Origin of the sequence: Halalkalibacillus sediminis (genome assembly GCF_002844535.1) — a bacterium.
Taxonomy (GTDB): domain Bacteria; phylum Bacillota; class Bacilli; order Bacillales; family Alkalibacillaceae; genus Halalkalibacillus_A; species Halalkalibacillus_A sediminis.
The window spans coordinates 401852-459522 of record NZ_PJNH01000003.1; the positions used below are offsets into that span (position 1 = coordinate 401852).

Annotated in this window: 51 protein-coding genes, 3 tRNA genes and 1 other annotated feature (1 of these 55 cut by a window edge); of the genes, 20 read left to right on the plus strand and 34 right to left on the minus strand. The window is 38.2% G+C overall.

Annotation, left to right across the window (positions count from 1 at the left end; all coding sequences use genetic code 11):
- Positions 1-504, minus strand: partial view of a TetR/AcrR family transcriptional regulator gene (locus CEY16_RS11765; RefSeq protein WP_101332228.1) — the 5' portion only. Its footprint begins 108 nt before the window's first position; the window shows 504 of its 612 coding nt (coding positions 1-504); it begins with the start codon at positions 502-504; its stop codon lies beyond the left edge, outside the window.
- Between the two features lie 143 nt (positions 505-647).
- On the opposite strand from CEY16_RS11765, the gene CEY16_RS11770 reads away from it, so the two are divergent.
- The 3 genes from CEY16_RS11770 to CEY16_RS11780 are packed head-to-tail and all read left to right on the plus strand — an operon-like array spanning position 648 to position 4683.
- Positions 648-1976 carry a short-chain fatty acid transporter gene (locus CEY16_RS11770; RefSeq protein WP_101332229.1) on the plus strand — a complete coding sequence of 443 codons (1329 nt, stop codon included), beginning with the start codon at positions 648-650 and terminating at the stop codon, positions 1974-1976.
- A gap of 19 nt (positions 1977-1995) precedes the next feature.
- Positions 1996-3531 (plus strand): class I adenylate-forming enzyme family protein, encoded by a 1536-nt coding sequence (locus CEY16_RS11775; protein ID WP_101332230.1) that lies wholly within the window; start codon positions 1996-1998, stop codon positions 3529-3531.
- Positions 3532-3534: 3 nt separating this feature from the next.
- On the plus strand, positions 3535-4683 hold the full coding sequence (locus CEY16_RS11780; protein ID WP_101332231.1) for a thiolase family protein: 1149 nt from the start codon (positions 3535-3537) through the stop codon (positions 4681-4683).
- A gap of 241 nt (positions 4684-4924) precedes the next feature.
- Here the strand turns inward: CEY16_RS11780 and rlmH are convergent, their stop codons facing one another.
- From rlmH to CEY16_RS11855, 15 genes are all read right to left on the minus strand, one after another.
- A complete protein-coding gene (gene rlmH / locus CEY16_RS11785; protein ID WP_101332232.1) occupies positions 4925-5404 on the minus strand; it encodes a 23S rRNA (pseudouridine(1915)-N(3))-methyltransferase RlmH in 480 nt (159 codons plus the stop codon).
- Positions 5405-5917: 513 nt separating this feature from the next.
- A complete protein-coding gene (locus tag CEY16_RS11790) occupies positions 5918-7153 on the minus strand; it encodes a S1C family serine protease (RefSeq protein ID WP_101332233.1) in 1236 nt (411 codons plus the stop codon).
- A gap of 32 nt (positions 7154-7185) precedes the next feature.
- Positions 7186-7980 carry an MBL fold metallo-hydrolase gene (locus tag CEY16_RS11795; RefSeq protein WP_101332234.1) on the minus strand — a complete coding sequence of 265 codons (795 nt, stop codon included), beginning with the start codon at positions 7978-7980 and terminating at the stop codon, positions 7186-7188.
- The gene (locus CEY16_RS11800; protein ID WP_101332235.1) at positions 7977-8837 is read right to left on the minus strand and encodes a two-component system regulatory protein YycI; all 861 of its coding nucleotides are present in this window, start codon (positions 8835-8837) and stop codon (positions 7977-7979) included. The genes CEY16_RS11795 and CEY16_RS11800 overlap by 4 nt, the downstream gene beginning before the upstream one ends.
- 2 nt (positions 8838-8839) lie before the next feature.
- Positions 8840-10177, minus strand: coding sequence for a YycH family regulatory protein (locus CEY16_RS11805; protein ID WP_101332236.1), 1338 nt, complete (start codon positions 10175-10177; stop codon positions 8840-8842).
- Positions 10177-12015: a cell wall metabolism sensor histidine kinase WalK gene (gene walK / locus CEY16_RS11810; RefSeq protein ID WP_101332237.1), complete on the minus strand. Its 1839-nt coding sequence runs from the start codon at positions 12013-12015 to the stop codon at positions 10177-10179. Before walK ends, CEY16_RS11805 begins: the two co-directional genes overlap by 1 nt.
- Before the next feature lie 5 nt (positions 12016-12020).
- Positions 12021-12728, minus strand: coding sequence for a response regulator YycF (gene yycF, locus CEY16_RS11815; protein WP_101332238.1), 708 nt, complete (start codon positions 12726-12728; stop codon positions 12021-12023).
- Positions 12729-12965: 237 nt separating this feature from the next.
- Positions 12966-14537 (minus strand): peptidoglycan DD-metalloendopeptidase family protein, encoded by a 1572-nt coding sequence (locus CEY16_RS11820; protein WP_162297931.1) that lies wholly within the window; start codon positions 14535-14537, stop codon positions 12966-12968.
- A 362-nt stretch (positions 14538-14899) separates the two neighbouring features.
- Positions 14900-14975 (minus strand) — tRNA-Phe (locus CEY16_RS11825).
- A gap of 190 nt (positions 14976-15165) precedes the next feature.
- Positions 15166-15242: transfer RNA gene (locus tag CEY16_RS11830), tRNA-Asp, on the minus strand.
- 200 nt (positions 15243-15442) lie between these two features.
- On the minus strand, positions 15443-16729 hold the full coding sequence (locus CEY16_RS11835; protein WP_101332240.1) for an adenylosuccinate synthase: 1287 nt from the start codon (positions 16727-16729) through the stop codon (positions 15443-15445).
- A 219-nt stretch (positions 16730-16948) separates the two neighbouring features.
- Entirely contained in the window at positions 16949-18310 is a 1362-nt protein-coding gene (gene dnaB / locus CEY16_RS11840; RefSeq protein WP_101332241.1) for a replicative DNA helicase, read from the minus strand.
- 28 nt (positions 18311-18338) lie between these two features.
- Positions 18339-18785 (minus strand): 50S ribosomal protein L9, encoded by a 447-nt coding sequence (gene rplI, locus CEY16_RS11845; protein ID WP_101332242.1) that lies wholly within the window; start codon positions 18783-18785, stop codon positions 18339-18341.
- Positions 18782-20755 (minus strand): DHH family phosphoesterase, encoded by a 1974-nt coding sequence (locus tag CEY16_RS11850; RefSeq protein ID WP_101332243.1) that lies wholly within the window; start codon positions 20753-20755, stop codon positions 18782-18784. The genes rplI and CEY16_RS11850 overlap by 4 nt, the downstream gene beginning before the upstream one ends.
- Before the next feature lie 41 nt (positions 20756-20796).
- On the minus strand, positions 20797-21738 hold the full coding sequence (locus tag CEY16_RS11855; protein WP_162297932.1) for a YybS family protein: 942 nt from the start codon (positions 21736-21738) through the stop codon (positions 20797-20799).
- Positions 21739-21903: 165 nt separating this feature from the next.
- On the opposite strand from CEY16_RS11855, the gene CEY16_RS11860 reads away from it, so the two are divergent.
- Genes CEY16_RS11860 through CEY16_RS11870 form a run of 3 tightly spaced genes read left to right on the plus strand, consistent with a single transcriptional unit; the run spans position 21904 to position 25620 of the window.
- Positions 21904-23409, plus strand: coding sequence for a spore germination protein (locus CEY16_RS11860; RefSeq protein ID WP_162297933.1), 1506 nt, complete (start codon positions 21904-21906; stop codon positions 23407-23409).
- A complete protein-coding gene (locus CEY16_RS11865) occupies positions 23402-24502 on the plus strand; it encodes a GerAB/ArcD/ProY family transporter (RefSeq protein WP_101332246.1) in 1101 nt (366 codons plus the stop codon). Before CEY16_RS11860 ends, CEY16_RS11865 begins: the two co-directional genes overlap by 8 nt.
- The gene (locus CEY16_RS11870; RefSeq protein ID WP_101332247.1) at positions 24502-25620 is read left to right on the plus strand and encodes a Ger(x)C family spore germination protein; all 1119 of its coding nucleotides are present in this window, start codon (positions 24502-24504) and stop codon (positions 25618-25620) included. The genes CEY16_RS11865 and CEY16_RS11870 overlap by 1 nt, the downstream gene beginning before the upstream one ends.
- A 205-nt stretch (positions 25621-25825) precedes the next feature.
- Here CEY16_RS11870 and rpsR read toward each other — a convergent pair whose 3' ends face one another.
- The 7 genes from rpsR to CEY16_RS11905 all read right to left on the minus strand — a co-directional run bounded on the left by rpsR (position 25826) and on the right by CEY16_RS11905 (position 30489).
- Entirely contained in the window at positions 25826-26053 is a 228-nt protein-coding gene (gene rpsR / locus CEY16_RS11875) for a 30S ribosomal protein S18 (protein ID WP_101332248.1), read from the minus strand.
- Positions 26054-26083: 30 nt separating this feature from the next.
- Positions 26084-26578, minus strand: a complete 495-nt coding sequence (ssb, locus tag CEY16_RS11880) for a single-stranded DNA-binding protein (protein WP_101332249.1) — start codon at positions 26576-26578, stop codon at positions 26084-26086.
- A gap of 15 nt (positions 26579-26593) precedes the next feature.
- Positions 26594-26884, minus strand: coding sequence for a 30S ribosomal protein S6 (gene rpsF / locus CEY16_RS11885; protein WP_101332250.1), 291 nt, complete (start codon positions 26882-26884; stop codon positions 26594-26596).
- Between the two features lie 136 nt (positions 26885-27020).
- The gene (ychF, locus tag CEY16_RS11890; RefSeq protein ID WP_101332251.1) at positions 27021-28121 is read right to left on the minus strand and encodes a redox-regulated ATPase YchF; all 1101 of its coding nucleotides are present in this window, start codon (positions 28119-28121) and stop codon (positions 27021-27023) included.
- 184 nt (positions 28122-28305) lie between these two features.
- The gene (locus CEY16_RS11895; protein WP_101332252.1) at positions 28306-28500 is read right to left on the minus strand and encodes a DUF951 domain-containing protein; all 195 of its coding nucleotides are present in this window, start codon (positions 28498-28500) and stop codon (positions 28306-28308) included.
- Between the two features lie 5 nt (positions 28501-28505).
- Positions 28506-29420: a mechanosensitive ion channel family protein gene (locus CEY16_RS11900; RefSeq protein ID WP_101332253.1), complete on the minus strand. Its 915-nt coding sequence runs from the start codon at positions 29418-29420 to the stop codon at positions 28506-28508.
- 46 nt (positions 29421-29466) lie between these two features.
- Complete coding sequence (locus CEY16_RS11905; protein WP_101332254.1) at positions 29467-30489, minus strand: YkvI family membrane protein; 1023 nt, start codon at positions 30487-30489, stop codon at positions 29467-29469.
- A gap of 77 nt (positions 30490-30566) precedes the next feature.
- Between CEY16_RS11905 and yyaC the strand changes: the two genes are divergently transcribed.
- Entirely contained in the window at positions 30567-31133 is a 567-nt protein-coding gene (gene yyaC, locus CEY16_RS11910) for a spore protease YyaC (RefSeq protein ID WP_101332255.1), read from the plus strand.
- A gap of 11 nt (positions 31134-31144) precedes the next feature.
- Here the strand turns inward: yyaC and CEY16_RS11915 are convergent, their stop codons facing one another.
- The 11 genes from CEY16_RS11915 to rpmH form a co-directional block, all read right to left on the minus strand.
- Entirely contained in the window at positions 31145-31864 is a 720-nt protein-coding gene (locus tag CEY16_RS11915) for a DUF554 domain-containing protein (protein WP_101332256.1), read from the minus strand.
- Between the two features lie 314 nt (positions 31865-32178).
- Positions 32179-33021: a ParB/RepB/Spo0J family partition protein gene (locus tag CEY16_RS11920; RefSeq protein WP_101332257.1), complete on the minus strand. Its 843-nt coding sequence runs from the start codon at positions 33019-33021 to the stop codon at positions 32179-32181.
- On the minus strand, positions 33002-33775 hold the full coding sequence (locus tag CEY16_RS11925) for a ParA family protein (RefSeq protein WP_101332258.1): 774 nt from the start codon (positions 33773-33775) through the stop codon (positions 33002-33004). Before CEY16_RS11925 ends, CEY16_RS11920 begins: the two co-directional genes overlap by 20 nt.
- Before the next feature lie 248 nt (positions 33776-34023).
- Positions 34024-34878 (minus strand): nucleoid occlusion protein, encoded by an 855-nt coding sequence (noc, locus tag CEY16_RS11930; RefSeq protein WP_238378846.1) that lies wholly within the window; start codon positions 34876-34878, stop codon positions 34024-34026.
- A gap of 257 nt (positions 34879-35135) precedes the next feature.
- Positions 35136-35855, minus strand: a complete 720-nt coding sequence (gene rsmG, locus CEY16_RS11935; RefSeq protein ID WP_101332260.1) for a 16S rRNA (guanine(527)-N(7))-methyltransferase RsmG — start codon at positions 35853-35855, stop codon at positions 35136-35138.
- 9 nt (positions 35856-35864) lie between these two features.
- Positions 35865-37751 (minus strand): tRNA uridine-5-carboxymethylaminomethyl(34) synthesis enzyme MnmG, encoded by a 1887-nt coding sequence (gene mnmG / locus CEY16_RS11940; protein ID WP_101332261.1) that lies wholly within the window; start codon positions 37749-37751, stop codon positions 35865-35867.
- A gap of 37 nt (positions 37752-37788) precedes the next feature.
- Entirely contained in the window at positions 37789-39165 is a 1377-nt protein-coding gene (gene mnmE, locus CEY16_RS11945) for a tRNA uridine-5-carboxymethylaminomethyl(34) synthesis GTPase MnmE (RefSeq protein ID WP_101332262.1), read from the minus strand.
- Positions 39166-39306: 141 nt separating this feature from the next.
- Positions 39307-39930, minus strand: a complete 624-nt coding sequence (jag, locus tag CEY16_RS11950) for an RNA-binding cell elongation regulator Jag/EloR (protein ID WP_101332263.1) — start codon at positions 39928-39930, stop codon at positions 39307-39309.
- A complete protein-coding gene (spoIIIJ, locus tag CEY16_RS11955; protein ID WP_101332264.1) occupies positions 39927-40703 on the minus strand; it encodes a YidC family membrane integrase SpoIIIJ in 777 nt (258 codons plus the stop codon). Before spoIIIJ ends, jag begins: the two co-directional genes overlap by 4 nt.
- Positions 40704-40825: 122 nt before the next feature.
- Complete coding sequence (rnpA, locus tag CEY16_RS11960; RefSeq protein WP_101332265.1) at positions 40826-41167, minus strand: ribonuclease P protein component; 342 nt, start codon at positions 41165-41167, stop codon at positions 40826-40828.
- Positions 41168-41240: 73 nt separating this feature from the next.
- The gene (gene rpmH / locus CEY16_RS11965) at positions 41241-41375 is read right to left on the minus strand and encodes a 50S ribosomal protein L34 (protein WP_101332266.1); all 135 of its coding nucleotides are present in this window, start codon (positions 41373-41375) and stop codon (positions 41241-41243) included.
- A 552-nt stretch (positions 41376-41927) separates the two neighbouring features.
- On the opposite strand from rpmH, the gene dnaA reads away from it, so the two are divergent.
- The 13 genes from dnaA to CEY16_RS12030 all read left to right on the plus strand — a co-directional run bounded on the left by dnaA (position 41928) and on the right by CEY16_RS12030 (position 57539).
- Positions 41928-43271: a chromosomal replication initiator protein DnaA gene (gene dnaA / locus CEY16_RS11970; RefSeq protein WP_101332267.1), complete on the plus strand. Its 1344-nt coding sequence runs from the start codon at positions 41928-41930 to the stop codon at positions 43269-43271.
- A gap of 193 nt (positions 43272-43464) precedes the next feature.
- Positions 43465-44610 carry a DNA polymerase III subunit beta gene (gene dnaN, locus CEY16_RS11975; protein ID WP_101332268.1) on the plus strand — a complete coding sequence of 382 codons (1146 nt, stop codon included), beginning with the start codon at positions 43465-43467 and terminating at the stop codon, positions 44608-44610.
- Between the two features lie 373 nt (positions 44611-44983).
- Positions 44984-45208, plus strand: coding sequence for a S4 domain-containing protein YaaA (gene yaaA, locus CEY16_RS11980; protein WP_101332376.1), 225 nt, complete (start codon positions 44984-44986; stop codon positions 45206-45208).
- Positions 45209-45225: 17 nt separating this feature from the next.
- Complete coding sequence (recF, locus tag CEY16_RS11985) at positions 45226-46344, plus strand: DNA replication/repair protein RecF (RefSeq protein ID WP_101332269.1); 1119 nt, start codon at positions 45226-45228, stop codon at positions 46342-46344.
- A 9-nt stretch (positions 46345-46353) separates the two neighbouring features.
- Positions 46354-46653 (plus strand): extracellular matrix regulator RemB, encoded by a 300-nt coding sequence (gene remB, locus CEY16_RS11990; protein ID WP_101332270.1) that lies wholly within the window; start codon positions 46354-46356, stop codon positions 46651-46653.
- 50 nt (positions 46654-46703) lie between these two features.
- A complete protein-coding gene (gene gyrB, locus CEY16_RS11995; RefSeq protein ID WP_101332271.1) occupies positions 46704-48629 on the plus strand; it encodes a DNA topoisomerase (ATP-hydrolyzing) subunit B in 1926 nt (641 codons plus the stop codon).
- Between the two features lie 158 nt (positions 48630-48787).
- A complete protein-coding gene (gene gyrA / locus CEY16_RS12000; RefSeq protein WP_420795536.1) occupies positions 48788-51253 on the plus strand; it encodes a DNA gyrase subunit A in 2466 nt (821 codons plus the stop codon).
- Between the two features lie 48 nt (positions 51254-51301).
- A complete protein-coding gene (locus CEY16_RS12005) occupies positions 51302-52411 on the plus strand; it encodes an HD-GYP domain-containing protein (RefSeq protein ID WP_101332273.1) in 1110 nt (369 codons plus the stop codon).
- A gap of 226 nt (positions 52412-52637) precedes the next feature.
- A complete protein-coding gene (locus tag CEY16_RS12010) occupies positions 52638-53966 on the plus strand; it encodes a serine hydrolase (protein WP_101332274.1) in 1329 nt (442 codons plus the stop codon).
- Positions 53967-53994: 28 nt separating this feature from the next.
- Positions 53995-54879, plus strand: a complete 885-nt coding sequence (gene pdxS / locus CEY16_RS12015) for a pyridoxal 5'-phosphate synthase lyase subunit PdxS (protein WP_101332275.1) — start codon at positions 53995-53997, stop codon at positions 54877-54879.
- A gap of 16 nt (positions 54880-54895) precedes the next feature.
- Positions 54896-55483 (plus strand): pyridoxal 5'-phosphate synthase glutaminase subunit PdxT, encoded by a 588-nt coding sequence (gene pdxT, locus CEY16_RS12020; protein ID WP_101332276.1) that lies wholly within the window; start codon positions 54896-54898, stop codon positions 55481-55483.
- 38 nt (positions 55484-55521) lie between these two features.
- Positions 55522-55738: a binding site (T-box leader), on the plus strand.
- Between the two features lie 259 nt (positions 55739-55997).
- A complete protein-coding gene (gene serS / locus CEY16_RS12025; RefSeq protein ID WP_101332277.1) occupies positions 55998-57278 on the plus strand; it encodes a serine--tRNA ligase in 1281 nt (426 codons plus the stop codon).
- 168 nt (positions 57279-57446) lie between these two features.
- Positions 57447-57539 (plus strand) — tRNA-Ser (locus tag CEY16_RS12030).
- Positions 57540-57671: the final 132 nt, after the last annotated feature.

A 57671-nucleotide genomic window follows, 5' to 3' on the forward strand; every position in this document is an offset into this window, starting at 1 on the left:
CAAAATACCTCTCATTGTGCGTAAACAAATAAGCATCAGTTCATCCACAGTTAAATCCTGTCTGAATTCATTTAATTTCTTTCCCTCTTCCAAAATGCTTTTCAAAATTTCATATAGGGGCCTGTCACTCATGAGGAAATAGCTATCCCGGTCAGCACTCAATTCATTCACATAGATAGTTCTCGTTACGTCCCAACCAACTTCCTTCTCAATATAGTCCATTTGCAATTCTAGAAATTTTTTAAGTTTCGCTGAAGAGGAATGTTCTTGAGTCACACTGCCGATAATTTCTTGAATATAAAACTGATCAATTTCTCTAAATTTATTTAAAAATACTTCATGCTTACTTTTAAAGTGGGTATAAAATGCTCCTTTCGAAGTTTCAGATTTTCTTACAATTTCATCTACTGAAACCTCATTATATCCACGTTCATCGAATAATTTAAGCGCTACTTCTGTAATTTTCTTCTTAGTTAATTGAGCTTTTTGTTGTCTTAGGTTCATTATTTTGCCTCCTGAAATTTTATTTTCAAAAAATTAATAATATATTGACAAAGAGACCGCAGTCTGTAAAATACTAAACAAGAGTTTTTAAATTAATTTTTACGAACTCTTGAAAGCGCTACCAAATTAAAAGGAGGATTCAAATGTTAAGACATGCTGCACAAAGATTCAAGGTTGGAATTGAAAATTATTTACCGAATGCTTTTATATTCGCAATACTATTAACATTTCTTACTTTAGTTATGGGAATGACAATCACTGGAGAAGGATTAATGCCTATGACTTCCCATTGGTATAGTGGATTTTGGGACTTTCTGGCTTTTACGACACAAATGATTTTAATATTAATCACTGGCTATGCACTTGTGAAATCCCCTCCCCTACAAAAGTTGATGAAAAAAATGGCCTCCAAACCAAAAAATCAAAAATCGGCTATTATCACAACAATCTTAGTAGCAGCCATAACCGGATACCTAAGCTGGGGGTTAGGTTTTGTATTTGGTACATTATTCGCAATTGAAGTCGCAAAACGAGTACAAGTTGCTGATTTTCGTCTATTAATTGCGGCTGCCTACACAGGTACTATTGCTATTCTACCAGCTAGTATAACATTAACTGCACCATTGCTAGTAAATACACCAGACCATTCACTACAAGAGGAAATCGGTTTGATTCCGTTAACACAGACAACTTTCAGTCCAACAATGTTAATTACTGCTTTATTAGGGTTAGTGGTTATAATTTTTGCCTACATAAAGATGGCACCGAAGCAAGAAGATGTTATACCATTTGATAACACTAGTCATTCAGAGCCCGAATTGGAGCAAAAAATAATCCCTAAAACGATAGCAGAGCGATTAGACCATAGTAGAATCATTAACTACGCTATGGTAGCTCTTGGTGTACTTTGGTTATTTATGTACGTTGGAGAGAATGGATTCAATCTGGAACTAAACATCATGAATTTTGCATTTATTATCCTTGGTCTCGCCTTGCATGGAACGCCTGTTAGTTATCTAAATGCTGTTTCAAACGGGATGTCCGCCGCTGCCGGGATATTAGTTCAATTTCCTTTCTATGCAGGGATAATGGGAATGATGATTGGATCAGGTCTGATTGTTGTGATTGCTGAATCATTCGCTTCAATGGCAAATGAAGTAACTTTTCCATTCTTCAGTTTTCTCTCTGCCGCTATAGTCAATATTTTCGTGCCTTCAGCAGGAGGACAATGGCAAATCCAAGGACCAATTATGGTACAGGCACTAGAAACTTTTAATCTACCAATCTCGGTGGTTGTCAACTCCGTATCAATCGGTGATGTAACTACTAACTTGCTCCAGCCATTTTTTGTGTTACCAGCCTTAGGTCTTGCCAAGCTAGGCTTAAAGGATATCTGGGGTTATTGTTTAGTATCAATGATTCTTTTATTTATTGTTTCATCCTTAACGATTACAATAATACCTTTGCTCTAACTTTAGAAAGGAGAATTTTATGTTAACACATGGGGATTTGACCATATATTCGTATCTCATCAAACAAGCAGAAAAATTCAATGATAAAACCTTTATCTACTTTGAAGACGAGAAGATCTCTTACCTAGATATGTTGAATAGGAGTAATCAGATTGCTTCGTGGCTTGCCGACCATGGCATTCAAAAAGGGGATACAGTTTCAGTATTGATACCTAATAACCCATTATTCTACGAGATATGGTTTGGCTGCGCTGCAATTGGTGCTATATTCATACCAATCAATACAGGAACAACTTCTGTTGAACTTGAATACTTTCTTCAACATTCTGAGAGCAAAGGAATCATTTATGATCCCTCTCTAACTAATGAATATCATATGAATGTAATGCGTAATCATCCATTGAATTTCCATCGGGAATTCAGTAATGAATGGAAAAGTGAAGTAAGTAAGTATTCAGATTCCAACCATTTTAACGATATTGATTCAGATGATGTAAGTTCGATTGTCTACACATCGGGTACTACAGCTAAGCCAAAAGGGGTCATGATAACTCATGAAAACTACTTATTTGCTGGTCATTCATCTGTTACCTATCAACAACTTACAAGTGAAGATAGATATTTAATATTTCTACCATTGTTTCACGTAAACTCTCAGTACTACACTTCCATGTCAATGTTAGTTGCCGGTGGTTCAATAATCTTATTAGAAAAGTTTAGTGCTAATACATTTTGGGACACAGTAGCAAAATATGATCCTACAGTTTCAAGTTTTGTCGCTACTATCATTAAAGTTTTACTTCGAATGCCAAAACATCCTAAAGAGAACAATCACAATATTAGACATATAGGATACGGTTTGTTCGTTAATAAAAGCGAAATTGATGAATTTGTTAATCGATTCAACATTCATTTATTTCAGTGGTACGGAATGACGGAATCTATTACGACAAATATTGTAACTCCCCTTTACGAAGATATGCCAGTGGATGAAAAATCCAATATCTTGGCTTTAGGTAAACCTGCATTAGGGCATGAGGTTAAGATCGTAAATGATGAAGGAGAAAAATGTGCAAATAAAATGGTAGGAGAAATTATCATCAAAAGCCCTTCACTTATGAAAGGCTATTTAAAAAATGAAGAAGAAACTAATAAATCCCTACGTAATGGCTGGTTATATACAGGTGACTTCGGATACAGAAATGAAGAAGGCTACATTTGGTTCGTCGACAGAGATAAAGATGTCATTAAAAGGGCAGGCGAAAATATATCATCCTTAGAAATTGAGAATGTGCTCAACGATCACCCTCATGTTCAAAACTGCGCAATTATAGGTGTCCCAGATGAAATAAGAGAGGAAAAAGTTGTTGCTTACATTGAAACAGATAGCGATTCTTTAACTGATAAAGATATAATAAACTACTGCGAAAATAAAATATCTTCCTTCAAGATTCCAGAAGATATTTATTTTGTTAAAGATTTCCCTAGAACGTCTATTGGAAAAATCCAAAAGCATTTATTGCGGAACCAATACGATTCAGAAAGTAGGTCATAAATCATGCGTGAAGCTTTTATTGTTGAAGCAGTCAGAACACCTGTGGGAAAAAGAAAAGGATTGTTAAGTAATATTCGAGCTGAGGAACTAGCAGCTGAACCTTTGAAAGAGGTAATTAGACGGTCTGGAATACCAAACAACATGGTGGAAGATGTGGTTATGGGATGTGTCACTCAGGTTGGAGAACAAGCTTTTGATATCGCCCGACAGGCAGCATTGATTGCTGATTATCCAGTAGAAATACCAGGTACTACGATAGATCGTCAATGTGGATCTAGTCAACAAGCTGTACATTTTGCTGCCCAAGCTATTTTGAGCGGTGATATGGAGTGTGTTGTCGCTGCTGGTGTTGAAAGCATGTCACGTGTTCCAATGTTTTCTAACATGCAAGGAGTAGAGTTTAGTGAGAAGTTAACTGATAAATATGACATGATAAATCAAGGTCTTTCTGCCGAGATGATCGCTGAAAAATGGAATATATCAAAAAGCGAACTCGACCAACATGCACTAGAAAGTCACGAAAAAGCAATAATGGCACAAGAAGCCAATAAACTGGGAGATCACATCATGCCTTTGACCGTGAAGCTAGAAGATGGGTCTAAGGTTGAAATGACAAATGACGAAGGTCCAAGGAAAGAAACAAGTGTCGAAAAGCTATCTCAGCTGAATCCAGTATTTAAAGAAAATGGTGTCATAACGGCGGGGAATTCAAGTCAAATTAGTGACGGTGCCGGGGCTATGCTTATTATGTCCAGCGAAAAAGCTAAAGAACTTGATTTCACACCCAAATTCAAAATCCACACAAGAACGGTTGTAGGATCAGATCCAACCCTTATGTTGACAGGTCCTATCGAGGCAACATTTAAAGCAATTAAGAAGGCAAATCTAACACTAGATGATATCGATATCTTTGAAATTAACGAAGCATTTGCAGCGGTAACTTTAGCTTGGTTAAAAGATACAGGAGTCGATCCTAACAAACTTAACCCTAACGGGGGATCTATTGCATTTGGTCATCCTCTTGGAGCGAGTGGAATCAGACTAATGACTACGCTTCTAAGTGAGTTAGAACAGAAAAATTTAAAATACGGTCTCCAATCAATGTGTGAAGGACATGGGATGGCAAATGCTACTATAATTGAGAGGCTATAAAAAAAATTGAGTAGTTTAAATAAAGAATCCTTATTGAAAAAAAATCAATAAGGATTCCTTCATTTATTGGCACCATTCACGTATATTTAGAAAGCTTCTGAGAATAACCTCCAATCGAACGATTGCCCTAGTGCAAAGATGGTCGGTTATTTCAAATTTCTAATAAATATCGCCTTGCATTGCATCTAAATAATCTTGTCTTATCTCCGACAATGTTTTATTAAATTCACAATTTTCCCCCTCATTTATGATAAGGTTCCCCTCTATTTATCCTAAACGCTCGATAAACCTGCTCCAATAGAATCAACCTCATTAACTGGTGTGGATAAGTCATTTTGCTGAAGGAGACCACTAGGTCGCTTCTTTTTTTGACTTCTTCACTTAACCCCAATGATCCACCAATCACAAAAGCGATTTTGCTCTTACCATATGTAGCTAATTCATCTAACTTCGCTGCGAACTTTTCAGACGTTAACATCTTACCTTCGATCTCCAAAGTGATTACGTATGTATCTGTGGATAACTTTGTTAATATCTTTTCGCCTTCTTTGTTTTTGATGATTTCTTCATCGGCTTCACTGAGGTGATCGGGGGCTTGTTCATCGGGAATTTCTTCGATTTTGACCTTGGCGTAGCTCTTGAGCCGCTTCAGATACTCATCGATTCCTTGCTTTAAGTACTTCTCTTTTAACTTTCCTACTGAAATGATTGTTATATTCAATTGTAGTTCTCCTTTCACTTGTGGATAATCCGAACATTTTTTAAAAAACGAACACATGCGCTTACCTTTAATTGTGGGTTCTTTACATAAGCTTAACATTTTTACGAACGTTGGACGATTTTTCATTTTACTATTGCTTTTTTTATAAACGTGTGAACATGTTGGTATATAAGTTATTCACTTAATCCACAAGGTTATCCACATTATCTGTGTACATGACGGATGAACTTGGGGACTTTTGTTGATTATCCTTGAATAACCCTACTTATCCACAGGTTTATCAACATATCAACATATGTTCGTGCTATATATGGGTATCTATATAAAAAAGGACACAATATATCTTCACCACGAATTTTATTACTCACAATTTGTGTACAAGTGAATGAATATTGTGCATAACCTACATTTCCGAACAATAAAGTTAAAACAACGCTTTATAATTAACCATCAAATGCGCTCTTTCCTACATAAATAAACAAAAGTCCACCCAAAAATTGAGTGGACTCGCTATTAAAATTCTTGTGCTGATAAAGTTGCTGTGGTCTCTTGCAGTTCACCATCACGATAGTATGTGATTGTGAGCTCTTCACCTGGTTCTGTTTCATTATATAGATATTGTCTCAGTTCTAACACGTTCGTAATGGTCTCACCGTTCAGTTCAACGATGACATCATATTGTTCCAGTCCTGCCTGATCAGCTGGTGATACATTTTCAACAGCATCGACAATGACTCCACTTTCCACATCATCTGGTAAGTCCAATGTGTTCTGCCAGTGGTACTGAGCGACATCTGATAAGGAATAAGGTGTAATACCTAAATACGAACGGCTGACAGCTCCGTTTTCTTCAAGTTGATCAATGACCGGACGAGCATAGTCAATTGGAATAGCGAAGCCTAATCCTTCAACTTGTGCTGCCCCGATCTTTAATGAGTTGATACCAATCAATTGACCTTCCATGTTCACAAGAGCTCCCCCTGAATTACCAGGGTTGATCGCTGCATCCGTCTGTAATACTTCTGCTTGCCAATCTGGACGTCCATCTTGGTTTAAGTCTTGTGGAATCAATCGTTCTTTACCACTAATGATCCCTTGCGTCACAGACCCCGCAAATTGTAAGCCGAGTGGGTTCCCGATTGCTAGTACGGGTTCACCTACGTTCAATTCGTCAGAGTTCCCGAACTCGATCGTTTCCTCTACGTTGGAAGCATCAACGGTTAATACGGCCAAATCCGTATAGACATCTCCACCAACTACTTCCGCTTCTACTTGTTCTTCATCAGCAAACACGATCTCAACTGTGCTTGCCCCTTGAATGACGTGGTAGTTCGTCACGATGTAAGCTCGGTCATCTTGGACTTTATAGATGACTCCTGACCCTGTTCCAGCCTGTTCATCATCTCTCTCAGATGATTGTCCAAAGATATTCTGGCTTTGTTGGATGTTCACGACTCCAACGACCGTGTTTGAAACGCCTTGCACCACTTCTGTAGCTTGAGAACTGATGTCTACACTAACAGACTTCGATTCCCCTTCACCTTGATCACCCGCATCGTCCTGTTCCACATTTTCATCATCGACATCTTGGACGGATATTTCATAAGGTAAAAAATTCGCTTTAACTAATGTCGGGAGAGCTAATATTATAAGCACAATACCTAATACTAACCCCACTAATGTAGGTAAAAGCCAACCCCGTTTCGACTTTAGCCTTCTGTTCATATGATGATCATCATAATAACCCATCAATTCCACCTCACGTTTTTAATAAAAGGCTTTTAAATATGATAGATAGGTGTCGGCTCATCAGGGCTTGTGTCTTTCAACTCAAATTGCTCACCAACACCGAAATCATGCTTCTTAAGTATTTGCTCGACACTCATACGTGCGAGATCGACCATATTATTATCTTTGCTCAAATGTCCCAAATAAATTCGCTTTGTTTTATCACCAATGACATCTTGCATAGCGATTGCAGCATCTTCATTACTAACATGCCCCAAATCACTCAAAATTCTCCGCTTCACATTCCATGGATATCTGCCCATTTGCAGCATACTGACATCATGATTGGCTTCAAACAAATAAGCATCCGCGTTTCCGATGATTTTTTTCATCCGTTCGGATACATACCCGGTGTCCGTCAGCATCGACATCTTTTTCCCTTCATAATGGAACGTATAGAACATCGGGTCTACAGCGTCATGTGAGACGCCGAAGCTCTCTATATCCAAACCACTGAAGGACTGTACGGATTCCATCGGAAAGACGAACTTTTGTTCATTGCTGACTTCTCCGAGAGCAGATTCCATCGCAACCCATGTTTTCTCATTTGCATAAATAGGTAGTTGGAATCTTCGAGCTAGAATGCCCAAGCCTTTGATATGATCGCTGTGCTCGTGGGTGACTAGAATCCCGTCTAACTCTTTAGGGTCGACATTGATCTTATCTAATTTTTCCTTGATCTTCTTACCGCTTAATCCAGCATCTACGAGTAATTTGACTTTATCTGTTCCTATATAAAAAGAATTGCCCGAACTTCCTGATGCTAAAACGCTGAAATGTATGCTCATTCTGTTTCACTCCGAAATGCTTCTTCTAATTGTTGTTGGATAACCGCCTTGATACTTGTGACAAATTTACCTTCATCATTCGAGATGAACTGGCCTTCCATCGCATTGACAAAATAAGAATGTTCATCATTTATCGTAAGCTTCCAAGTGGGTGCAAAAACCTGCATCCCTTCCTCTAATGGAAATAGCGTATGGTAGCCTAACTTCATCTCTGTGACTTCGTCTTCTGCAGATAACGCATTGTTGTTATAAATCACTTCTACGGCACTCATAGGATCGATGACGGTTTGTTCTTCACTTTGGTTCTCGAGCTCACCTAATAACGTTTGCCCATACTGGATGGCTTGTCCTTCATCATTGAGAACGACCGCTAACAAACCATATTCGTTAAAATAAACGAGTCGGTCATTCTGTTGTTGGAAAAATAGCAATACATTTTCCTCTTCATAATGACGCCAGAATTGATAATTATCACCTTGGATGATGTTGCTTTTTATATCCGAGACCGATTGGTCGAAATTGTTTTCTAGATCCAAGTCGATCGGCTCATTAAATTCACTTAATAAAATTTCATTATTAGACAGTGGAAGGGTCTCTTGATTTTCAAACCCATCTAGTTGCTCGAAATCTTCTTCTGACCACTGATATCTTTCCGCCGCAACATAAGTTGCCGTTTGGCCGCTTTCTGGTAGTTCTCCAAGTTCAATGTCTAGAGCATCTAACCGATCCTGAAATGTCGACTGGGCAAGTGTATCTAAGTCCGATTCATTCATTTTTTCTAAAAACTGTTGGAGCAGAAAGAAGTTGAGAATAAGGAAGCTGATGATGAAAATTGATTTAATTTGTCCCCATTGCATCTTTATTCCACCTCTCTGCCCGAATAAATTTCCTCGAAAAAGCTGAACGGACGCCACCTACCATTATAATTGATGTGCCACTCAGGTTCTAATTCAAGTACGTTTTCGTTGTTTGTATTCAATTGGTAGCCCAAACGAATGTTTTGAACAGGCCCCATCGAGATCTTATCTTCGATTTGTCTCAAAAACTCATAGACTTCCTCAGCTGGTTCGACAGTAACTGAACTAGGCTCGATTTGTCTCTCTGTTTTGAACAGTGGTCTTTTCAAAATGTGTAATTCATTATTTTCCCATTCTTCTTCGATCATGGTTGCATTACCTTGTGTTTCGAAAACAGGTAATTCATTATAATACATTCGGTAACGGATCCTATTCATGGACTCAGTGATTTCATCTACTTGGTAATCATCCGTCCAACCTTTATAATCATTGGTGTTTTGTAAACTTTGTCTGATTAATTCTGAGCGAGAGAGTGTATTTGATTGTGAAGAAAGAGGATTCACATACTCCATCACTCGATCATCCCGGAAGACTGTCGTAGTTTCTATTCTACGGGTTCCGTCATTATAATACACCGTACCGCCATCTCTGTTGATTGTTCCTTGTCTACTCACTAAATCTGGATTGCTGAATAACAAGTTGATCATAGGGTCGATATCGATTTCTCGGGTTAATAGTAAGTAACTATCCACGTTCTTTTCTTCTGTTGTTAAATATAATTTCTTTCCGTTTTCTAAGGTTACCTGGGAAAGAGGTATATTCGAGTTTTGATTAATCACTTCATCAATTCTATCAAATGCACTGCGTGACTCGATCTGACCTGTAATTTGTTCACCATGCTCATCAGAGACGAATTTCACAATCACTGTTTGTTCACTTTGAGAGAGGAAGAGAAACATTCGATTAAACGTTTGATCCCAGGTACTGTCAGTATCTACTAGAGAAAACATCTGTGTGATAAAAGATTCTGGCACTTCCAGTGGAAATCTTATCTCAATATTTTCCGTATAACTATTCTCTATAGCAAGCTGTCTATTCCTCACCTGCGGCTCTGGGTTCGTTTGGGTCACTTGCCACGTTCTAATTTCTTCAAATAGTCTTAGTTCGTCTTCTCGGTCGTCTAAACTTGAATGGCTGTTCCCATCATGCGCAATGATTTCAGAGGGTTGGAGTAAAGATGTCAATGTCTTTTCCTCACCATCGATCACTGTCTCATCAATGTAATTCGTGTCATTCAAACTTTCATGTGCGGGTTGATAGGTCCATAGAGCTAGAGTAAGTAATAAACTCATCCCTACTAGAATCGTTAGAATACCAGATTTTATATATTCTATATTCACTAATTAGACCCCCGCTTCTTACGCATCAACGGTAAACTGAAGGTAATCGTCGTACCTTTGTTTTCTTTACTCTTAGCCCATATTTTACCATCATGTGCTTCAATCATTTCTTTAGAGATCGCCAAACCAAGACCCGTTCCACCTAACTGACGGGATCTTGCTTTATCGACTCGGTAGAATCGGTCGAAGATCTTTTCTACATTGTCTTCTGGAATACCCACACCTTCATCAGAAACCTGCGTTAACAGGCGATGGTTTTCTTGAATGACTTCTACATTAATCTTACCGCCTTCAGGAGAGTACTTTATCGCATTGGAAATAATGTTATCCAACACCTGGGTCAACTTATCAGAGTCAATCCAGACATAACATTCCCCTTTCGGTAAATATCTTTCGATAGACAATCCTTCTTTTAGATTCATCTCAAAGCGATCGACGATATGATTGATGAAGTGGATATATTCCACGCGTTCTTTATTCAATCGGTAATCTTTATTATCCATTTTCGATAACTGAAGAAGGTCATTTACTAATCGGATCATTCGCTCGGTTTCCGTTTGAGTGACATTCAAGAACTTAGGTGCGATCGTCTCATCTTTCCACGTGTCACCTTCAGTTAACGTTTCTAAATAACTCTTCATAGTCGTCAGAGGCGTTCTCAGTTCGTGTGAAACGTTTGCCACGAATTCTCGGCGTTCGCGCTCCACCTTCTCTTGCTCGGTGACATCACTGATTACTGTAATGAAACCATTCATCTCATTGTTTTCATCTTGGATGACAGAGAAGTTCGCCTTCAGCAATAATTGCTCGTCCTCTTCTGAGTAATCAATGATGATGCTGTTCGCTTCCCGCACCTCAAATAAGTCAGAAACGTTATCATTAATACCTAGTATGTCCAGAATCGGTTTACCTTGCACCTCGATATAATCTTTACCGATCAGTTTGGAAGCTGGCTCATTCATCAAGATAATATCGCCACTACGGTCCGTCGCGATGACTCCATCTGTCATATTGGATAGGACTAGACTAAGTTTTCGCCGTTCCCCTTCAGTGGTTGCTTGGGCTAATTGCAATTGATCGTTCAGATCGTTGAACGTCACCGCAAGCTGTCCAATCTCATCGTTTCCATATACATTAACCTTTTTAGAAAAGTCACCAGTAGCCATCACGGTCGCTTGTCTTCTCATTTCCATAATAGGCTTGGTAATGGTTCTAGCTACCAATATCCCTAACAGAGCTGAGACCGTTATAGCAAGAAGCGTACCATTAGCAAAAATCCGGTTGATGTCCTCAAGCTGCCCATCGACTCCTTCTAATGATGCTTCAATATTCAACGCCCCAACGGTTTCTTGACCATTATTTTGGATAGGGGCTGATATCACCCATGTTCTGTGACCATTTTGAGGATTATAGTAAATATCTTGTTCTCTATTACCGGTCAAAGCACGCTGAATGCCCAGATCTGTCGTTCTTTTTCCAACATTAATCAGATCGGCTTGGTTCGTCGTGCCTAATACTCGTCCGTTACTATTGATTACTTGAATCTCTGTGATATCTTCTGAATCGAAATCATATATAATCGACTGCACATCGTTTTCTAGCGTGGGCGTATCTTCACTTGCTTCTTCTCCTCTTTCCGTCAAAAAAGCTTGCTCCAAATTGTAACTAAGCAGTTGAATCCGTTCATTGATCGATTCATTGAAATTATCTCTAAGCTGTCCCTCTAATTGATTGACAAAATAAGCCCCAATCACTTGAATAGCGATCAATAGGAGCAAAATATATACGATGATAAATTTTATCTGAATGGATTTGAAAAATCCCCAAAACTTACTCATTGAATCTACTCCTGTTCAGGGTTACGTAAGTAGTAGCCGACTCCTCTCCGAGTGACAATCCACGTAGGGTTGCTTGGGTTCTCTTCGATTTTTTCGCGTAATCTGCGTACGGTAACGTCGACGGTTCTCACATCACCATAGTAATCATAGCCCCAAACTGTTTCTAGTAAATGTTCACGAGTCATGACTTGTTCAATATGTTTCGATAAGTATAAAAGCAACTCAAACTCACGGTGAGTCAAATCGATCGGTTCACCATCACGAGTCACTGAATAATTTTCACGGTTGATCTCTAGTCTTCCTATTTTAATATTTGGTGTACCTGAGGCACCAGCACTCGCTTCATCGCTACCGATTCTACGCAAGTTGGCCTTAACTCTAGCGACTACTTCGCGATTACTGAATGGCTTCGTTACGTAATCATCTGCACCTAATTCAAGACCCAGCACTTTGTCTATTTCAGAATCTTTCGCTGTAATCATGATGATAGGAATTTGATAATCTTTTCTTATTTCTCTACAAACTTCCATCCCATCTTTTTCAGGAAGCATGATGTCTAATAATATGAGGTCTGGCTCTTCCTTATGGGTTAAACGAATAGCTTCATCACCATCATAGGCGCATATCACTTCGTATCCTTCTTTTTCAAGGTTGAACTGTAATATGTCTGCAATCGGTTTTTCATCGTCTACAACTAGCACTTTGTATTTCATTATAAGACACCTTCCTTATTGAAAAAATGATGTAATACTTCTATTTTAACTTTATTATGTAAAAATGTCTTATCATTCGATGAAAGAACTCGTGAACTATTTTAAGAAAAGCGCAAATGCCCGATTAGAAACGTAGAGGTTGGAGCTCTTCAACTGAGATAAAGAAAGCGTTTACGCTTTCTTAAAAAAGATATAATAAAACCTCTAGCTGCGAGAGCTAGAGGTTAATCTATCTTCTTAGTGATAATTTGCTGGATTGACTAATGATCCATTTTTACGGATTTCATAGTGTAAGTGAATACCAGTAGAATTACCTGTGGATCCCATTACACCGATTTTATCACCTTTTTGTACTTTCTGTCCGACTGAAACATTTAGAGAGCTCATATGCGCGTATAGAGTTGTAAAACCATTTTTATGATTAATGACGACTTTATTTCCATAACCGCCACTATCCCATCCAGCTTCAACAACAACACCAGTATCTGCAGCTAGGATCGAACGGTTTGTTACTCCGGCAATATCCATTCCTTTATGGTAAGAGCCCCAACGAGGTCCCTTGTGACTAGAAATGTAACCACCGACTGCAGGCCATGAGAAGTTTCCAGAACCTACTGAAGGAAGTGGCTTCGTACCTTCAAGGATTATTTTATTTTGCGGCTCTTCTACTACTTCTTCTGAAACCTTATTCTCTTCAAGAACTTCATTGTTCTTAGTTACTACTTCATAAGTAATGACTTTCTTACCTTTTGAACCTTCTTGTTCAACTTTTGTTTCGCCTACATAGATCTCATCAGATTTCTTTGTTTCTTCCTCGAAATCTAATGACTCTTCCTCAGTTCGTTGTGTAGTATAAGTTACATCAATTGGAGTGCTTTCAGAAGTCACTTTAACTGATTGCCCAGCTTGAACAATTGATTCTTCCTCTATATCAGGGTTCAATTCAACCAACTCATCAACTGATAAGTCATAATTCCCTGCCACTTGATTCAAATCAGTATCTTGTTGAGGGGTATGTACCTCTTCACCTGTACCTCGTTCAATCAATTTAACCAATTGAGCCGTTTCAAGTAATTGAGTTGGATTAACTTTTTCTTTTGAAAATGTAACTTTATCTTCAATTGATACGTCTATTACAGTAGAACCATCATTTAGTGTAACAGTTTCGTTTTCTTGTTCTTTATCATCTTCCTTCGTTTCATCATCTGAGCTCTCAGCTTTTACAGCCATTTTTGCAAGATCAGAAGGAAGGTACTCTGAAAGTTCTACAGATTCGTTAAGGTCAACATCTTTTAGTAGGTTATATTCTTTTTTCAACTCCTCAGGTAAATATTGACTGATGATTTGGTTCAGAGCTTTGTTCGCTTGGTCTAAATCTTTTACAAAACCAATAGATTGACCGTTCATCTTAAGCTCGATTGCTTCGACCTGGTATTCTATGGAATCATTTAACGTATTAAGTACTGATTCTGATTCATCTACAGTATCGAAAACTTTTTCTTTTACAAAATCGATATCTTTTTCAGAAACTAGTTTCATATCTTCATGGTTAGCTTCTGCATCTTTTTTGTGTTGATCAAGAAAACTTTGAATCTCTTCTTTACTTTCTACTGTACCGATATGTTTATCATCTAGGTAAACGTGGTAAACATTATCTAGATCAGTGCCAAGGGACTCAGCGTAAACCGAACCAAAAGCAATAATTGCACCTGCACTTGTAGTTATAGTTATTTTCTTCAAAAGAGAGCCATTCAAAGTCTGTTTTGCTTTGTTAAGCCCACCTCTAAAACGAGTCAACAAATTTCTCACGAATCTTTCCCCCATTTAGAGCTATCCTTATATTTTTAGCTATTTTTCTTTTATTTTTTTAATGACACTCCTATAATCTATCATATTTATTATTGATGTGAAAAGTATCCTAGTAGTTTTGTAATGAACTTGTATAATATTTTACAATAATTACCTATTTTATCGGGTGAAAAGGCGATTTTAGTGTAAAAAGTAACTTTTTTGAGTCCTTTAGTCTGAATTTTATAGGCAATTGTAACGACTTTGTAACATAACACGAAACCATGTCGAAACACTTCTAATATCGTCACTTATGCGGCTATAAACTGTTATTTCTACATAAAAAAATCAGAATCCACAATAGATTCTGAGTGATTTTGAAATGGTGGCTCGGGACGGAATCGAACCGCCGACACACGGATTTTCAGTCCGTTGCTCTACCGACTGAGCTACCGAGCCATAATAATTATAAAATTGTAGTGAGACTTAGCGGGCTTAAATTGCATTGCCTGTGCTCGTCGTGTTGCAAGTTTCTCTGTGGCGCCCTTCACTCCTCGCAAAGCTACTCTGATGTTATTCACTGAAGTTAACGCTTAGCTACCGAGCCATAATAATTATAATATTGTAGTGTGTTCGCCGTAATAAAAAATGGCGGTCCGGACGGGACTCGAACCCGCGACCTCCTGCGTGACAGGCAGGCATTCTAACCAACTGAACTACCGGACCAACTAATTTATCGGACAGCGTTAATCTTACCACAATTTAAAATAGAAAGACAAGGCTTTTTTTGAATATTCCCCTTTATAATAAAGTCAGGCATTCATGGGTTATTGCTTAGAATTGATAAACATAAGAAAACCTCGAGCTCATAATAGAACTCGAGGCTGAATTATATAGTTTCTATAGCTTTGTTTTGCTCAGATTACTTAATATATCTCGTTTTGAACAATTGTTTGTGCACGATCTGGACCTACAGAAAAGATTGAGACAGGGATATTGATCAGTTCTTCGATTTTCTGAATATATTTCTGTGCATTAATAGGCAAGTCTTCGAAAGTTCGAACCTCCGTAAGGTCTTCCTCCCACCCAGGTAATGTTTCATATACTGGTTTACATTCCTTCAATACATTTAGGCTTGCCGGATAACCTTTGAATGTCTCACCATTATATTCATAAGCCACACAAATTTTGACTTCCTTTAATCCTGTCAAAACATCAATCGAATTCAATGAGATATCTGTCATTCCACTTGTACGTCTCGCGTGGTTGACGACCACTGCATCAAACCACCCTACTCTGCGGGCTCTTCCAGTAGTCGTACCGTATTCTCTTCCGATTTCTCTTATTCTGTCACCGATTTCATCATTCAACTCCGTTGGGAATGGTCCATCTCCCACACGAGTTGTGTAAGCTTTAGAGACTCCAACGACTTTCTCTATGTTATTAGGTCCGATTCCACTACCGACAGCTACACCAGCAGCTGAAGTATTAGAGGAAGTCACATACGGATATGTCCCATGATCGATATCTAACATGACTCCTTGTGCCCCTTCAAATAGGACATGTTCTTTCTGGTTGATCGAGTCTTCTAACAACATCGCTGTGTCTGTGATGTAAGGAGCAAGCTTCTCGCCATATTCGAGATAATCTTGATAAATAGACTCTGGGGATAATGGCTGAGCGCCGTACAATTTTTCGAGCCATAGGTTTTTCTCTTCTACTTGTTGAGTAACTTTCTCTTTTAAAGCAGAAGCATCTAATAAATCCGCCATACGAATTCCTAAGCGGTTGACTTTATCAGCATAAGCAGGGCCAATCCCTTTTTTGGTCGTTCCAATTTGTTTATCTTTTCCTTTGGATTCTTCTTGTAAACGATCCAACTCAATATGATAAGGCATGATTACTTGAGCTCTTTCACTGATTCTTAAGTGGGCGATGGACAAGTCATGCCCCTTTATATAGTCCATTTCTTTTAATAACGCTTTCGGGTTGATCACCATTCCATTACCTAAGATACATAGTTTGTCTGGGTTGAAAATGCCTGATGGAATAAGGTGGAGTTTATAGGTTTCTCCATCGAATTGGATCGTATGTCCTGCATTGTCTCCCCCTTGATATCTAGCAATCACTTTTGCTTGTTTAGCCAGGAAATCAGTTATTTTACCTTTACCTTCGTCTCCCCATTGTGTACCAACTACTACAGCGGTCGTCATGATTGACCCTCCTATATATTCACTATCTATTTACTATCATTGTTATCAATTAACAAAATACATTCATATACTACCAGTCTTGAGCCATTTATTCAATGCAAAAAACGAACATTATATAAGAAATATATGTATTTGTACGATTTTTAACTTGGTTAGAATTTATTAAATCCATACAAAAACCCGCTATTTTAAGCGGGCTTTAATCTTAGACAATCATCGCTAAGCAGGCGGTACATCTGCTTCCCCGTATCTCCTGTCTAAATCAACAAACTTATTATATTCCTTCACAAAGGCTAATTCTACTGTTCCTATAGGTCCATTACGTTGTTTAGCTATGATGATCTCGATAATATTCTCATTCTCAGATTCATCATCGTAATAGTCATCGCGGTATAAGAATCCGATGATATCTGCGTCCTGCTCGATACTCCCGGACTCACGTAAGTCTGACATCATTGGACGTTTATCTTGTCTCTGTTCCACACCACGGGACAACTGAGACAATGCAACAACAGGAACTTCAAGTTCCCTTGCCAGGGCTTTTAACTGACGAGAGATTTCTGATACCTCTTGCTGTCTATTTTCCCGACTATTACCGCTTCCCTGTATTAGTTGGAGATAGTCGATCATAACCATGCCAATGCCTTGTTCTTGTTTCAAACGGCGGCATTTCGAACGGATCTCATTCACTTTTACACCTGGTGTATCATCAATAAAAATACCAGCGTCCGACAAGCTACCCATAGCCATCGTCAGTTTGCCCCAGTCTTCTGACTGTAAACTACCCGTTCTAAGTCTTTGTGCATCAATGTTACCTTCAGCACATAGCATACGCATGACGAGTTGTTCTGCACCCATCTCCAAGCTGAATATGGCTACGTTCTCTTGAGCATTCACTGCCACGTTCTGAGAGATGTTCAACGCAAATGCCGTCTTACCTACAGATGGTCGGGCTGCAATGATAATCAAATCATTTTTCTGAAAGCCTGAGGTAATATGATCTAAATCTTTATATCCTGTAGGTACACCTGTTACATCCTCATCATGGTGATGCAGCTGTTCAATGTTATCGTAAACATTGATCAAGACGTCTTTGATATTACGGAATTTACTGGATGTTTTACTTTGAGAGACATCAAGCATCGTCTTCTCAGCATAATCTAAAACATCTTCTACCTCTTCACTCTCTTCATATGTGTTAGTAACGATATTGGTAGCAGCTGAAATGATTCTGCGGAGCATCGATTTTTCTTGGACGATTCTCGCGTAATATTCGATGTTAGCTGCAGTAGGCACTGAGTTCGCAATATCCGTAAGGTAAGAAACCCCGCCTACTTCATCCAATATTTGAAGATCACTCAGCTCAGTGGTGATCGTAACTAGATCGATCGGTTCACCTTTATCTGTTAAACGGACCATTGTCTCGAATAATCTTTGGTGACTGATTCTATAAAAATCATCTGCTTCCAGGATTTCTGAAGCAGAAACTATTGCGTTCGGCTCTAAGAAAACCGCCCCTAAAACCGACTGTTCCGCCTCTATATTATGGGGTGGGGTTCGGTCGTTTTCAAATTCTGCCACATCGTGTCCTCCTTTATGATTGGAACGATTAAACTTCTTTTACATGTACCTTCATTGTTGCAATCACATCGTTGTGAATTTTTACTGGTACATCTGTATAACCAAGAGAACGGATAGGATCATCTAGTTCGATTTTCCGCTTGTCCACTTTGATGTTATGAGACTTCTTCAACTCTTCAGCAATTTGCTTGCTTGTGATTGAACCAAACAGTCGGCCTTCTTTTCCGGATTTCGCTGTCAGTTGAACGGTCAGATTTTCAATTTCCTTCTTAAGTTCTTTTGCTCGATCTAACTCTGCCTGTTTCTCCTCTTCTTTTTTTCTTTGTTCGCCCTCTAGTTGCTTCATATTCCCTGCAGAAGCTTCGACAGCTAAATTATTTTTAAGCAAGTAGTTTCTTGCATAGCCTTCGGAAACATTCTTCACTTCGCCTTTTTTCCCTTTACCTTTAACGTCCTTAGTGAAAATTACTTTCATGAATTGTCTCCCCCTTCTAAATAATCCTCAATGATATCTCTTAATTGTTCTTCCACTTGATCAATCGTTGTATCTTCTAATTGGGTAGCCGCATTCGTCAAGTGGCCGCCCCCGTTCATTTTCTCCATGATCACTTGAACATTCACTTCTCCAAGAGAACGTGCACTCACACCGATCTTTCCATCTTTTCTTTCAGAAATAACGAAAGAAGCTTTGACTCCACTCATGGTGAGTAAAGTATCGGCAGCCTGGGCGATAATAATCGCTCCGTATGTTTCTCCCTCTACGCCTTTAGCGATGGCAATTCCTTCTGTATATTGCGTTGTATTTTTAATCAATTCACTTCTTCTGACGTAAACATCAATATCTTCTTTAAGCAGTTGCTGAACTAGGACTGTATCTGCACCTTTAGAACGTAAGTAAGAAGCTGCATCAAAAGTTCTTGAACCTGTTCTCAAGGTGAATGACTTCGTATCTACCGTGATTCCTGCTAGTAACGAAGTCGCTTCTAGTGTATTCAATTTAAGTGGCCCATCTTGATACTGAAGCAATTCAGTCACGAGCTCTGCAGTTGATGAAGCATAAGGCTCCATGTACACAAGCGTCGGATCATTAATGAATTCTTCAGCACGTCTATGGTGGTCGATCACCACTACATGTTCTGTCTTCGTGAGTAATCGATCTTCCATGACCAGCGAAGGTTTATGAGTGTCCACGACTACTACAAGCGTATTCTTAGTAACCATATCCATCGACTGTTCTGGAGTCACAAACCACTGAGCGATCGATACGTCATCATCAATGGCATCCATTAAGCGTTGAACCCCAGTATTGACTCCATCAGGGTCAAAGACCACATAACCTTCTTTATCGTTCTGTTGAGCTAGTTTCAAAATACCGATAGAAGCTCCGATTGAATCCATATCAGGCGTATGGTGGCCCATAATCAGGACTTTTTCACTTTCACGCACTAACTCTCTTAATGCATGAGAGATGACTCGAGCACGGACTCTAGTCCTCTTCTCCATAGGATTCGTCTTACCACCGTAGAATTTAACTTTCCCCTCTTCATCTTTAATGGCAACCTGGTCACCACCGCGCCCAAGAGCTAAGTCCAAGCTCGACTGTGCTAATTCACCAAGTTCAGGCAAATCCGCGGTGCCTTTACCAATACCGATACTCAATGTAAGAGGTACATTTTTATCTGAAATCAATTCTCTGACTTCATCCAAAATCTCAAATTTCGTCTTCTCGAGATGAGTCAGAATCTCTTTACTCATGACAGCCAAGAAACGTTCTTGTGAAATTCGCTTCATATATATTCCATAATCATTTGACCAACCATTCAAAATGGAGGTCACTTCTGAGTTCATTTGACTTTTTGAAGTGTCATCCATCGCTTGGGTCAACTCTTCATAATTGTCTAAAAAGATGACAGCTAGAATCGTTTCTTCATTATGATAACGATTTTCGAGTTCAATCTGTTTGGTCCGGTCAAAGAAATAAATGAGTCGCTCTTCTTTTTTAATGATGACCTGAAATCTCTCTTCACCAAGACCGATCCAGTACTCCTCAAATCCATCATTAATGGCTGAAATAATCTCTTCCGAGACCTCTGATAAAGGTTCACCGATTAGAGTCTTATCACCATCCATATATTTATTCATATATGGATTGGCCCACTCGATTTGGTAATCTTCATTAAACAGCACGATACCAAAAGGCATCTCTAAAAGAGCTTCCTCTCCTACCTTTTTAACTCGGTAAGATAAAGTGGTTATATAATCCTCCGTACGCTTACGCAGCCGTTCCTCTGTTCTCAAAGAAAAGAAGATAAGTAGTGCCAGGACCACCGCTAGTAACGAACCGATGACCCAGTGATAATAGATAACAATAGCTGTGAGTACGGTGGATAGTACATATAAGACCCACATATTTTTATTTAAGATTAATTGTTTGATGTCGTTCATTCATGTCATCTCCCGACAGATTGACGATATTTATCATACATTTATTTCTTAGAGACCAGTCGATCCCTAAGTTGAAAGCCTAAATCAATTATACCTAAAATTCGGAATGGATAAAGTAACAAAAAAGGAAATAGAACAAATAAAACCGTTAAAGTGATCGGTATCGCTTTAGACCATTTCTTGTAATTCGTAAAGAAAAAGGCAAAGGATAACCCTTGGATCACTATTAATAAGCCTGCCAAAGTGTAGACATTCGTTGCAACCAAATACAGGCTATCAGTTGGTTCAGTATATATCCACGTCAGGATGATTCCAGCAAAATAAATCCATATGATGGATGTAGGCAGACGAAAATCTTTGAAAGGTGGAAAAGAGTTCTTCTCTTTATGTAAACGATTAAGAATACGGTAACTAATCCACTGAGTAATGAAAGCAAATGCCACCCCTATGATGACAATCCCCGTAGGTATCAGGTAAACGAAACTTTCCATTTGATCTCTGACGATTTCTAATGTTTCTTCGTCAACGGTCTGACCCACTTGTTCAAAAAGAACTTGCAAGGTTTCGAATGAACGTTCAAGGGCTCGCCGGATCTCTTCCATCCAGTTGATATTTAAAAAGAATTGAGTGAACACATAAATCAATGCTAAACCTAATGTAAAGCCCAATGTTCCCCTCGCCCACGTTTCGTAGGCTTTTCTCTGTTCATTAATTGCAGAACCGATCGCAATCCCGCCTAGCCCCATAAATAATGTAAATGGGATCGAAACTACCGATAGCAAAATTGCCCCGATCAACATAGCAACAATGAATACTATGACGGCAGGTTTCCAACCATGCCTGGCTGTATATATAACGAAAGGCACTGGTAGTAAAAATATCGTGACTATTTTTGATAATGGTATAAAAAACGTCATTGTCAGAATAACGATGAAGATAGCAGCAAATACAGCACCTTCAGTTAATTGTTTCGATTGATTCATCTTTATTTTGCACCTTCTTCTTCTCTTCATAGACCTTTCTCTATTCTACCAACTAAAGATAAGTTGTGAAAGGAATTCATTACTTGGAGTTTTATACAGGTAATTAATAATAAATTTGCCATCATTGAAGCATACTAATCGCACATGAAAAGAAGGTGTGTCGTTATGTTTTTCAAGAGAAGAAACAACCAAAAACCTAATTCTGCACAAAAACCACGTACCGAAAGACCTTCAATAAAAGTCACCCGATCTTTAGATAAAAATATAGACTTTATCGTTAATGAATTCAATAACTCGGATGATTTGAAGGTCAGGAAAATCAAAAAAATTGATGCTACACTTATTTATTTCGAATCTTTAGTTGATCAAGATAAAATGCAAGACCGGATATTTAAGCCGATAGAACTCAGTCAAAACCTAGATACATTTGATTTGTCTCCTGCAAGAGTTTCACATGATCTGTACAGGGCTTGCAACTCATTATTAATGGGTCATACGTTATTGTTAAAAGACCATGTTGCGGAAATCAAAATTATTCCTGTTACAGACAGTAATAACCGGAATGTAGATGAACCAGCTAATGAACGAGTCGTCAGGGGCTCCCATGAGGGTTTTATAGAGAACCTGATGGTGAATCTAAACCTTCTTAGAAAAAGGATGAATGATAGCGATTTAACTGTACATTATTTCGATAAAGGTACAGAAACTTCTACTAAGATTGCGGTTGTATTTATGAATAGCCTAGTAAATGATGAACACGTCAAAGAGGTGGAAAGACGTATTCAAAGCATTGATGCTGATATGTTGTTCAGTCCAGGTTATATCGAAGAGTTCATTGAAGATGAGCCAATGTCACCGTTTCCTCAATTATTAAATACAGAAAGACCAGATCGTGTAGAAGCAAATATATTAGAAGGTCGAATCGCAATTTTAGCCGAAGGTAGTCCAACATGCTTATTAACACCAGTGTCATTCTTCGCTTTCTACCAAACTACTGATGACTATAATAACCGGTGGACTTCAGGTACTTTTTTACGGTTGATACGCTTAACCAGTTTCTTGATTGCGATTGGACTACCCGCTATATATATTGCCGTAGTTGGATTTCACTTTGAGGTAATTCCTTCAGACTTACTTTTACCGGTGAAGGCTTCAATAAACGACATCCCCTACCCTCCTTTAATAGAAGCACTTGTAATGGTTATCGTCATTGAACTGATCAGGGAATCCGGTATGCGCCTCCCTTCTCCAGTCGGTCAAACAATCGGTATTGTTGGAGGGTTAGTTATTGGAGATGCGGTAGTAAAGGCGGGATTGGTCTCTAATTTGGTGGTCGTCGTCATTGCACTTACAGCATTAGCGTCATTCGTCGTCCCATCTAACGAAATGAGTACTACTTTAAGGGTTTTAACTTTTCCACTTATTATACTAGCTGGAACATTCGGGTTCGTAGGCATCGCTTTCGGTTTCCTTGCATTACTCATTCACCTTGCGAGATTGACATCATTAGGCACACCATATTTTGCTCCTATGACTCCTTTTAGACTCAAAGACTTAAAAGACACTTTTGTGCGCATACCACTCTTTAAGATGAATAGACGACCAACTGATAATTATGCGAAAAAAAGTGTCATCACCCGTCGTTCTAGAAAGTGGGATATGAATGAGTGATCGTCAGCATCACATTTCAAAGTCTCAGTTCTTTTTTTTCATTGTACAGACGCAGATAGGTGTGGGTGTTCTCTCGCTACCTTATGATTTACACACAGTGGCCAAGCAAGATGGGTGGATTTCTTTATTAGGAGCATGTCTGATTCTTCAGATTGTCATAATATTTTTTTGGATATTGACTAAGAGATTTCCTAATGATGATCTACTAACCTTCAATGAATTCGCGTTCGGTAAAATCATCGGTAGGATTATCAACTTTACGTACACCATTTATTTCTTAGCGATCTCAGCTTTGGTTTTAATCTTATATAGTGAAATTTTAAATATCTGGATACTTCCCGAGACCCCTTCTTGGGTTTTGATCCTACTGATGATTATTATTGGAACTTATTTGGTTTCAAGCTCGATTTCTGTTATCGCTAGAATATACACTTTTTTATCAGCATTCATAGTGGTGCTCGTTATTTTACTAGTATATGTGTTACCTCATATTGATTTAATCTACTTATTCCCAATCGGCAAACAAGGTGTCACTCCTATCATAAAAGGAATGCATAGTGCGGGTTTATCATTTATGGGTTTCATCATTGTATTGTTTATTTCAAAATATGTTCGTGCAAATTCCAAACAAAAACTAGCTACTATGTCTGCAGCGATTTGGTTTGTTTTTGGCATTTATGCTTTTACAGTTTTTGTATCTTTCACCTTTTTCGGCACAGTCGAAATTGATCTTATCCCTCAGCCTGTATTGTATATGCTTAAAGCGTTTGAGCTGCCTGTTGTTGCGCGGATTGACCTATTATTTTTAACGATATGGATCGTTTCAGTTGCAACATCATTTGGGACTTTTCTATATTTAGCAAACATAAGTTTAAAAGCCACGATTCAAGCTAAAAAACGCGGGTGGGTCCTTGGAGTATGTAGCGTTATAATCTTCTTAATATGCGTCATTCCCCCCATTAACGCTGAAAACAAGAAGACCTATACTACGTGGATTACAAATGCTGACTACTTTTTTTCGGTTGCTTTTCCACTGATCATTTTAGTCGCATCGATTATTCTTAGAAAAAAACTAAGTCCGGGGGGCAAGTAATGAAGAATTCCCATAAGTACATCTCATTAATAGTATGTTTATTTTTATTGACTGGATGCTGGGATCAAAAACCATTTAAGAACAAAAAAATAATTACCACTGCGGCTTATGATCGGTCTGACTCACATAATATCGAAACCTCAGTAATTATACCTTCTGTAACTGGAGGTCAGGAATCTGCCCAAGAAGAAGAAATACAGTTATTTAACACGAAAGCTACAACTGCATTGGCGCTTCGGAATGAACTGGATTTAATGATATCTAAAAGAATAGATCCTTCAGTATTAGAAGTGATTTTAATCGGTGAGGAGCTTGCGAAACGAGATATTTATCCTATGCTTGATGCCTTTTATAGGAACCCAAGAAGTAATTTGAATTCAAAGGTCGCTATTGTTAAAGGAAAAGCGGGTGAGGCATTGAGTCAACAAGTATCAAATGAAAGTAATCCGAGTGAGTACTTCCTTGGATTAATTCACGCAGCAATGGAATCAACTCATTACTCTAACGATAACTTGCAACTTCTTTGCGCAGAATTGTTTGAGCCTGGTCAAGATTTCGTTTTGCCTTATTTAGAATTAGACGAGCAAAGCAAGAGTGTCAAATACCAAGGATTAGGACTTTTCCATGGTCGCTCATTTACAGGAGAGGTACTTACATCAGATGAAGCACTTCTTCTAATGCTAATGAGCGGATATAAAGGAAAGTCTGCCCGCATCACACGCAAGCTCACTGATGAACATGAAGACGACTTTTTGAATTATATAACCATTGATGTAATGAAAAGCAAAAGAGATATTCAATATCAACTAGATGAAAAGAAAATCATGCTTGACTTTACATTCACAGTTAAAATTTCTGAGTACCCTCTTGATCACTTAAGTGAAACATCTACTATACTTAATATAAAAGATGATTTAAAAAAGATTCTTGAAGAAGATATGACGAAGATATTCAATAAGTTACAAGAAGCTAATAGTGACGTGTTCGGTTTAGGAAGAAGAGCCGAAGCCTTCCATTACAATGAGTGGAAAGATATGAACTGGGAAGAAGACTTCAGTAACCTAACCATAGAACCTTCTATAGAAGTTGAAATAAAACATGGCGGTAGTTTGAATTAACTAATTCAAGAAAAGTGCAGCACCTTTATGGTTGGAGTGAATCAACTTCGATAAAAAAATCACAGTTTGTATAAGGACGGAAGATAACTTATTGTAGTTCGATGCGTAAGGTTGTTTTGTTCTGAGAGGGATAGCTATACCTTCAAATCCAATACTTTATGCCATAAAAAAATCCTCGAGACGATTGCCTCGAGGATTTCATTTATTATTCTCCGCTTACAAATGGTAGTAATGCCATTTGTCTTGAGCGCTTGATGGCTCTTGTTAATTTACGCTGATATTTTGCAGAAGTTCCAGTTACACGGCGAGGTAAAATTTTACCACGCTCAGAAACGAAACGCTTTAGAAGATCAACGTCTTTATAGTCAATATGCGTGATGTTATTCGCTTTGAAATAACAAACCTTTTTACGCTTACGTCCACGACGTGCCATTGAGCATACCTCCTTAATTGTTACTTGATTTTAGAAGGGTAGATCATCATCTGATAAGTCAACGGGTTCTCCGCTTTCAGAAAATGGATTATCCTCCTTGGCTGGTTGACCTTGTTGGTAACCGCCTCTATTATCGTTTTGATTTTGTGGTTGTGCTTGGTTTGATGCGTTTCCGCTTGCTGAACCTTGTCCGCCCTGTGGTGAGCCTTTAGATTCGAGAAATTGAACACTATCTGCTACAACTTCTGTCATAAAGACACGCTTACCATCTTGTCCTTCAAAATTACGAGTTTGAATTCTTCCGTCAACTCCAACCATGCTTCCTTTACCCATGTAATTCGCAAGGTTTTCTGCTGGACGTCTCCAAATAACGCAATTTATGAAATCCGCTTCACGGTTGCCTTGTTGGTTAGAAAAAGGTCGATTGACAGCGATTGTGAAATTCGCAACTGCCACACCGTTCGGGGTATATCGTAGATCAGGGTCTTTGGTTAATCTACCTACTAAAACGACACGATTCAACACATCAAACACTCCTTATTATTCGTTTTCGCGTACAGTCGTCATGTGACGAATCACATCGTCTGAGAACTTCGCTAAACGATCGAATTCTTGAATTGCAGTTTCATCACCTGTGAATTTAAGAACTACGTAATATCCATCACGATAGTCGTTAATTTCATAAGCTAGGCGACGAGAACCCCATTCATCTACTTCTTCAACTTCCGCGCCGTTGTCAGAGAGCACACCTGAGAATCTTTCGATTACAGCTTTACGTGCTTCCTCCTCCATGTCTGGGCGGATGATGTACATGATTTCGTATTTATTCATCCGTCTTCACCTCCTCTTGGTCTTAGCGGCCCTATGTGGTTCATAGAGCAAGGAGTAAATGATTCTATCTCATTACTCACATCTAAAAAGTATACCAAATATGATGCTTCTGTTCAACCCTTAATCTTAACCTGATTTATACGTTAAAACGGAAATGGATGACATCGCCATCTTTGACGAGGTATTCTTTTCCTTCTAAGCGTACTTTGCCGTTTTCTCTGGCGCCTGCCATCGATCCTTTTTCAACCAGTTCATCATAGGTAACAGTTTCAGCACGGATAAACCCACGTTCAAAGTCTGTATGAATAATACCTGCAGCTTGAGGTGCTGTCATACCAACTCTGAAGGTCCAAGCACGAACCTCTTGTTCACCTGCTGTAAAATAAGTTGCTAGTCCCAGCATGTGATATGTTGCTTTAATCAACTGATCTAATCCTGACTCCTCAATTCCTAGCTCTTCAAGGTACATCTCTTTTTCTTCCCCATCAAGCTCTGCAATCTCAGACTCAATCTTCGCACAAACAGTAATAACCTCTGCTCCTTCATTAGAAGCGAAATCCTTCACTTTTTGTACATTCTCATTTCCCTCAACATCAAGCAGTTCATCTTCTCCTACATTCGCTACATAAAGTATTGGCTTAATCGTCAGAAGATGTAGTGACTTGACGAATTTCATTTGTTCTTTAGTAAATTCAATCGCTCTTGCTGGTTTTTCTTCCTCAAAGGCATCTTTCAACTTTTCTAATACCTCAAATTCGTATCCAGCATCTTTATCTTTCTGTTTTGCTAATTTCGCAACTCGATCATATCTTTTCATGACCGTTTCTAAATCAGCTAAGATCAATTCTAGATTAATCGTCTCTATATCAGAAATCGGGTCAACTTTTCCAGACACATGCGTTACGTTGTCATCAGCAAAACAACGAACCACATGACAAATTGCATCAACTTGTCTAATATGCGATAGGAACTGGTTACCTAAACCTTCTCCTTTACTTGCACCTTCTACAATTCCAGCAATGTCTGTGAATTCGAAAGTTGTTGGTACAGTCTTCTTCGGCTTTACTAATTCCGTTAATTTATTCAAGCGATTATCTGGAACTTCAACGATACCCACATTCGGGTCGATTGTAGCGAACGGATAATTTGCTGCTTCCGCCCCAGCTTGTGTAATCGCATTAAATAACGTTGATTTCCCTACATTCGGTAAACCAACGATTCCTGCAGTTAATGACATTGATTTTTCACTCCTTAAGTGCTTACCCAATCATTCAAGATTAGTCATATCAATTATATTGATTAATCGAGCAATTGACAACCTGTTAAGATATCAAAAAAACAAGAGCTTTTAAAGCCCTTGTTTCCATAAAAAGATGATTTAATTGGATGATCTGTAGAAATGTTTCACATGAAACGAATTTTCACTCTGATTTTTTTATAATTTTTTTCATTTTTTTATCGAATTCTCTTCTTGGAATCATCACACTGTGGTTACACCCTTGGCATTTGATTCGGATATCCATGCCCATTCGAATAATTTTCCACTCATTCACGCCACATGGATGCGCCTTTTTCATTTCTACTATATCATTTAAGTCGTAATTTTTATCTGCCACAGGGATCACTCCTTACGATCATCAATTTTGTTCGGGTCTTCTATTTTATCTTGTTCCTCTTCCTCGTGTCTGGAATACATGACAAGTCGAGGGAATGGAATCTCGATATTTTGTTCATCAAAGCGGTTTTTAATGACTTTACGTAGTTCTCTACCCATAAACCAGTGCATCATCGGGTGGGTTTCAGCAATCACTCGAAGAACAACATCGGAATTCCCTAGATTTTGAACACCAAGCAACTCTGGCTTGGTCACCAATTCATCATATTGATCGAAGACTTCTTCTAACAATCCTTCCAGGGCTCTTTCTGCTTCATTAATCTTTCCTTCGTATGAAATACTTACATCTACCACTGCAATACTGTTATAGATAGAGTAATTCGTTACCTCTTGGATATTACCATTTGGAATGACAAACAATTCCCCGGTCCAACTCTTTACCCGAGTAGTTCTCATACCTATTTGTTCAACAGTTCCCTCATGTCCACCTATTCGAACGTAATCTCCAACAGAGAATTGATCTTCAAATATGATGAAAAAGCCGGTGATGATATCCTTCACTAAATTCTGTGCACCAAAGCCGATTGCTAGTCCGGCGATACCTGCACCAGCGAGAAGCGCCCCTACTTGAAAATTGAAGGTTTCAAGTATCATAATCGCTGCTACAAAATATACAACATACCTTAAAACATTCTCCAATAACTTGGATAAAGTCTGTTCTCTTCTTTCAGTAATTCGAAATGGACCTTCATCTCTTCTACTGAATATCTTTTGAATAATTCTTTTGCCTACTTTAGTCACAATAATAGCTAAAATGATTATAAGTACAATTCTCAAAAATTTGAATCCTATTAGGGCCAGTATTCCCTCATTAATAAGATAAGTTATTGCCTCATCCCACCAGTTTTTAATTTCGTCCATATACCTATCACTTTCCTTAACTAACCAATATATATACATTATTTTATCAGACTTTCGCGTTGTGTGCGCGTTTGGTTAGTGGGAAAATCAAAATGGCGAAAAGAATATATAAATTCAACAAACCATATAGAGGGTATAGATAAGCAATTAATTTCGAAAAGCCGAAGAAGGTGAAAGGTAGAGCAGATAATAAAGCGATGAATCCTAGTTTACCACCACCAATATCCGTATACTCTTTCAGCCTTGAGGTTAATGCGAATAAACTAGTTAAAGCTGTCGTATAGATCGCAAACCACAACAACAATGCCATAATCAAAAATAATTGAAACGGGTATCCGTTCAAAATAGCGAACAAAGGTATCTCAAATATTAGTAGTTGGTCAGCAACGTGTGTTAAACTAGTGTTATAGAGAAACGAGATAATCCCTAGTATCACGGCACTTCCGATACTTGCCACTATAATTTCTGTTCGACTTTTGATTTCTTTTCCTATAGCACCGATTACCGCAATAATGGCTGCCACGTTCAGTGAAGTGAACGGGATCGATGAACTCCAGTTTCCTTGCTTCTTAAGATCATGGAACGGGTGTATATGTTCCTGATAGATAAATAAAATCAAAATTAATCCTAGCCCTACAATTAATAAAGGAAGCAAAAATCTATTAACCGATAGTATACCATCAATACCTCTCGGGATAACCAATCCAATGAGAATGAAAATGATCATGATTCCCGTTAAATAAGAAAAATTAAATATAGTAAATGTTGCTCCACTTCCCGAAATCATTACAAATAAAGTAGTGAACAAATAGGTTAATATCAACCAATCATAAAACCGTGCTAACCTCTTCCCTATGAGTGATTGTAATACTGGTAAATAATGCTCTGATTTCAACTGAAAGCTGACACTCAATATTACATAACAACTAACTCCAAATAATACAGCAAAAATTAGAATGGCTAGTCCACTTTCATAGCCGAAAAACTGCCATATCTCTCTACCAGATGCATACCCTGCTCCTATCATAGTTGCAATAATTAACCCGATCCATCTTAATCCGTTTTTCATAGGTTACCTCCATCAGCATGTATAAAAGCTCCACTTTACATATATACTATTAAAAATATGTACAAGGGGGCCCAACTATGCCTACGACTACCGGGAAGCACGATAATCGTATATTTATAGACGATCGCCTAGCATATATAAAATTGAAAAATTACTTAATTGAACATGTCCCTACAACCCAATCAATTGTCGTTTTATGTATTGGGACCGATCGATCAACCGGTGATAGCCTTGGTCCGTTAGTAGGAACGAATTTACAAGAAAAAAGAATGCAACACATAAAAGTTCTCGGGACTCTTGAGCGTCCAGTTCATGCGATGAATTTACATGAAGCAATATTAAGTATTGAAAAAATGTCCCCCTCCCCTTTCATCGTAGCCATTGATGCTTCTCTTGGATCCCTTAAAAATGTGGGTTCTGTTGAATGCGGTCTTGGAGGTCTTCTTCCTGGGGCAGCTCTCAAAAAGAAAATATCACCCGTGGGTGATATTTATATAAAAGGATATGTGAATGTTGGAGGGTTCTTAGAACATAGTGTTTTGCAAAGCACCAAGCTCTATGATGTCATGCAGTTAGCACAAGTCATTTCAAGAGGTGTTTATCTATTTGAATTGCATTTAAGAAAAAACATTTCAAAGACTTAAATGAAAATCTATCACTGTAACCAATTCTGTATTTGTAAATAGAAAAATAATATGATCCCCACTGTTAAAATACTAGGTAGTAGGTTTGCTACTCTAATATTGGTTATTTTCAACAAGTTCAAACCAATGGCAACGATCAAAAGGCCACCTGTTGATGTCATGTCTTCTATAAACATATCTAAGAAAGACTCAGAAACGAATCGATCAATTTGGGTAGCAAACAAAGCGATTGTTCCTTCATATAATACTACTGGTAATGCTGAGAAGATAACACCAATTCCTAATGTAGTAGTTAGTACAAGAGCAACGAAACCGTCAATCAATGCTTTTGTAAACAAGATCTCATGGTCCCCTCTCAAACCACTATCTAAAGCACCTAGCACGGCTAAAGCCCCTATAACAAAAATCAACGATGCTGTCACAAAGCCTTCTGCTATTCGAGAGTTACTTCCAGGCTTTTTGAACCTCACCTCTAAATGTGCTCCTATTCGGTTTAACTTTTCATCCAAATCAATTCCTTCACCAATAATGGCTCCAGTTAATAAACTTAATAACACAACTATGATTCGATCAGAAGCTAACCCCATAGAAATACCAATGATTATGACTGTTAACCCTATGCCACTCATAATCGTTTCTTTTATTCTCTCGGGAATTCTTGTGAAAAACAATCCTATTAATGTTCCAAGAATAATTCCTATACCATTAACTATTGGACCTAAAAGTTCCATCTTACCACCTACTTCTTGAACCTTGTTTATGTATTTTTGTCATCCATTATAACTAATAATTTAATCGAAAACTCAAATGTTTCACGTGGAACATTTTACAATTCATCTGTAGTTCATGTTTTCTTTTTTACATATAATAATACCATTTCTATTGTAATTCTTAACCTATTCCTCAAGCTGTATTCGTGATGTTTCACGTGAAACATTTCTGATGCATAATAGTGAAGGCTTTATTTATCGCTTCTTTCTCCCTTTAAAAACGGCCTTGAAGTATAAAATGAAACCCGCCATTGGCGGGCTTCCAACTTTCATCTTTATTTTTCTGATTGAACTAAAAGATCAAGAATACGGTCTAAGTCATCTCTATCAAAAAACTCAATTTCGATCTTACCTTTGCGTTTACCTTGTTGTATAGAGACGCCCGTTCCTAATGTATCTCTTAATTCACTTTCTTTTGAGGTGATAAATACATCTTTCTTTTTAGGCTTTTTCTTTTTAGTAGGCTTTTCGTTTAATCGCGCAATAAGTTGTTCAGTTTGTCTGACATTAAGATGTTCTTTTCTTATTTTATCAGCTACTAGCAACATCTCATCATTTTCTTTGATGGCTAATAATGCTCTGCCGTGACCCATAGAAATTTCTTTGCTATTAATCATAGCACGAACCTTATCTGGGAGCGATAATAATCTGATCATATTCGCGATATGTGGTCTACTTTTACCTAAGCGAGTAGCCAGCTCATCTTGTCGGATATTCAGTTCATGAATTAATTTTTCATATGCCTCGGCTTCCTCCATCGGGTTCAAGTCTTCTCTTTGAAGATTTTCCAATAAAGCAAGCTCCATCATCTGTTCATCCGTCAATTCCCTAACAACTGCAGGAATTGTCTCTAAACCGGCCTCTTTAGAAGCTCTGAACCTTCTTTCACCAACTACAATTTCATAACCTTTGAGTGACTTTCTCACAATAATAGGCTGCAAAATACCATATTGGAGAATAGAATCTTTCAGTTCCTCAATAGCATCAGCTTCAAAAACTTTTCTAGGCTGATATGGATTCGGACGACACTCTACTAAGGGAACGTCTTGAACATTCTCTTGATTGAAGTCCACATCCTGAAATAAAGCATTAATACCTTTACCCAACCCTCTGGCCATTTGCCATCACTTCCTTCGCTAGGTCGCTATAAACTTCTGCACCACGGGATTTTGGATCATAGGATATTATTGGTTCCCCATGACTTGGAGCTTCTCCTAAACGCACATTCCTAGGTATAATCGCTTTGAATACTTTATCTTGAAAGTACTTTTTGACTTCCTCGATTACTTGCAGACCTAAGTTTGTACGTGCATCCAACATTGTTAAAAGTACGCCTTCTATCGCCAAATTTTGATTCAATCTCTTTTGTACTAAACGAACTGTGTTTAGTAATTGGCTTAATCCTTCTAACGCATAGTACTCACACTGTACAGGAATCAATACACTATCTGCTGCTGTTAGCGCATTTAATGTTAACAAGCCTAAAGACGGTGGACAGTCAATAATTATGTAATCATAATCATCTCGCACACTCTCTAATGCTTTTCGTAGTCTTAATTCCCGTGAAATTGTAGGTACAAGTTCAATCTCTGAACCAGCTAATTGGATCGTTGCTGGGATTGCATCTAAGTTAGGTACATTCGAAGGGACGCAAGCAGCCTTCGCATCTTCCTCTTCAATAAGAATGTCATAGATACAAGTTGAGACTTCACCTTTATTAATACCGATTCCACTTGTTGCATTCCCCTGAGGGTCTATATCTATCAATAAAACTTTATTACCTGCATTTGATAAACATGCACTTAAATTCACGGCAGTAGTTGTTTTCCCAACCCCACCTTTTTGATTCGCAATGGCTATGACTTTGCCCATGTTGTCACCTGCCTACTCTTAATATTCAATATTATTATTTTATCATGCAATGAAGCTATTTGTTAGATTAATCAAAAAGAAAAAAGTCCTAAATTATAAAATGAACTCTCAAATACAGTAATTTGTAGATGTATTCGTACCTACTCAACCAAAAAAAGCGTAAGGTTAACCCCCTAGGAAAACTTGTGTGAACAAATGCCTTCAAAGGAGAAATCCTTACGCCAGGTTAATTGACATTCAACTTCTTCTTACTTTTTAGGGATCTTAATAGTTATTTGATAGAAATCGTCCGAATCTTCTTCTTCCGTTTCTACATTCATACCAGAGTCCGCCACCATATTCAGGGACTGACGAATAGTATTCAATGCGATGCGAACATCTTTAGAAACCCCTTGCATTCTAGGTTTAGGCTTCTTTTTCTCTTCTTCCTCTTTCGGATATTGCAACTCGTGAATTGCTTCTTCCGTTTGCTTTACATTTAAATGTTGATCAATGATCAGCTTAAGTATCTCTTCTTGTTGCTGCTCGTCTTTCAATGCGATTAATGCGCGAGCATGACGTTCTGTTATTTGTTTGTTCAACAATGCTTGCTGAACTACACTTGGAAGCTTTAATAACCTCAACTTATTCGCAATGGTCGATTGGCTTTTTCCTAACCGTTGAGCTAAGGCTTCTTGAGTCAACCCGTGAGTATGTAGCAGCTGGTCGTAAGCAATTGCTTCTTCAATTACAGTCAACTCTTCACGTTGTAAATTTTCAATTAAAGCCACAGATGCTGTTTCTGTATCAGTCATATTTTTGACGATCGCCGGAATGTGCTCCCACCCTAGCGTCTGAACAGCTCTCCATCTTCTTTCTCCGGCAATAAGCTCATAGTTCTCTTCATCTTCCAATTTTCTAAGAACAATCGGCTGAATCATACCATGAGTATGAATGGTTTGAGCTAGTTCACTAATCTTCTGATCATCAAAGATTGTTCTAGGTTGATATTGGTTGGGTTGAATCAATTCTACCTTTATATCCATGACTTCATTGTTCTTCTCAGTCTGTTCGCCAGATTTTGATTCACTTTTACCGAATAATTTACTCAAGGAACTCATTATTTAGCACCCACTTTCAATCAATCATTTCATAATTATGTAGAATGAATAGATTCGATTTGTCTCAATGTTATAAATCTCTCATTTGTTAAAAAAAGAAATGTTTCACGTGAAACATTTCATTCCTCATCAAATTAATCTAAATAATACGAAGTCTATTGCTCTTCTTCTATTTTATCACATTTCTATTAAGTAAATAAAGAGAAATTTAAAGTAACTGAAGGGCTAAAAAGCCCGACAGCACAATAAATGTGAATCTACTAGGGTTCAATCGGCTCCTTATTAGGTAATCCAGCTTTTCGAGGATATTTCTTCGATGTTTTTCTTCTTTTTTCGACAATTACAATGTTTCTTTCGCTTTCTTCCACTGGAAGATTGAACGAATGGGTCTCGCTGAATTCTCCTCCGAGAGTCTGTACGGCAAGCTCTCCGTTTTTCTTTTCTTCTTCAAAATTAGCCGATTTCATCATAATAAAGTCTCCACCTACACGTACAAGCGGAAGACACAACTCACTTAGAACAGATGTTCGCGCAACAGCTCTTGATATAACCATATCAAACGTTTCTCTAAACTTTTGATCTTTGCCGAAGTTCTCTGCTCGATCGTGGTAAAAAGCCACACCAGATAATCCTAGTTGATCAGCTAGATGATTCAAAAAGGTGATCCGTTTTTTTAATGAGTCTACGATAGTGACGTGGATATGTGGAAACAAAATTTTGAGCGGGATCGATGGAAACCCCGCTCCAGCACCAACATCACAAACAGATAGTTCTTTATTGAAATCATAATAAAATGCTACAGAGACAGAATCGTAAAAGTGCTTCAAATACACTTCTTCTTTTTCTGTAATTGCTGTCAGATTCATTTTTTGGTTCCATTCAACTAATAACTCATAATAGTTGTTGAATTGTTCTTTTTGATGATCTGACAATGATATATTGTGTTGATTCAGATGTTTTTCAAATTCTTGAATATCCATAAGCAACCTCTATTCATTCGAAGCTTTTCGTGATACACCTTGTTCTATATAAACAAGTAAAATCGAAACATCGGCAGGATTCACACCTGAAATTCTTGAAGCCTGACCGACAGATAAAGGACGGACTGTTTTCAATTTTTCTCTAGCTTCCGTTGCTATCCCTTGAATATCATCGTAGTCGATATGATCTGGGATTTTTTTATCTTCCATTTTACGCATACGTTCTACTTGCTGATTAGATTTTTTGATATAGCCTGCGTATTTTATATGAATTTCAACTTGTTCTTCCACTTCATCATTTAATTCAGTATTTGCAGGTACTAATTGCTTGATTGTCGAGTATTTAACCTCTGGTCTTTTCAAAAGGTCGGCAGCTCGTACGCCATCTTTCAATTGTGAACCACCTAATTGTTCAATTACCTGTTGAACTTCTTCAGAAGGCTTGATGATCGTAGATTCCAATCTTTTTATTTCTTGTTCAATTGATTGTTTCTTATCATTGAATTGACCATATCTTTCTTCAGAAATTAGACCCATTTGGTAGCCCAAGTCAGTTAGACGAAGATCCGCATTGTCATGACGTAGTAATAAGCGGTACTCTGCTCTTGATGTTAATAGTCGATAAGGTTCTTCTGTTCCTTTTGTTACTAAATCATCAATGAGTACACCGATATAAGCTTGTGAACGGTCTAAAATAAGTGTTTCCTTATCTAGTGCTTTTGCTGCAGCATTAATTCCTGCCATTATTCCTTGTGCTGCCGCTTCTTCATAGCCTGATGTTCCATTGATCTGACCGGCAGTAAATAACCCATCAATAAGCTTAGTCTCTAAAGTAGGCCATAGTTGAGTTGGTACTACTGCATCATACTCAATAGCATAACCAGCTCTCATGATTTCTGCCTTCTCTAATCCTGGAATTGTTTCTAATAATTTATTTTGAACATCTTCAGGAAGAGAAGTTGAAAGCCCTTGGACGTACACTTCATCCGTTTTTCTACCTTCAGGTTCTAAGAAGATCTGGTGTCTAGGCTTATCATTGAAGCGTACGACTTTATCTTCGATTGAAGGACAATATCTTGGACCTGTCCCTCTTTCTGCACCTGAGTACATAGCTGATTTTGATAAGTTATCATCAATTATCTGATGAGTGAACTCCCCAGTATACGTCAGCCAGCAAGGAATTTGATCGGTGATATATTCAGTAGTTTCATATGAAAATGCACGCGGCACATCATCACCCGGCTGAATTTCCGTTTTGGAGTAATCGATCGTGTGACTATTCACTCTTGGTGGTGTTCCCGTCTTAAAACGAACCATTTCTAAGCCAAGTTCTTCAAGTTGTTCTGATAAATCAACCGTTGAACGCTGGTTATTAGGTCCACTTTCATACTCGATATCTCCAATAAGAACTTTTCCACGCATGAATGTTCCGGTAGTAACAATCACCGTGTCTGCCAAGTAACGAGCTTTTGTTTCAGTTATGACACCTTTACATTTTCCATCTTCAACGACTAATTCTTTTACCATACCTTGACGAAGTGTCAGGTTTTCCTGGTTTTCGATGACGCGCTTCATTTCTTGCTGATATAGAACTTTATCAGCTTGAGCTCGTAAAGCTCTTACAGCTGGTCCTTTACTTGTATTTAACAGACGCATTTGAATGTGGGTTTTATCGATCGTCTTACCCATCCATCCACCTAATGCATCAATTTCTCTTACAACTACACCTTTTGCTGGTCCACCAACTGATGGATTACATGGCATAAAAGCGATTAAATCTAAATTAAGGGTTAACATCAGCGTTTTTGCTCCACGCTTGGCTGCGGCCATCCCTGCTTCTACACCTGCATGTCCAGCACCAATAACTATGACATCATAACGTCCTGCATCATACATGTTGATGACCTCCTTCTATATATATTTCGAAACGTATTTATTTTCCTAAACAGAATTGGGAGAATAATTGATCGATCAGTGACTCGTTTACGTTGTCACCAATAATTTCGCCTAAGAGCTCCCAAGTTCTCGTGATATCAATTTGGACAAGATCAAGTGGCATGTCCAATTCGATTCCTTCTAATGCATCATCAAGAGACTTTTCAGCTTGTTCGAGTAATTGTATGTGGCGTACGTTCGATACATAGGTTAAGTCACCACTATCAATTTCTCCTTCAAAAAATGTTTCGGCAATACTTTCTTCTAAACGATCAATTCCTTGTTCTTCAAGTAAAGAGGTCGTGATGATCGGAAAGTCCCCTGCCGCTTTTTTGACAGCTTCCATGTCAATCTTCTGTTCTAAGTCCGTTTTATTGATTAACACGATGACGTCTAGATCTTTCGCAGCTTCAAATAATGCTTCATCTTCTTTTGTCCACTCTTCACTACCATTCAAAACAAGCAATATAAGATCAGCATCTTGTAAAGCCTGACGAGATCGTTCTACACCAATCTTTTCAACGATATCTTCCGTTTCACGAATACCAGCAGTATCAATCAGGCGCAATGGTACCCCGCGAACATTCACATATTCCTCAATGACATCACGTGTCGTACCTGGGATTTCGGTTACTATTGCTTTATTTTCATGGGCAAGCACATTCAATAGAGAAGACTTACCGACATTCGGTCTTCCAATGATTGCCGTAGCAATGCCTTCCCTTAGTATCTTCCCTTGCTTGGCTGTTTGAAGTATTTTCTTAATCTCTTTTTGCACATACGAAGCTTTCTCAACCAACATAGTATTGGTCATTTCTTCAACATCATCGTATTCAGGATAATCAATATTCACTTCCACGTGCGCCACAGTTTCGATCAATTCCTGTCTTAAAGTGCGAATCAAATGAGATAACCGTCCATCCATCTGTTTCAAAGCAACTGACATTGCCCGATCTGTTTTGGAACGGATGAGATCCATGACTGCTTCCGCTTGTGATAAATCGATACGCCCGTTTAGAAATGCTCTTTTCGTAAATTCACCTGGTTCTGCTAACCTAGCTCCTTCACGTAGCACTAACTGTAAGACACGATTAACGGAAACCATTCCGCCGTGACAGTTTATTTCTATAATATCTTCACGAGTGAAGGTTTTTGGAGCACGCATGACCGAAACCATCACTTCTTCTACTTTTTCATTTGTCTTTGGATCCTTTAAACTTCCATAATGAATCGTATGAGAGTCTACATCTTCTAGATCTTTACCCGAAAAAATACGATTGGCTATTGAAAAAGCTTCATCACCACTCAAGCGTACAATAGCGATGGCTCCTTCTCCAATCGGAGTCGAGATAGCTGAAATTGTGTCTTGTTCCATAACCTTCACTCCCTTCATTTCTGTGAATTCCTAACTAAAAACAATAACATATATTGTGGAAAAAGAGAAGCAAAATTATTTACCATTTTATTGCATCAAAAAGCCCGCTCCAACTAACAAAGTTTAAGAGCGGGCACTATATTATTTGTTATGAGGTTTAATAACGACATGTCGGTTAGGATCTTTTCCTTCCGAAGCGGTCGAAACGTTCTCGTGGTCGTGAAGTGCATTATGAATGATTTTTCTTTCGAATGAAGGCATTGGTTCAATCTTGACTTCTTTTCCTAAAGTCAAAGCCTTCTGAGCTAGCTTATTCGCTAACTGTTCAAGGGTTTCTTTTCGGCGAGCTCGATAGTTTTCAGCATCAACAACAACCGTATAGTATTCTGACTGGTTATTGTTTACTACTAAATGCGTCAAGTATTGCAGGGCATTTAGAGTTTGACCCCTCTTTCCTATTAAAAGAGCAATCTTATCTCCTACTAATTCATAGATGATCTCACCCTCTGATTTAGCAGCTCTGATTTCCACCTCAGCATTCATCTCTCGAGTCACTTGCTCAAGAAAGAATTCACCTTCTTTTAGACGATCTACTATCTCGGTTACTTTGATATAAGCTCTTTTAGCACCGAATACGCCTAAAATTCCTTTTTTACCTTCATCGATAATTTCAAAAGTAACTTGATCTTCTGTTAGTTCCAATTGCTCTAATGCATTCTGTTTTGCCTCTTCAACTGTTAGACCACTAGCCGTTATTTCTCTCACTTTTTCTTCGCTCCTTCATTATTCTCTTCAAATTGCTTCATCATCGGTCGACGAATAAATAGCGTTTGAACAATCATAAAGAAGTTACCTACGACCCAGTACAGTGCTAATGCTGCTGGGAAGAAAATCGCAAACACACCAATCATTACTGGTAGTAAGTATAACATAATTTGCATTTGCGGGTTATCTGCAGCTGGAGTCCCAGCCATCATGATCTTCTGTTGTGCGTAAGTAGTTGCCAGTGTAATGAAAGCGAGTATATAACTTGGTTCCCCTAATTGGAACCATAAGAAACTATATTCTTGAATTTCATCCGTACGTACGATTGCATGATAAAAGGCAATCAATATCGGCATCTGTACGATGATTGGTAAACAACCAGCCAGTGGATTGACGCCGTGTCTTTGGAAGAGCGACATCGTCTCCTGCTGAAGCTTTTGCTGTGTTTGTTGGTCTTTTGATGAATATTTTGCACGGATTTCTTTTAATTCTGGTTGAATCATTTGCATTGCTTGTGATGATTTCAACTGCTTGATATTAAGCGGTAGAATCAATGTACGAAGCAAGATCGTTACAATGACAATTGCCGCACCAAAACCATGATTGAAAATATCTTCAGCTATATAAGTAATTAAAAATGAAAGAGGATAAACGAAATATTTATTCCATATCCCTTCACTATCTGGTGTAATCGGTTCATTAATTTCGGTACAGCCTGATAGAAAGACAGCTACACCTATTAATGCAACGATGAGTAAAATTCTTTTACGCACTTGCATTTCCTCCTAACGAAATTACCAATCACGCTTGAACGTGAACTTTCTTTTTATAAACATGCATCTATTTCGTATTCTACCATTGTTATATTCGTTATTACCATAAGAATTTCGATCATTTATTGACGAAACATGTTAGTTCTCTTCATTAAATGACTCAGACTTTTCTTTATACCATGGAAATCCATTTCATTAGTAGGTTTTCTTGCAATTACTACAAAATCGTAAGAAGGATCAATCTTATCCTCTAAATGCTTGAAGGCTTCCCTCAAATAACGTTTAATTTGATTTCTAGTTACAGCATTTCCTAATTTCTTTCCTACAGACAAACCGATTCGAAAATGGTCTTGACCATCTTTTTTCAAATAATAAAGAACCAGCTGGCGATTCGCGAAAGATTCCCCGTGGTTCAATATATACTGGATTTCTTCATTCTTCTTCACTCGATAGGCTTTCTTCAACGTATATCATCCTAGCTCGAAACGATCTATGTATATAAGTCTGAAAAAAGACCACTGATAGAAATTCAGTGGCCTAAGCAGATAAAGTCTTTCTTCCTTTGCGACGACGGCGAGCTAAAACTTTACGTCCGTTTTTAGTCGACATGCGAGCACGGAAGCCGTGTACTTTACTGCGCTTTCTATTATTTGGTTGATATGTGCGTTTCATGATCAAACACCTCCTGAATTGAATAACACGTTCATCTTTTTAATCATAAAAAAACAGTCCAAATCAGTATATAAAATTTTACCGATGGATGTCAATAGTTGTTTTCTTTTTTCTATCTCTCTTACTTGCAAAGTATAACATAATCTCAAGTGATTTTAAATATCCACATGTGAATAGAATAACTTTCCTCCCCCAATAAAATATCCACAATACTATTCGACAACTTACCCACAAAACCAACAATTGTGGACAAAAAATTTTAACAAGCTTGTTTTGTATGTGGATAAGTCTAATCGTCCATTGAAATAGCGAGATGAATTTGGTATGATTATTATGTTTTTACAGTGGATAACCTATTCAACAAAACAAAACTATCCACAAAGTGTGGATATAATGTGGATAGTTAATCACATGCTGTATGCAAATTTATAAACATGATTGTGGAAAATGTCGATAAATGATTTATTTCGTTGCCTCATCTACATAAGACTTTCCACAGTGATGTTTCTTTTTGACCTTAAAAGTTTTTTTATAGAAAGGGAGTGAACATAGGTGGAAAACATCGAAGAATTATGGGCCCAGACGCTATCACAAATGGAACAAAAAATTAGTAAACCTAGCTTCGATACTTGGCTCAAATCTACTGAGGCAAAAGGAATTGAAGATGATCGGATCATCATTTCAGCTCCTAATGAATTTGCAAGAGATTGGCTAGAAAACAGTTATGCTGATCTAATCTCTTCAACGATTTATGATGTAACTGGTTCCTCTCTAAAACCCAAATTCATCATTCCAGAAACAGAACCGCAAGACGAACCGTTTAATCAACCTATTAAAAAAATGCCTCCAGACAATGGACAGGAAACTTCTAAACAGACGATGCTTAATTCAAAATATACCTTTGAAACATTTGTGATCGGTTCTGGTAACCGGTTTGCTCATGCTGCATCATTAGCTGTGGCCGAAGCTCCCGCTAAAGCATACAACCCTCTATTCATCTATGGGGGTGTTGGTCTCGGAAAGACTCACTTAATGCATGCGATCGGACACTATGTCATTGAACATAACCCAAATGCGAAGGTAGTTTACCTCTCATCAGAGAAATTCACGAACGAATTCATCAACTCGATCAGAGACAATAAAACAATTGAATTCCGCAATAAATATCGAAATGTGGACGTGCTTTTAATAGATGATATTCAATTTCTAGCAGGAAAAGAACAAACTCAAGAAGAATTCTTCCATACGTTCAATACGTTACATGAAGAAAATAAACAAATCGTCATTTCTAGTGATCGGCCTCCAAAAGAGATTCCGACATTAGAAGATCGACTACGGTCCCGTTTTGAATGGGGATTGATCACGGATATCACTCCTCCAGACCTGGAAACGAGAATTGCTATTTTACGTAAGAAAGCTAAGGCAGATGGGCTGGATATTCCAAATGAAGTGATGCTTTATATCGCTAATCAAATTGATACGAACATCAGAGAACTAGAAGGGGCATTAATTCGAGTTGTCGCATACTCTTCCCTTGTAAATGAGGATATTGATGCTTCTCTAGCAGCAAGTGCTCTAAAGGATATCATCCCGAATTCCAAACCGAAGGAAATCACGATAAAAGGTATTCAAGAAACAGTAGGGAAACGATTTAATGTACAACTTGAAGATTTCATGGCTAAGAAAAGAACGAAATCAGTAGCTTTTCCGCGTCAAATCGCTATGTTCCTATCTAGAGAAATGACTGATTTCTCCTTACCTAAAATTGGCGAGGAATTTGGAGGGCGAGATCATACGACTGTCATCCACGCTCATGAAAAAATCTCTAAAATGATGGCTGATGACATTCAATTACAAAAGGAAATTGACGAAATCCGAGAGTTGATCAAGTCATAGTAATTGTGCACAGTGTGAATAAGTGATACACAAATATCCCCACCTTATCCACATGTGGACAACTAAGTGTTAAAACGGCTGAAACAAGTTATACACATATTCACAGGCCCTATTACTATTATTACTGAAATTCTTTAAATAAAAATATATAAATGCATTCATCAAAATTCGATTCAATTTTTAGGAGGTACTTATGAAAATTCTCATCCAACGTGATCAATTAATGAATAGTATCCAAAACGTAATGAAAGCTATTTCAGCAAAACCAACAATTCCAATTCTTTCAGGAATGAAAATCGAAGCGACTTCTGAAGGTGTCCGTTTAACTGGTAGCAATTCAGATATAACGATTGAATCTTTCATTCAAAAAGAAGAAGACGGAATGGTATACATCCAGGAGTTAGTACCAGGGAAAGTTGTACTTCAAGCAAAATTCTTACCAGATATCATACGTAAACTTCCAGAAAGTGAAGTAGAGATTGAATCTGATGATCAATACAATGTCGTTATCCGTTCTGGCCATGCTGAATTCAAATTAAATGGACAAGACCCAGAAGAATATCCACAATTACCGATTTTAGAAACAGATAATAGTTTTGAACTTCAAACAGATCTGCTAAAAACACTTATTCGTCAAACGAATTTCGCGGTATCGACATCCGAAACCCGTCCGATACTGACAGGTGTTCATTTCAAATTGGAAGAAGACTATTTAGAGTTAGTAGCAACAGATAGTCATAGACTCGCAACTAGAAAGATTAAAACAGATGGCGACACGAATGGAATTTCTTTTTCTAATATCGTCATCCCAGGAAAAAGTCTTTCTGAATTAAATAAAATCATAGAAGATACCCAGGATCCGATTCATATAAGTGTTTCTGATAATCAAATCCTATTCAAGACGAAGAACATCCATTTTCTATCAAGATTGCTAGATGGAAATTATCCAGAGACATCTAGGTTAATTCCTGACCAAAGTAAAACTGAAGTCAAAGTAAACTCAAAAGAATTGATGCAATCAATCGATCGTGCAAGCCTATTAGCAAAAGATAACCGCAATAATATTGTAAAACTAGTTACTAAAGCTCAAAACCAACTTGAAATCACAAGCAATTCACCAGAAGTGGGTACGGTGGAGGAAACATTGGTTACTGATTCAATCGAAGGTGAAGAACTGAAGATTTCATTCAACGCTAAATATATGATTGATGCACTTCGAGCTATCGACTCTGATCAGGTATCCATTCATTTCACAGGAGCGATGAGACCATTCATCATCCGCCCTGAAGAAGAAACCGAACACATTCTTCAATTAGTAACGCCTGTAAGAACTTATTAAGGACGGTTGAATACAGTTGATGATCTTGACGAATCGATAAACGGCGGACGCGTTCTGACGACCTGGACGATCTAGTGTCGGCGCTGGCCACAGGACGTGGCCGTTTGTAGCCGACTAGGAGCCGCCGCTCTCGACTCGTCGGCATCAACGTAATAATATTCAAATAGTCCACTAAGCTAATCACCCATTAAAGTCTTTATCAGATTAATCAACAAAAGAACACAACAATATTTCAAGCTGGATGATGCCTTTCATCCAGCTTATTTTTATGGGGCACAGATTATCTCTAATCAATAGATGACAACGCTTTTCTTAAGGGACAAACTTTAGTAGAATAGAGATAGTGAATGTAATCGGAGAAGTAGGTGAAAAAATGGCTGAAAATATCGAAATAAAAACAGATCAAATAACACTTGGACAATTTTTAAAATTGGCTAATGTTGTTGAATCTGGAGGAATGACAAAATTATTTCTGAGTGAATTCGCTGTATATATAAACGGTGAACAAGACCAGCGAAGAGGACGCAAATTAAAAGTGAATGATGTGGTGGAAATCCAGGAATTTGGTACGTTCCGTGTGGCAAAAAATGATGAGTAAGCAACAAGGAGTAAATTATGTACATTGAAGATCTGACATTAACAGGGTATCGCAACTATGATCACCTCCAATTAACGTTTGATCGACGAATCAATGTCATCATCGGAGAAAATGCCCAAGGAAAAACAAATCTGATGGAAGCCATCCATGTGCTAGCTTTCACTAAATCTCACCGAACCCCGAGGGATAAAGAGTTAATACAGTGGGACCGAGAGTATGGTAAAATAAAGGGGAGCATATTCAAAAGAAATCGCTCCTTTCCACTAGAAGTCATTTTTTCAGCAAAAGGAAAAAAAGCCAAATTAAACCATATAGAGCAAAGGAAATTGAGTGATTACATAGGTTCTTTAAATGTAGTCATGTTTGCCCCAGAGGATTTGAATTTAGTAAAAGGAAGTCCACAATCCAGAAGAAAGTTCATTGATATGGAAATTGGACAGATCCAACCCGTCTATATTTATCATCTGGGACACTATCAAAAGATTCTTAAGCAACGAAATGCTTTATTAAAAGATTTACAAAGAAATAAGCAAGCTGATCGGACGATGCTATCTGTCTATACAGATCAGCTGATTGAACATGCAAGCATTGTCTTACAAAGAAGGTTCAGTTTTTTAGAGAAACTGAGAGAGTGGGCAACACCTATACATCGAGGTATTACACGTGACTCAGAAGAGTTGGCTATTTCGTATGATGCGACGATTGATGTATCAGAAACAGCTGATTCGGAAAAAATAAAGAAGATTTATGAAGAACAGTTTCAACAAATCGAAAATAAAGAAGTCGATCGTGGCACCACATTGATTGGTCCACATCGCGATGATCTACTTTTCTTTGTGAATGATAGAAACGTACAAACCTATGGTTCACAGGGGCAGCAGCGTACGACTGCTTTATCATTGAAACTTGCAGAAATAGAGCTTATCGACCAAGAAGTCGGAGAATATCCAATCCTTCTATTAGATGATGTGTTAAGTGAATTAGATGATTCCAGGCAATCACATTTACTACACACCATTCAAAATAAAGTGCAAACATTTGTAACGACGACTAGCGTAGATGGAATTGATCATGAAACTTTAAATCAAGCATCAATCTTCAGAATTCATGATGGAAGGTTTATAGAGGAAAGGTGAGGATCTCTCTTGTTTATACATATCGGAGATGAACATGTCATTCGTTCCAATGATGTAATCTCAATCATTGACTATAGTTTATTCCATTCTTCTACAATCGTTGAAGAGATGATTTTCAATCAACGAAAGGATGGAAATGTATCAGAGGCGGCTTATGATGATGCTAAATCAATCGTGATTACGAAAGATCATATTTATTTCAGCTCATTATCTGTTTCGACTTTGAACAAACGTGCGCAAATATCTAATACACTTGATCAAATTGATATTAACCTGGATCAAGAAAAAGACTCGAATATAGAAGAATAATTTTTTGAAAATTTACTGATATAAGTTTTCAAACAAGTGAAGGTGAGAGAATGACTATGGAAGATAATTTACAAGAAGGACAAGATTATGGTGCCAGTCAAATACAGGTACTTGAAGGTTTAGAAGCGGTACGTAAGAGACCAGGTATGTACATTGGTTCTACAAGTGAAAGAGGTTTACACCATTTAGTTTGGGAAGTTGTAGACAATAGTATCGATGAAGCACTAGCAGGATATTGCGATCATATCCAGATTATCATCGAAAAAGATAACAGCATCAAAGTAATCGACAACGGACGCGGAATACCTGTCGATATGCATAAAAAAGCAGGCAAACCAGCACTAGAAGTCATTATGACCGTGCTTCATGCCGGTGGTAAATTTGATGGGGGATCTTATAAAGTCTCAGGTGGACTACACGGGGTAGGTGCCTCTGTAGTGAACGCGCTTTCTGAAACGTGTGAAGTTCACGTACATCGTGATGGAAAAGAATATTTACAGAGCTATAAACGGGGGATTCCTCAAAACGAAGTATCAGTAATTGGAGAAACCGACATTACTGGAACCATTACTCACTTTAAGCCGGACCCTGAAATTTTCAGTGAGACACAGGAATTCGACTACGATAACCTATTGAATCGTACAAGAGAATTAGCATACTTGAATAAAAAATTAAAAATATCAATCGAAGATAAACGCATAGATAAAGAGCCTGAACAATTCTATTATGAAGGCGGAATCAGTGAATATGTAGAGCATTTGAACAGCAAACGTGAAGTTCTTCATGACCCGATTTATGGGGAAAGTGAAATGGATGACATCACAATCGAATTCGCTATCCAGTACAATGACGGGTTTGCTTCTAACTTGTATTCGTTCGCGAACAATATCCACACTGCTGAAGGTGGAACACATGAATCCGGTTTTAAAACAGCTTTGACACGTGTCATTAATGACTATGCTCGTAAAAATAATCTTTATAAAGAAAATGATCCTAATCTGATCGGCGATGATGTGCGAGAAGGGTTGACAGCAATTGTCTCTGTTAAGCATCCGGATCCACAATTCGAAGGTCAGACGAAGACTAAACTTGGTAATAGTGAAGTGCGTACGATCACAGACCAAATTCTTTCTGAAAAGTTCTCTAAATTCCTTTTTGAGCATCCTAAGACAGCTAAAAAAGTGGTAGAAAAAGGGTTGATGGCTTCTCGTGCTAGAATTGCTGCTAAAAAGGCAAGAGAGGTAACTAGACGAAAGAATGCACTAGAAGTTTCTAGTCTACCTGGTAAATTAGCAGATTGTGCAACAAAAGACGCGACAATCAGTGAAATTTATGTAGTTGAGGGTGACTCTGCAGGTGGTTCAGCAAAACAAGGTAGAGATCGTCATTTCCAAGCGATTCTTCCTTTAAGAGGTAAAATCATCAATGTTGAAAAGGCAAGACTAGATAAAATTCTATCGAACAATGAAATCAGAGCGATCATAACAGCATTGGGTACAGGTATCGGTGAAGATTTCGATATCTCTCAAGCGCGCTATCAAAAAATCGTAATCATGACCGACGCTGACGTTGATGGTGCACATATCCGTACATTATTACTAACGTTCCTGTATCGTTATATGCGTCCATTACTTGAGCATGGATATGTATATATCGCTCAGCCACCGTTGTATAAAATTACGCAAGGTAAGAAAATCTATTACGCTTACAATGATAAAGAAATGGAACGAATCGTATCTGAAATTCCGAAATCTCCTAAAGCTGGCTTGCAGCGTTACAAAGGTTTGGGTGAGATGAATCCGACTCAGTTATGGGAAACGACCATGAATCCTGAGTCTAGAACATTATTACAAGTAGGCTTGCAAGATGCTATGGAGGCTGACCAGATTTTTGAAATCTTAATGGGTGACCAGGTGGAGCCAAGAAGGGATTTCATCGAGCAAAATGCTCAATATGTTCAAAATTTAGATGTCTAAATAACCTTTATTCATTCTACTTATTTAGATACACATGTTTAGAGCTTTAGTGCCTCCCCTATTGAAAAGGGATTTAGGCACTTTGGCTTTCTATTAGGAGGTAATGACTGTTGGATCAACAACGTCCACAAGTTCAAGAAATAAATATTAGTCAAGAAATGCGTACATCTTTTCTAGATTACGCAATGAGTGTCATTGTTTCGAGGGCACTTCCAGATGTACGTGACGGTCTGAAACCAGTACATAGAAGAATTTTATATGCAATGCACGACTTAGGGATGCACTCTGATAAAGCATATAAAAAATCAGCACGTATTGTTGGTGAAGTTATTGGTAAGTACCACCCTCATGGTGACTCGGCTGTTTACGATGCGATGGTTCGTATGGCCCAAGATTTCAACTTCCGTTACATGCTTGTTGATGGTCACGGGAACTTCGGTTCAGTGGATGGTGACGCGGCTGCTGCCATGCGTTATACAGAAGCGAGAATGTCTAAGATCTCAATGGAGATTTTAAAAGACATCAATAAAAATACAATCGATTTTGCAGAGAACTATGATGGAGCGGAGAAAGAGCCTGTCGTTCTACCTGCAAGGTTCCCTAACCTATTAGTTAACGGTGCTTCAGGTATTGCGGTTGGTATGGCTACTAATATTCCTCCGCACCAGTTAGGTGAAGTGATCGATGCGGTTTTAGCTGTTAGTAAAAATCCTGAAATTTCGATAGAAGAATTGATGGAAAACTATATCTATGGTCCTGACTTCCCAACTGGTGGTGAGATTTTAGGTAGAAGCGGTATCCGCCAAGCTTTCGAGACTGGTAAAGGTTCTATTACAATCCGTTCTAAAGCGGATATTGAAGAACAAGCAAATGGAAAAGCGAGAATCATCGTTCACGAGATTCCTTTCCAAGTAAACAAAGCTCGTTTAATCGAAAAAATAGCAGAATTAGTTCGAGATAAAAAAATCGATGGCATCACTGATCTAAGAGATGAATCAGACAGAGATGGACTTAGAGTTGTAATTGAGTTACGTAGAGATGCAAACCCTAATGTTGTCCTCAATAACCTATTTAAACAGACAGCATTACAAACATCTTTTGGTATCAATATGCTATCCCTAGTTAAAGGGCAACCAAAAGTATTAAACTTAAAACAAACACTTGAGTATTATTTAGAGCACCAAAGAGAAGTTATTGTGCGTCGTACTCAATTCGAATTGGATAAAGCTGAAGCTCGTGCACATATTTTAGAAGGTTTACGTGTTGCTTTAGATCATTTAGATGAAGTCATTAAATTGATTAGAGCTTCGAAAACGACTGATATTGCTCGCGATGGCTTAATGGAGCGTTTTGGACTATCGGAGAAGCAATCTCAAGCTATTTTAGATATGCGTTTACAACGCTTAACAGGCTTGGAACGTGAAAAGATTGAAAACGAGTACAAGGAAGTCATGGAATTAATCGGTGAATTGAAAGCTATTCTAGCGGATGACGAAAAAGTTCTGGAAATCATTCGTGAAGAGTTATTAGATGTAAAAGAAAGATTCAATGATACTCGAAGAACTGAAATTTTAGTCGGTGGTACTGACTTTATTGAAGATGAAGACCTAATCCCTGAAGAGACAGTGGTCGTAAGCTTGACCCATAAAGGGTATATCAAACGTCTTCCAGCAACGACTTATCGAGCTCAACGTAGAGGTGGTCGTGGAATTCAAGGTATGGGTACGAACGATGAGGATTTCGTAGAGCATCTTTTATCGACTTCAACTCATGATACGATCCTTTTCTTTACGAATAAAGGAAAAGTGTATCGTACCAAAGGATATGAAATACCTGAATTCAGCAGAACGGCAAAAGGTTTACCACTTGTGAACGTACTTCAAGTTGAGCAAGACGAATGGGTAAACGATATGATTGCCATCAATGAATTCGTTGATGATTGGTATTTATTCTTCACTACTAGAAAAGGTCGATCGAAACGAACTTCACTTCAACAATTTGCGAATATTCGTAAAGGTGGCTTACGTTCGATTAACTTAAATGAAGATGATGAATTGATTTCAGTTAAATTAACAGATGGCGAGAAGAACATCATGATCGGTACGAAAAATGGGTTACTGATCCGTTTTGATGAACAGGATGTCCGTCAGATGGGTAGAACCGCAGCTGGTGTTAAAGGAATCACTCTGAAAGATGACGATGAAGTGGTGTCTATGGAGATATTGAATCCAGGTGTGGAAGTGCTGACGGTGACCTCTAAAGGATATGGTAAACGTACTCCTGAACAGGAATATCGTGTTCAGAACCGTGGGGGTAAAGGTATTCTTACTTGTAAGTTGAACGAAAGAAATGGCGAGGTTGTAGCAGTGAAACCAGTAACCGGTGAGGAAGACCTTATGATTATGACCGGTCAAGGTGTGCTTATCCGAATGGCTTCAGATACCATTTCTCAAACAGGACGTAATACACAAGGTGTACGCTTGATTCGACTTGGCGAAGAGGAAGTAGTAGCAACCGTAGCTCGTGTAGAGAAAGAAATTGAAGAGGAAAACGACGAAGAAGACGAGACAGACGTAGTAGCAGCTGACAGTGAAGATGAAGTAACAACTGACGATCAAGAATAAACACTCCTTTCGTTCATTTTTCTTACCAACACAAAGAGGGGAATCGAGATGAGAGTACATCCTAAGCAATTAATTCCTGGTTGTTTAATACTGAAAGATGTGATGGGAAAGACCGTTCATCCGATCATACCGAGAAATTCTGTGGTAGAACCGATCCATATTTCCGTATTGCATAAGTTTCAAGTTCCTTATGTGGAAGTAGCGACAAAGTTAGTCAATGGGGATCCATTCAAAGTAGATACTTCGGTAGAAGCGATAGAAAAAGAAGACCAAGAAAAACAACAGGAAGAAAGTGAAACAGTTAGTTGGTCGTTTTTTGATTACTACGTCGATCGAGTGAAGAAAACGAAAGAATTGTTCGAGGGATGGAATAAGCAATCCACGCTGAATATATCTTATATCCGTGAATTGCTTTTTCCCCTCATTCAAATAGGTGAAAATCTTCCGAAAGTGTTGTTAGAGCTGCACCATTACACGAATAAACAAGATTATTTTTTCCATCATATCGTAGCAACACCTGTTATTGCAGCATTTCTAGCTAAGAAGATGAAATATGATAAAAATGAACGTTTCCAAATTGCGCTGGCGGCTTATCTAAGTGATTTGGGTATGTTGATGGAAGAGAAACATCTTTATTTCAAGGATGGTGTACTTACCGAGGAAGAGTATGAGCGAGTTCAGAAGCATCCTATTTTATCTTATCGATTAATTGATGATCTACCTTATGTAAGCAAAAATGTGAAGCTTGGCGTCCTTCAGCACCACGAACGATTGGATGGTTCGGGGTATCCTTTAGGGGTCATGAATGAAAAGATTCACCCGTTTGCGAAAATCATCGCGGTAAGTGATATTTTTCATGCCATGACTTCTGAAAGATTTTACCGGAAAAAGCAATCGCCATTTAAAGTGATTGAGGAATTACTTAATCGACAATTTGGGAAGCTAGATATGAAAATCGTTGATACGTTAGTGGATTCCATCGTTTTCTTTTCAAGCGGGACAAAGGTTAGGATCTCAAATAATGAAACAGGAACGATCGTTTTCATTGACCAAAAGAATCCTACCAGACCTTTGATCAGGTTGGACTCTACCCAAGAGATTTTTAATCTGAACGAACATAGTGATCTTTATATAGACGAAGTTTTGATGAAAGACTGATTGTTAGGCCATTGGTTCCATTTCCGGACAATGGCCATTTTTACGGCTTCAGACTATACAACCGAATCAATGAAAGAGTTGTGATAATATCACTTTAGTTAGTTGAGACCGGTAGACTATAGTTCATTTTTCCTTATTCACTTTTATGACGAAATTTCCAATGTTACCATATTCAAAATGATGTATAATAGGAAAAGAGAAAATGCTAGATGGGAGAAATTTATACATGAAAAAAACTCTAAAACTGATGGTTATGACGATTTTTGTCGCAACTTTTTACATAAGTTCATTATTCACTTCAGTTTCTCAGGTCGCTGCACAGCCACAAGACATTGAAGCTGAATCAGCTATATTAGTGGATGCTGAAAGTGGAAAGATTTTATATGCGAAAAATGCGGACATTGCTCTACCACCAGCAAGTATGACAAAAATGATGACAGAGTACTTAGTTCACGAAGCGATCGATAACGGTGATATTACTTGGGAAACTAAAATTGAAATTAGCGAATATGCTTATAGTATTTCAGCGAACAATTCTTTTTCAGGTGTAGGTCTGCGTTTGGACTATGAATATACGGTCAAAGAGCTATATGATGCAATGGCGATTTATTCTGATAATGCTACAACAATTGCATTAGCAGAGCTTATAGCAGGTTCGGAAGGCGAATTTGTTAAAATGATGAATAATAAAGCTGCTGAAATGGGGCTTCCAGATGCTCAGTTCGTGAACTCTTCAGGATTACCTAATTCAAGTTTAGGTGATAATTATCCAGAGGGGACAGAACAAGATGCAGATAACTTAATGTCAGCAAGGACTGTGGCTACTCTAGCTTACCACTTGATTAGTGATTATCCTGAGATGTTGGAAGTCTCAAGCATCCCTAGACAAGAGTTTGAAGGGCATGAGATGATCAACTACAATTGGATGCTTCCAGGTCTAGGGGGAAATCTAGAACAGTTCTCTTATGAAGGAATGGATGGAATCAAAACAGGTTATACCGACCTTGCTGGATACAGCTTTGCGGGTACGGCTGAGCGTAATGGTCAGCGTCTCATTTCAGTCGTTATGAGAACGGAAAGTGAATCCGCACGTTTTAATGAGACTAGAAAATTGATGGATTATGGATTCAGCAATTTTGAATCTAAAGAGTTATATGAAGAAGGTTATCAAATTGAAGAGGAATCCAACATTCCTGTAGCAAAAGGAAAAGAAAATGCAGTAGAGATCGCTTCTAATCAATCCATTACGATGATGATCGAATCAGGTACAGAAGAAGATTATTCAGTAGAATATCAACTGGATGAAGAACTTTTAAATGAGGATGGGGAGTTGACAGCTCCGATTGAAGAGGGTCAAGAAGTTGGAAAAATGGTCCTTAATTACTCAGGAGAGAATGAATATGGTTATATTGCAGATGACATGGATGTATCTTCTGAAGTACCTATAGTTACCACTTCTGCTGTAGAAAAATCTAACTGGTTCGTATTGATTTTTGAACAAATCGGTGAATTTTTCTCTAATTTATTTGCTAGTATTAAAGGGTTATTCACTTAATATAGAAAAAAATGATGGGGGTTATTTGATGAGTACAGTAGGTACAGATCGAGTAAAAAGAGGTATGGCAGAAATGCAAAAAGGCGGCGTCATTATGGACGTTGTCAATGCAGAACAAGCTAAAATTGCAGAAGAGGCAGGCGCGGTTGCTGTTATGGCGTTAGAACGTGTCCCTGCAGATATTCGCGCGGCGGGCGGAGTAGCACGTATGGCTGATCCAACAATCACTGAAGAAATCTTAAACGCTGTTTCCATTCCGGTTATGGCAAAAGCTAGAATCGGACATATTGTTGAAGCTAGAGTATTAGAAGCAATGGGTGTTGATTACATCGATGAGAGTGAAGTATTGACTCCAGCTGATGATGTTTTTCATATCTTGAAAAACGATTACACTGTGCCATTTGTCTGTGGTTGCCGTAACCTAGGAGAAGCGGTTCGTCGTATTGGTGAAGGTGCTTCTATGTTGCGTACGAAAGGTGAGCCTGGTACTGGAAACATAGTTGAGGCTGTTAGACATATGCGCGAAGTACAGAAGCAGATTAAAGAAGTAACTCACATGGCTGATGATGAGTTGATGGTATATGCGAAAGAAAACGGTGCATCCTATGAAACACTGTTGGAAATCCGAAAAAATGGACGTCTTCCAGTTGTAAACTTCGCTGCTGGTGGAATTGCGACTCCATCGGATGCAGCACTTATGATGCAACTTGGTGCTGATGGTGTATTTGTTGGTTCTGGGATCTTCAAATCAAATGAGCCTAAGAAATTCGCTCGTGCTATTGTAGAAGCAACAACTCATTATGATGATTATGAATTAATCGGTAAGTTATCTAGAGGACTTGGAACTGCGATGAAGGGTATGGAAATGTCCACTTTGACTGAACACGATCGTATGGCAGATCGTAGCGAGTAAAGGGGCTTATGAACATATGACAACGATAGGTATTTTAGGATTACAAGGTGCTTTTCGTGAGCATGCAAAGTCCGTTGAAGCTTGCGGAAAGAACGCTCTAATCATCAAAAGAAAAGAACAATTAGATGAAGTGGATGGATTGATTATTCCAGGCGGTGAAAGTACGACGATGCGCCGCTTGATTGATCGATATGATTTCTTTGAAGCACTTAAGAAATTTGGTCAGTCTGGTAAACCGATTTTTGGTACTTGTGCTGGTTTAATCTTATTAGCAACCGATATCAATGGTTCAGACAGAAATCACTTAGGTCTGATGGATATGGTGGTCGAAAGAAATGCTTTCGGCAGACAGCGTGAAAGTTTTGAAACACCACTTGAAATCAAGGGTGTAGCTGATGATTTTGAAGCTGTATTCATCCGTGCTCCATATATTTTAGAGGTAAAAAACGACACAGAAGTATTAGCTACCTACGGGGATAAAATTGTTGCAGCAAGACAAGGTCATTACTTAACAGCAGCTTTTCACCCTGAATTGACAGATGATCTGCGTATGGTTCAATACTTTGTACAAATGGTGGAAGAAAAGAGACTTGCATCCGCTTAGAAAATAAGCTATATTAAATAATACAAAATCAACGATAGTAAAATGCGACGATAGGAAATAGTAAAAGTCATGTTTTTTTCAGAGAGCTAGTGGTTGCTGTGAACTAGTAAAAACAAACTTTGAATCCATCCTGGAGCAGATTAGCCGAAATAAGAGTAAGCTGATCCGGTTCATGCCGTTATCATGTCCGAGTTGGAAGTGCTTTGTCACTTCAACAAGGGTGGTAACGCGGGTTATTAATATCTCGTCCCTTTTTTCATTAAAAGGGGCGTTTTTTAATGGAATCAAACGATAACGTCGTTAAGTTCCGTTAAATCTGGAATAGGTATAGTTAATTTCTAGATGGGTTCGGACAAATCTCCGATAGGTTCCGTTAAATTTAGAATTGGTTCGGATAACACCTGAATAGGTGCAGTTAAACTCAGGATAGATTCGGTTAAATCCCAGATAGATTCAGTTAACAACAAGATAGTTTTGTAAATAATATATACACGATAATAAGGAGGCCAAAATCATGTTAGATCAACGTTTTTTAAGAAACAATTTTGAAGAAGTGAAAGCTAAATTGCAAAAAAGAGGGGAAGACCTGACTGATCTAGATAAATTCCAAGATTGGGATGAGAAAAGACGTCAGTTGATCCAAGAATCTGAGGAATTGAAAGCGAGAAGGAATACAGTTTCAAAAGAAATTTCTCAAATGAAGAAAGAAAAGCAAGATGCTGATCACTTGATCAAAGAAATGCGTCAAGTGGGTGACCGCATTAAAGAGATCGATGGAGAGCTGAATGAAGTAGAAGACAAATTGAATGAATTATTGCTATCTATCCCTAATGTTCCACATGAAACAGTACCTGTTGGTGATACAGAAGACGATAATGTCGAGGTGCGTCAGTGGGGAGATATTCGCGAGTTCGATTTCGAAGCGAAAGCTCACTGGGATGTTGCCACAGACTTAGGCATAATCGATTTTGAGAGGGCATCTAAAGTAACAGGAAGTCGCTTCGCTTTTTATAAAGGGTTAGGTGCACGTTTTGAAAGAGCTTTAATCAACTTCATGATGGATTTTCAAGCGGACCACCACGGCTATGAAGAAATGCTTCCGCCTCAAATAGTAAACCGTGATAGCTTGACGGGTACAGGTCAGCTTCCGAAGTTTGCTGAAGATGTCTTTAAATTAGAAGAGTGGGATTATTTCTTGATTCCTACCGCTGAAGTTCCAGTAACCAATTATTATCGTGATGATATTTTGGCTAATGATGATTTACCAAAGAAATTCGTTGCTTATAGTGCAAACTTCCGTTCAGAAGCGGGATCTGCAGGACGTGATACTCGAGGCTTGATTCGTCAACACCAGTTCAACAAAGTGGAATTGGTTCAATTAGTAAAACCTGAAGAGTCTTATGAGACATTAGAACAGCTTACAGGGCACGCTGAGAAGATTCTACAGCTTCTAGAACTTCCTTATCGAGTTATGAGTATGTGTACAGGGGATTTGGGCTTCACAGCTGCGAAAAAGTACGATATTGAAGTATGGGTTCCAAGCTATGATGATTTCCGCGAGATTTCTTCTTGCTCTAACTTTGAAGATTTCCAAGCAAGACGAGCTAACCTACGTTTTCGTCGCGAGCCGAAAGCGAAACCAGAATTCGTTCACACGTTGAATGGTTCTGGATTAGCGATAGGACGTACCGTGGCAGCCATCTTAGAAAATTATCAGAACGAAGATGGTTCTGTTACCATTCCGGAAAAATTACGTCCTTATATGGGGAATCTCGAGAGAATTGAAATGAAATAATGGTCTACAATAAAGGAGGGGCTTTTTGTTAAGCTCCTCTTTTAATTTCAAAAAAATACATTCATATCATTGGTTAAAAATCTAAATTATTAAAATATTTATCAAGGTGTTGCACGGGGTCGAATCCTGTGGTATATTTTTTAAGTGTCAGGCCAAAACGGCTCATACGGAGGAGTACCCAAGTCTGGCTGAAGGGATCGGTCTTGAAAACCGACAGGGGTGTCAAAGCCCGCGGGGGTTCGAATCCCTCCTCCTCCTCCATTTTAATTAATAATTGAAACTTATAAATAAACGTAATGGTTGCGAAAATTCGCAACCATTTTTTTTATTTACAAAATAATGAAGATGCATCATTAGATATAGCTAAGATAATAAGAGAGACCCTATTCTCAT

Excerpts from the sequence above, each read along its gene's own strand:
- CEY16_RS11770 (WP_101332229.1), top strand. The coding sequence starts at position 648 with ATGTTAAGACATGCTGCACAAAGATTCAAGGTTGGAATTGAAAATTAT.
- CEY16_RS11775 (WP_101332230.1), top strand. The coding sequence starts at position 1,996 with ATGTTAACACATGGGGATTTGACCATATATTCGTATCTCATCAAACAA.
- CEY16_RS11780 (WP_101332231.1), top strand. The coding sequence starts at position 3,535 with ATGCGTGAAGCTTTTATTGTTGAAGCAGTCAGAACACCTGTGGGAAAA.
- CEY16_RS11790 (WP_101332233.1), bottom strand. The coding sequence starts at position 7,153 with ATGGGTTATTATGATGATCATCATATGAACAGAAGGCTAAAGTCGAAA.
- CEY16_RS11795 (WP_101332234.1), bottom strand. The coding sequence starts at position 7,980 with ATGAGCATACATTTCAGCGTTTTAGCATCAGGAAGTTCGGGCAATTCT.
- CEY16_RS11800 (WP_101332235.1), bottom strand. The coding sequence starts at position 8,837 with ATGCAATGGGGACAAATTAAATCAATTTTCATCATCAGCTTCCTTATT.
- walK (WP_101332237.1), bottom strand. The coding sequence starts at position 12,015 with ATGAGTAAGTTTTGGGGATTTTTCAAATCCATTCAGATAAAATTTATC.
- yycF (WP_101332238.1), bottom strand. The coding sequence starts at position 12,728 with ATGAAATACAAAGTGCTAGTTGTAGACGATGAAAAACCGATTGCAGAC.
- CEY16_RS11835 (WP_101332240.1), bottom strand. The coding sequence starts at position 16,729 with ATGACGACCGCTGTAGTAGTTGGTACACAATGGGGAGACGAAGGTAAA.
- rplI (WP_101332242.1), bottom strand. The coding sequence starts at position 18,785 with ATGAAAGTAATTTTCACTAAGGACGTTAAAGGTAAAGGGAAAAAAGGC.
- CEY16_RS11850 (WP_101332243.1), bottom strand. The coding sequence starts at position 20,755 with ATGAACGACATCAAACAATTAATCTTAAATAAAAATATGTGGGTCTTA.
- CEY16_RS11855 (WP_162297932.1), bottom strand. The coding sequence starts at position 21,738 with ATGAATCAATCGAAACAATTAACTGAAGGTGCTGTATTTGCTGCTATC.
- CEY16_RS11860 (WP_162297933.1), top strand. The coding sequence starts at position 21,904 with ATGTTTTTCAAGAGAAGAAACAACCAAAAACCTAATTCTGCACAAAAA.
- CEY16_RS11865 (WP_101332246.1), top strand. The coding sequence starts at position 23,402 with ATGAGTGATCGTCAGCATCACATTTCAAAGTCTCAGTTCTTTTTTTTC.
- CEY16_RS11870 (WP_101332247.1), top strand. The coding sequence starts at position 24,502 with ATGAAGAATTCCCATAAGTACATCTCATTAATAGTATGTTTATTTTTA.
- rpsR (WP_101332248.1), bottom strand. The coding sequence starts at position 26,053 with ATGGCACGTCGTGGACGTAAGCGTAAAAAGGTTTGTTATTTCAAAGCG.
- rpsF (WP_101332250.1), bottom strand. The coding sequence starts at position 26,884 with ATGAATAAATACGAAATCATGTACATCATCCGCCCAGACATGGAGGAG.
- ychF (WP_101332251.1), bottom strand. The coding sequence starts at position 28,121 with ATGTCATTAACTGCAGGAATCGTTGGTTTACCGAATGTAGGGAAATCA.
- CEY16_RS11900 (WP_101332253.1), bottom strand. The coding sequence starts at position 29,420 with ATGGACGAAATTAAAAACTGGTGGGATGAGGCAATAACTTATCTTATT.
- CEY16_RS11905 (WP_101332254.1), bottom strand. The coding sequence starts at position 30,489 with ATGAAAAACGGATTAAGATGGATCGGGTTAATTATTGCAACTATGATA.
- yyaC (WP_101332255.1), top strand. The coding sequence starts at position 30,567 with ATGCCTACGACTACCGGGAAGCACGATAATCGTATATTTATAGACGAT.
- CEY16_RS11915 (WP_101332256.1), bottom strand. The coding sequence starts at position 31,864 with ATGGAACTTTTAGGTCCAATAGTTAATGGTATAGGAATTATTCTTGGA.
- CEY16_RS11920 (WP_101332257.1), bottom strand. The coding sequence starts at position 33,021 with ATGGCCAGAGGGTTGGGTAAAGGTATTAATGCTTTATTTCAGGATGTG.
- CEY16_RS11925 (WP_101332258.1), bottom strand. The coding sequence starts at position 33,775 with ATGGGCAAAGTCATAGCCATTGCGAATCAAAAAGGTGGGGTTGGGAAA.
- rsmG (WP_101332260.1), bottom strand. The coding sequence starts at position 35,855 with ATGGATATTCAAGAATTTGAAAAACATCTGAATCAACACAATATATCA.
- mnmG (WP_101332261.1), bottom strand. The coding sequence starts at position 37,751 with ATGTATGATGCAGGACGTTATGATGTCATAGTTATTGGTGCTGGACAT.
- mnmE (WP_101332262.1), bottom strand. The coding sequence starts at position 39,165 with ATGGAACAAGACACAATTTCAGCTATCTCGACTCCGATTGGAGAAGGA.
- rpmH (WP_101332266.1), bottom strand. The coding sequence starts at position 41,375 with ATGAAACGCACATATCAACCAAATAATAGAAAGCGCAGTAAAGTACAC.
- dnaN (WP_101332268.1), top strand. The coding sequence starts at position 43,465 with ATGAAAATTCTCATCCAACGTGATCAATTAATGAATAGTATCCAAAAC.
- yaaA (WP_101332376.1), top strand. The coding sequence starts at position 44,984 with ATGGCTGAAAATATCGAAATAAAAACAGATCAAATAACACTTGGACAA.
- recF (WP_101332269.1), top strand. The coding sequence starts at position 45,226 with ATGTACATTGAAGATCTGACATTAACAGGGTATCGCAACTATGATCAC.
- gyrB (WP_101332271.1), top strand. The coding sequence starts at position 46,704 with ATGACTATGGAAGATAATTTACAAGAAGGACAAGATTATGGTGCCAGT.
- gyrA (WP_420795536.1), top strand. The coding sequence starts at position 48,788 with ATGCGTACATCTTTTCTAGATTACGCAATGAGTGTCATTGTTTCGAGG.
- CEY16_RS12005 (WP_101332273.1), top strand. The coding sequence starts at position 51,302 with ATGAGAGTACATCCTAAGCAATTAATTCCTGGTTGTTTAATACTGAAA.
- CEY16_RS12010 (WP_101332274.1), top strand. The coding sequence starts at position 52,638 with ATGAAAAAAACTCTAAAACTGATGGTTATGACGATTTTTGTCGCAACT.
- pdxS (WP_101332275.1), top strand. The coding sequence starts at position 53,995 with ATGAGTACAGTAGGTACAGATCGAGTAAAAAGAGGTATGGCAGAAATG.
- pdxT (WP_101332276.1), top strand. The coding sequence starts at position 54,896 with ATGACAACGATAGGTATTTTAGGATTACAAGGTGCTTTTCGTGAGCAT.
- serS (WP_101332277.1), top strand. The coding sequence starts at position 55,998 with ATGTTAGATCAACGTTTTTTAAGAAACAATTTTGAAGAAGTGAAAGCT.